Here is a 55,868-nt window from a genome sequence, read left to right on the forward strand (position 1 = left end):
ACCAGGTCCACGACTCCGTCTTCTACTGCGTCGCCAACATGCCCGGCGCCGTCCCCCGCACCTCCACCTACGCCCTCACCAACGCCACCCTCCCCTACGTCGCCGCCCTCGCCGACAAGGGCTGGAAAGAGGCCACCGCGACCGACCCCGGACTCGCCGAGGGACTGTCCACCCACGACGGACAACTGCTCTCCGAAGAGGTGGCCGCCGCCCACGGCTACACCGCTCACACGCCGGCCGCCTAGCCCTCCGCCGGGGTGTGCGGACGCACCGCACCCCTGTACGGCCACAACATCATCGGCCGCTCGCGACGACACCACCGGAATCGATCTGGGCGATGACCCGCGCCGCCTCGGGCCGCCCCCTCGATGTCGACGTCGATGCCGGGGTCCGGTCGCGGCCGCGATCACCGAAGGAGTGCACATGACAATTCCCGACCACCAGCACCTGACGAACACGAGTACGCACCCGAGTCAACTCGCGACTCCCGAGCCGGAGGGCTACGCCCGAGGGTTGAGTTCGCGGACGATTCAAATGATCGCGATCGGCGGGGCGATCGGCACCGGCCTGTTCTACGGATCGGGCGGCGCGATCGCACAGGCGGGTCCCGCGTTGATCCTGTCCTACCTCGCCGCGGGCCTGGCGATTTTCGTGGTCATGCGGGCACTGGGCGAGTTGCTGACCTACCGACCGGTCTCCGGCAGTTTCGCCGAGTACGCCCACGAGTTCCTCGGCCGGTTCGCCGGGTTCGCCACCGGCTGGACCTATTGGGCGGTGTGGGTGAGCACCTGCATGGCCGAGATCACCGTCGCCGGCAAGTACATCGAGTACTGGTTCGACATCCAGCCGTGGATCACCGCCCTGGTCGTGCTGACCGTGCTGTTCGGTGCGAACTTGATCTCGGTGCGGCTGTTCGGGGAGGCCGAGTTCTGGTTCTCCGCAATCAAGATCACCGCGATCGTCGGCATGGTCCTGATCGGGATCGGGGTGCTGACCATCGGATTCGGTCACGCCGCCCACCCGTCCGTGACCAACCTGTGGGCCGACGGCGGGGTCTTCCCGCACGGTTTCGGCCAGTCCCTGATGACCCTGCAGATCGTGCTGTTCGCCTACGTCGGCGTCGAACTCGTCGGGGTGACCGCCGGGGAGGCGCGTGACCCCAAGAAGACGCTGCGCAAGGCAATCAACACCCTTCCGGTCCGCATCGGCCTGTTCTACATCGGTGCGCTGCTGGTGATCATGTCCGTCGCCAGTTGGCGCAACTTCCAGTCAGGGAAGAGCCCGTTCGTCGAAGTCTTCGAGCAGATCGGAATCCCGGCAGCGGCGGGCATCATCAATTTCGTGCTGCTCACCGCCGCACTGTCCTCGTGCAACTCGGGGATCTACTCCACCGGCCGGATGCTGCGCAGCCTGTCGCTGCGCGGGGAGGCACCCGCCAGGGTCGGCACCCTCAGCTCCCGCGCGGTGCCGTTCACCGGAATCAGCCTCTCCGCGGGTGTCATGGTCCTCGGCGTCGTCGTCAACGCCGTCTCCCCCGACAAGGCCTTCACCTACATCACCTCGGTGTCCACCGTCGGCATCATCTTCGTCTGGGCCGTCATCCTGGTCTGCCACATGATCTACCGGTCCCGCGTCACCGACGGCACCCTGCCGGCCAGCGACTACCGCCTACCCGGCGCACCGGTCACCACCCCCTCGCCCTCGGGTTCCTCGGCCTGGTCGTGGTCCTGCTGTTCTTCACCGACAGCGGACGCACCGCGCTGGCGGTCGGCGCCGTCTGGGTGGGGTTGGTCTGCGTCGGCTACGCCGCCCTGACTCGACTGGCACCAGCAGGACGCGGCGGCTCCAGCAGCCAGCATGCCGCCGAACAGGGCACCCGATCCGGGGGCACGCAATGATCCCGGCCCGGCAGGCGGTATCCGGCGTGCCCGCCCCGTAGTCGGAAGCCGTCATCGACCTCGACGCGATCGCCCACAACATCCGGATCCTGCGCGAACACGCCGGTAACGCCGGTCTGATGGCCGTCGTCAAGGCCGACGGATACAACCACGGCGGCGCAGCCGTCGCCGCGGCAGCGCTGGCCGCCGGAGCCCGCGAGATCGGTGTCACCACCATTGCGGAGGCGCTGCAGCTGCGCCGGGCCGGCATTGCGGCGCCAATCCTGTGCTGGCTGAACACCCCCGAGGTCGACTACCGAGGCGAACATCGAGATCGGGGTTCCCTCCACCACGCATCTGCTCGCCATCGCCGCGGCCGCCTCCGCGATAGGGAAACCCGCGACGATCGCGATCAAGGTAGACACCGGACTCAACCGCAACGGCGCCTCACCCGAGGAATACCCCTTGCTGCTCGACGAACTCATCCGGCTCACCCGCGAGGGCACGGTCCGGCTGCGCACGATCTTCTCCCATCTCGCCCACGCCGATGAGCCGGGCAACCCGGTCCTCGACAGCCAACGCCAGCGATTCCTCGACGCGATTGCGACGGCGCAGGCGCGCGGACTCGAACCGGAAGTCGTGCACCTGGCGAACTCGGCGGCCACCCTCACCCGACCAGACCTGCATTTCGATCTGGTCCGACCGGGAATCGCCGTCTACGGGCTGACACCGATCCCCGAACTGGGGACCTTCGGGCTGATCCCGGCGATGACGGTCCGGACGCGGGTCGCGTTGGTCAAGGAGGTCGCGGCCGGCGAGGGAGTGTCCTACGGGCACGGCTGGATCGCCCCGCGCGACACCGTCGTTGCCCTGCTGCCCGCCGGCTACGCCGACGGAATCCCGCGCGCTCTCGGCGGGAAGTTCGACGTGCTGCTCGGTGGCGTCCGACGGCCGGGAATCGGCCGGGTGTGCATGGACCAGGTGGTCGTGGACCTCGGCCCGGACGGCGGCGGCGTCCGGGAAGGCGACCACGCCGTGTTCTTCGGCAACGGCCGACGCGGCGAACCCGTCGCACAGGACTGGGCCGACCCACTCGGCACCATTCACTACGAGGTGGTCACCGGACTGCGAGGGCGGATCATGAAGCGATACATCGGCGGTGGCTGAGGCCGGCCACCAGTTGCTGGTTCGGCAGTGTGATCAGGCGTCCAGGTTCACGAGGGCGCTGGACTACCTCTCGGAAGGCCTCGGGGGTGAGGGCGCCGATCGGTGAGCGTGGCTTCCGTGCTGGCGCGGACGCGTTCGATGACGGTCAGCTCGGGCAGGACCACCGGATGCCGAAGTTCCTGGGTTCCTCGACGGCGACGAGAAAGTGCAGGTAGGGGCGGACGTGGTCGGATCCGGTGCCGATGGTGGTGTTCACAGGTTGCCTTTCCGGGTGGCTTGGCGTGGTCGGAGGGGACGCAGGACGTCATGCCGGACAATGAGATTCAAGTATTCTCCGCCGCATCGAGACCGCCTGGAGATCCTCCGTCCCGCCCGTCGTTTCCGACCGAGCGCCCTGTGCGCGCGGTTCGTCGGAATTGTGACCGCATCCCGGGGGATGATCACCTCATGGAACGTGCGGAGGCCGGAAGCCACGGGACGCTGATGACGTTCGACCAGTTCGCGGATATCTTCCGGGACGTCGCCAGCCTCGGCGTCGTCAGAGACGATTTTCACCGGTTCGACGACGTCGTCACCGCGAAACTCTACGACCTGATCCTCGTCGCACAGGAGAGCGCGGCAGCCCAGCACCGGCACGTCGTCGAACCCACCGACCTGCCGATCACCCGAGGGTTACAGGAGAACATCGGATTGTTCCGCGAGCTCGGCCCCGGCCTCCGGGTAGACCCGATCGTCAAGCGACTGTCCGACTACCCGCCCCTCGACGGCATCCTCGCAACCGAAACTCGATCGGGGCTCCCCGACATCACCGGCGGACTCAGCGTCGCCCTCGCGCGCACCTTCCGCACCGTCTACCCCGAGTTGAGAACCGTGCGGGCGCGAACCACGCACTGGTCGGTGATCAGTACCCTCGTCGACCTCTATCTCTGACCTCCCAACCACGGCAGGCCACTGTCTCTTCATGCATTCGGAACACACCCCGGGGTGCAGAAATCCACCCCTGGAGGGATGGCCGCCCACCCCTTCAGGGGGCGTTGCCGGCCCCCAGTTCCGGCGAAGACTGGTGTTCGCCCACAAGGGACGCGGAAATTCACACACCACACTCAGGAGCAACGCAATGAACTCGACGAAGACACGCATCGCCGCAGTAGCCGCAACGGGCGCCGCCCTCGGACTGGGAATGTTCATGGCCCAGAGCGCGACTGCCGTCGCCGCACCCGCGCAGTCGACGTTCCCGCAAGTCGTCTCCCCCGAGTCCGGACTCTCTCCCTACAAGGTCGACGTCAGGGACCGTATCGGCTGCGCGAACGCATGGCCCATGGTCGCCTGCGACGCCCCCGACGAGGACGTGCCCCCGCAGGTGACCCTCGTCGAACCCGGCACCACCCTGGTCGAGCCCGGCGGCACATCCCTCTACGGACCCGCCGCCGCTTCCGTGAACTCCCAGCAGGCCGCCACCATCCACCAGGTCAACTACCCTCTCGAGCCCGACGACGGAGTGATCTCCCACTCGCTCGATCCGGACATGCCCTGGATGTGACATACGTTCGTGGCTGATTCACTCAGGATCTCCAGCAGAGTCTCACGGCCGCCGGTGCCATTGGCCCCGGCGGCCGAGACGTGTGCGATGACGTGTGCCTTCCGCATCTCGGAGTATTTAGAGAGACGAACCATCGATGACATCCGAATCCATGAGGTGGAGGATGAAACAGACCGGTCTCGCTCTGATCGTGGAACGGGTCTCGTTGTGACGGGTCGTTTCAAGCGAATCGACTTCTCCGCAGTTCCCGAGTGAACGTGAGGCGGCCGAGATGACGGCAGAAAACGTGATGGGCGCACAGAGCGCCGATCAAGAATGTGAAGACTGCGGCTACAAACCGGAACTGAAGCGAACTCTGGGCTCCTTTCAGGTGTTCGCTGTCTCGTTCGCGTTCATCTCGGTGGCGGTCGGGATCTTCGGCACCTACGACGACGTGCTTCGAGACGCGGGGCCGGTGGGGATCTGGCTCTGGGTCATCGTGGCGTTGGGGCAGACCCTCGTTGCGCTGGTGATCGCCCAGTTCGCTGCCCGAATCCCACTCAGCGGCTCCTCCTACCAATGGGCCTCACGGCTGGCCAACCCGAAAGTCGGCTGGTTGTTCGGTTGGCTGACCTTCTGTTACCTGGCGCTCGGCGTGGTGACGGTCGACAATGCGATGGCAAGCAGCGCCCTCATGCCACTGTTCGGCATGCAGCCCGACGAGGGCACGGCGCGCATGATCACGCTCGTCGTGGTCCTTGTTCAGGCGGTGCTCGTCGTGTTCTCCACGCGCCTCGTCGGCTTGATCACGTCGGGCGCGGTGGGGCTCGAACTGGTGATCGTGGTGGTGCTGGCGATCGGGCTCTTCGTCGCTGTCGCAATCTCGGGCGAGGGCTCGGTCGGCAACCTCACCTCGCGCGGTATCACCGAGGGCGCCCCCAACTATTTCGCTGTCGGCGGCGGGTTGATGGCTGCGATGATCATGGGGCTCGCCACACTCGTCGGCTTCGACTCCGCGGCGAATATGGCTGAGGAGGCCAAGGATCCGTTTCGCAGCGTCCCGCGCGCGATCGTGGGATCGGTCGTGGCGGCGGCGGTGCTGGGACTGGTGTTCCTGATCGCGCTCACGATCGCGATCAAAGATATCCCCCGGGTGAGCGACAGCGACACGCCGGTGGCGGCGATCCTGCGCGATCAGCTGGGTCCGGTGATGGAGAGGTCGCTGCTGGTCGCGATCGCGTTCGCATTCTTCGGCGCCGGGATGGTGACCCTGGCCACCTGCTCGCGGATGGTGTTCGCGATGTCGCGCGACGCACGTTTCCCTGCTCACCGGCTGATGCGCCGAGTCAATCCGCGCACGCAGACACCCATTCCGGCGACCATCCTGATCGTCGTCGTGGGGGTCGTCCTCATGGCCGTGCTGCCGGGTGGCGCCCTGCTGGAGTTGCTCACGGTAGGGACGGTCATCTCGGCAGTTCTCTACGGCGCGATAATCGTCCTCTATCTGGCGGTGCGGAGACGACTGGATCGGAAGGCGGGTGCGTTCGATCTCGGGCGCTTCGAGTTGCCGGTCGCGATCAGCGCGCTGGTGTGGTCGGCTGTCGTGTTGTTCGTGATCGTCTCGCCCTCGACTGCTTTGACCTCGATCCTCATTGCGGTCGGCTTGCTCGTCGCAGGCGGGTTGTACTTCGGCTACCTGTTGATATTCAAACGCGAGGTACTGGACACCGAGCCAGGAGACGCCGATGTCTTCTCACACTGACCGAGAGGTCAAGCCCCTGACTGCCGCGACCACCATGCTCACCGGTGACGTGGTGCGTGCGGGCGACTCCGGTTACGAGGCGGCGCGGGTCGGCTGGAACCGCCTGTATTCCCGCTACCCCGAAGCCATCGTGTTCTGCTGCGACACACAGGACGTGGTCCACGCGGTCCGCTGGGCACGCACGGAGGGCATCGCCCTGCGTGCCCGCAGCGGTCGCCACAGCCTCGAGGGCTGGTCGTCGATCGACGGCGGGCTGGTCGTGGACGTCAGTCGGATGAAGAGCATCGTGATCGACGAAACGGCGCGCACGGCGACGGTCGGGACGGGGCTGACGCAGAAGGAGACGGTCGCGGCGCTCGGGCAACGCGGCTTCGTCGTTCCGACCGGCTCGGAGGGCGGCGTCGGTCTCGGTGGGGTGATTCTCGGGGGTGGCTTCGGGCTACTGACCCGAAGCATGGGTTTGGCCTGCGACAACCTACTCGCAGCGGAGGTCGTGGTAGCCGACGGCTCACGCTCGGCGAAGGTCGTGGAGGCGACCGAGCACAGTAACTCCGACCTGCTGTGGGCGTGCCGTGGTGGAGGCGGCGGCAACTTCGGGATTGCGACGTCCTACACGTTGAGGCTGCACGAGCTCTCGAACGTCACATTCCTGGTCGCGAGGTGGACCGGTCACGGCGAGCTGGGCGCCCTACTTCGCGCGTGGCAGCGCGACGCGCCGGTCGCCGACGAGCGGCTGACCAGCGCGCTCGAGGTGGATTCGACCGCGGTCGAGCTGTCTGCGCTGCTGTACGGCGGTTCATGGCGAGAACTCGAGGACCAACTGCGCCCGCTGCTGACGATCGGCGACCCCGACGTGACTGTGACGGAGGACGCCTGGCCGACCGTGTACGGCGACGTCGACAGGGGCCCGGATGACGTCGCCCTCTGGAAGTTCTACTCGCAGTTCGTCACCCAGCCGTTCCCCGACGAGGCGATCGATCTGATCGTCCACTACATGGGCAACACGCCCAGCCCGCCGAGCAATTTCTTCTGCACGAGCTTCGGCGGGGCCGTCCGGCATGCGCCGCCCGGCGGAACCGCGTTCCCTCACCGCGACGCACTGTTCTACTGCGAGCCGGGTGCCGCCTGGAACGACCCCGCCCTGAACTCGACGGCACTGGGCTGGGCGGCCGACTTCTGGCGCGCGTTGCGCCCCTACGGTGACGGCGCCTACGTCAACGTGCCCAACGCCGCCGCGGCGGACTGGGAACGTGAGTACTACGGCTCCCACCGCGAGCGGCTGCGCGAGGTGAAGGCCACCTACGACCCGGAGAACGTGTTCAACTTCGAGCAGAGCGTGCCCCTGTCACCGGCTGACCCGTCCCGCGTCCTACGCTGGGGCGATGGCGGTCAACCGGAGTCGCAGGGCCAGGGGCGCCCGTAAACGCAAGCGTCGGATGGAGAGTGTCGAGCACGATCTCACCGCCGAGCAGTGGAGTGCACTCACCGAGGCGTGGGGCGGCTGCGCGTACTGCGGCGCGACCGACAAGCCGCTGCAACGCGACTGCGTGCAGGCACTGTCCCGCGGCGGGCGTTACACCCTCGACAACATCGCCCCGGCCTGCGGCTCGTGCAACGCCAGTAAATGCAACGACGAAGTCACCGGCTGGCTGCGGCGCAAGCGGCTTGACGAGCGCGCCTTCCTGTTGCGTCACATCGAAATCAAGACAGCACTCGCGCTGCGGTTCCCCACGCAACCGGGCACCGAACTCGAGGCGCCGGAAATCACCGGCCCGTAATCGCAGACCCGTGTGACGACCGCGTCTACTACTTGGTGCCGAAGAGTCGGTCGCCGGCGTCCCCGATGCCGGGCAGAATGTACCCGTGCTCGTCGAGTTGGCGGTCGACGGCGGCGGTGTAGATCGGGACGTCGGGGTGCGCCTTGTGCAGGGCGGCAACGCCTTCGGGGCAGGTCAGCAGGCAGACGAACTTGATGGATTTGGGACCGCATTCCTTCAGCCGCTCCACCGCCGCGACGGCGGAGTTGCCGGTGGCCAGCATCGGGTCGATCACCACCACGTCGCGCTCCAGCAGATCGCCGGGCATCTTGAAGTAGTACTCCACGGCTCCGAGGGTTTTGGGATCGCGGTAGAGACCGATATGGCCGACGCGCGCACCCGGCACAATTGTCAGCATGCCGTCGAGGATGCCGGTACCCGCGCGCAGGATGGAGACGAAGACCAGTTTCTTGCCGTCGATGACCTTGCCTGTCGTGAATTCCAGCGGTGTCTCGACGTCAATCTCCTGCATCGGGATGTCGCGGAGGACCTCGTACGTCATCAACGCGGAGATCTCGTTTGCCAATCGTCGAAAGCTGTTGGTGGAAGCATCCTTACGGCGCATCATCGTGAGCTTGTGCTGCACCAGCGGGTGGTCGATCACGTGTACCGTGCCCATGTATTCGTCCTCGTTTCGTTCTAGAAGACCGTGCCGTCGCTCACGGCGTTCAGCGGCGGCAGCCCACCACGCGAGCGCTGTGCCAGCGCACGGCCCGCCGCCCAGGTGCCGCCCTCCAGGACGCAGGCCAACGGCATCGCTCGGGAATCCACGCCCAGACGTGCGCGCACCAGCGGGGCCAGCTCGTCCAGGAGCGCTACCGTCAACGCGCGCCACTCGACCACCAATTCGTCTCCCGCCGTCCAACTTTGCGCAGCCCACGCCGGATCGTGCAGGCGGAGCACGCCGGTGTCGAGAAGCAGACCGCCGTTCCGGTACTCGGGCAGGCCGGTCAGCTCGTCCAACCCGACCACCTCGACACCGGCCCACTGGAAGGGCTCGAGCAACGAATAGCTCAGCCACTGCGACAGTTTGTGAAACGGCATCCAGCCCTGGGTCAGGCCCGGACCGGCCACCGCGGCGTGGCGCCAGCAGTCGCCCAACGGCTCCGCGCCGATGGCGTTGCCCGCCGGCCAGATGCCCGACAGCGACGTCAGGAGCTGCGACAGGATGTCGTGGGCGGCGACCGTCGCCGGGGCCGCACCCTGCTGGGCGACCAGAAGGTCGAAGAGGCCACCCGGCCGACCCTGCGGACCGAACACCTCGGGCTGTGCGGAGAGCGCCTCGCCCAGCCGTCGCAGCAGCAGCACGCGACCGTCGAGGCCTACCAGCGGATTGGACGGGCCGGCCTGGAACACCTCGGCCAACCGGTCCGTGTCCAGACCACGCAGTCCTGCCGCATCGACCTGCAGCGGGTGCGCCGCGTCGCTCGAGAACAGGCCGCCCAGGAACGCGTGCCAGCTCGCGACGCCCAGCCCCTCGGAACGGGCGAAGCGCTGCCCGCCGGCAACCTCGTGGTAGTGCCAGTCGGGTCCGGCTCCTGCATCGAGCAGCACGCTGACCACGGCCAGGTCGATCATGGCGCGGGCGCGGCCGCCCGGTGCATCCAGCGCGGTCAGCCGTGCATCCAGCTCGGCTTTACGGTCGACGCCGCCGGCTTCGAAATGGCGCCAGCGGCTGTGGTACGGGATCTTCAGGTCTGGATAGCGGGCACGCGTGACGTCGGCGACCTCGGCAGCGGCCGTCTGCAACGCGTAGTCGTCGACGTCGAACCAGAGTGAATCGCCCTCGCGGGCACGGGACAGCAGCTGTCGCGCGCGCTCCCGCACGGCCGACGTGGTACGCAGAGCCGCGACCGCGCCCTCGGCCCGCCCGGTGTCCAGGGCAGGACCGACGCCGATCACGCTCATCCGTCCAGCTCCCGGCCCTTGACCTTCGCCAATTCGTCAGCGTCCGGCACCGCGCCCGGGGTGAAGTAACCGGCGGCCATCTTGGCGTCGATCTCCACTCGCGCGTCGGCCGGGATCAGACCCGCGGGGAGGTCCACCCGCTCCACGACCTCGATACCCGAGCCGGTGATGGCGTCGTACTTCATGTTGCTCATCGACACCAGGCGGTGGATCTTTCTGACGCCCAGCCAGTGCAGCACATCGGGCATCATTTCCTGGAAGCGCATGTCCTGCACGCCGGCCACGCATTCGGTGCGGGCGAAGTACTGATCGGCCGTGTCGCCGCCCACTTGGCGCTTGCGCGCGTTGTAAACCAGGAACTTTGTCACCTCGCCAAGCGCACGGCCCTCCTTGCGGGAGTACGCCACCAGGCCCACGCCACCGCGCTGCGCACCCTGGATGCACTCCTCGATCGCGTGCGTGAGGTACGGGCGGCAGGTACAGATGTCGGAGCCGAAGACGTCCGAGCCATTGCACTCGTCGTGTACGCGTGCGGTGAGTTCCACGCCAGGATCGGCAAGATCACGAGCGTCGCCGAAGATGTACACGGTCTGACCCCCGATCGGGGGCAGGAACACCTCGAGGTCCGAGCGCGTCACGAGTTCGGGATACATGCCGCCGGTCTCCTCGAACAGCACGCGGCGCAGATCCGTCTCGCTGCAGTGAAAGCGCTCCGCCACACCCGGCAGGTGCCAGACGGGCTCGATGGCCGCCTTGGTGACCAGCGCAGCACCGCTGGGCAGCAGGAAGCGGCCGTCCGGGTGCAGGCGACCCTTCTGGATGGCCTCCATGACCTCCGGCAGGATCACGTGCGCCTTGGTGACTGCGATGCTGGGGCGGATGTCGTGACCGGCCGCCAACTCGGCGGCGAAGACCTCGGCCACCGTGGCACCCCACGGGTCCAGGCTCACGATCTTGCCGGGCTCGCTCCACTGCGGGTACGGGCCGATGATGTTCGTGGGCGCGGTGTTGGTGAGGTCGGCCTTGTGATGGCGCGACAGCGCGCCCGACGCCACCGCCAGTGCCCGGTAGATGCTGTACGAGCCGCTGTGCGTTCCGATCACGTTGCGGTGGGCGCGGTTGGTGGTGGTGCCGACCACCGGTCCGCGCTCGGACGCCGTGGGTGCTCCCCAGTGGATCGGCAGGGCCCCGACACCGCCGCTGTGTGAGGTCAATCGGATGTGGCCGCCGGCAGAGTCGGGCGTGGCGGCGACGGATTCAGCGGACATGGCGTTCCTCCGTTAAGGAAGGCCCGGCGGCACGGCATGCCGCCGGAACGTGTCTCCGGCGCCGGATGCTGCCGACCACCGGAAACCGAAGCATAACCACTCTGTCGCCACAATGTCGTGTGGTGAAGACGGGGACCTGTCCAGGCGATACGGCAGCATGAGCGAACCGAATCGCGAGGCCCATCCTTCGCAGGTCACCGGCGTCATTCGCGCGTTCTGAACTGCCAGGGCCCGACCTCAGGCGGACCGGCCCGCCGTCGTCGCCCAGTACCACCAGCTAGCCGATCCCATCGCGCGCGCGATGGGATGGCGCCGACGAGCGGAAAGCCTCGAGGACCTGGGATAGTGTCGCCGAGGTGACGAAGAATCGAGCGCGAACCGTCGACCTGCGAACCCAGATCGAGGCGGACGACGTCTTCGCGCGTGGCGACGCGTTGCAGGCCACCGTGCCGTCGAGTGCGCACGGGAGCGCCGCGGTCGGCGCTGGACGGCCGGATGTGCTCGATTTCGTCGAGGCCAGTAACCAGGGGAGGCTGGCGAATCTGATTCCGCTGCGAATCGGTCGAATGATCGCCTCCCCGTTCGCGTTCTTCCGCGGCGCAGCCGGCCTGATGGCGGCCGACCTCGCCACCTCTCCGGTCACCGGATTGACAGCGCAGTTGTGCGGTGACGCCCATGCGGCCAACTTCGGCCTGTACGGGACACCGGACGGTCAGATCGTTATGGACATCAACGATTTCGACGAGACCCTCCCCGGCCCGTGGGAGTGGGATCTCAAACGCCTCGCCGCGAGTCTGGTCCTCGCCGGACGTGAAGGCGGTGTGTCCGAGAACGGTTGCATCGAGGCCGCCGAAGATGCCGTCAAATCGTATCGGCGCACCATCCGCGATCTCGCCGAACTGCCATTCCTTCAGTCCTGGAATGCGCTGCCGGACAAGTCGGTGCTCGAGCGGGCCAAGGCCGACGCCCTGCTCGACGACTTCGACAAGGCCGCGCAGAAAGCGCGACGCAATACCAGCGAGAAGGTGGCGGCGAAGTGGACCGCCCACCTCGAAGATCACGAGACCGGGATCCGCCGGCGACGGTTCATCGACGACCCGCCGGTCCTCACCCACGTCGACCGCGCAACCGCCGATGCCGTGACCGATGGTCTGGAACTCTATGTCGAGTCACTGCGCGAGTCCCGCAGGAACCTGATCGCCCGATTCGCCGTGTCCGACGTCGCGTTCCGGATCGTCGGAACCGGCAGCGTCGGTCTGCGCAGCTATATCGCCCTGCTGCACGGTAATCGGGACGAGGTGCTCGTACTTCAACTGAAACAGGCCCGGCCGTCCGCACTGTCGGCGTTCCTACCGGTCGACGAGCCGAAACACGAGGGCAAGCGGATAGTGCACGGCGCCCGGCTGGTGCAAGCGGAATCGGACATCCTGCTGGGCTGGACGACGATCGACGGCCTCCCCTACATCGTGCGGCAGTTCCGAAATCTCAAAGGGGACATCGATCCCACCGGTCTCGAGCAAGACCATCTCGACGACTACGGCCGGCTCGCCGGCGCCCTGCTCGCGCGTGCACACACCCGCTCGCTCGATCCGCGGGTGCTCGCCGGTTACTTCGCCAGCGACACGGAACTGGACGAGGTGATCGGGCGATATGCCGTCAGCTACGCCGATCAGACCGAAGCCGACCACGCAACACTGGTCGCCGCGGTGAAATCGGGGCGAATCGCTGCCGAGCCGGCCTGATTCGGCACGCAAGCACCACGAGCAGCTGGTGGCGAAACCGAGAGAGGCCGCCACTCCCCAAGATACGAGGCGCAGGTGCACCTCGTATCCACCCGAGCCGAAACGCCTCGGATTCGTGAGTGTGAGTGGCGACCTCTTTCGTCGCAACGAGACCGTACCTCGCACCTCTGACATGAATTCCAATGGTGGCCGGCCGCGGCGAGAAAGGAGGGACAAGCAGTTGGTCAACTCCCCTACGGCACGTTGAAGATGCCTCTTGCTCCCACGTACTCGACCAGGTTCCCCATGGCGGAGGCGGTAACAACCCCGGTACCGGTGTGGGCAAAGCCAGGCTTGTCCTTGGTCACGGAAGCAACACCCGATGTTCCGTTGGACAGGTTGGTCCAGGCAACCCACAGCACGACGGATTCCATGAGTGCTGGGTCGTGAAACGTCACGACCCCCGGCGCATCAGCCGTAACCGCAAACGGGACGTCGATACAGGCGGGGAAGCAATAGCCGAAAGTCCCTGAAGCCCACACGCGGGGTATCTGAAACGGCGTCGACACCGGCGCCGCTGTGGCCGCACCAGGACACCAGACCAGTGGAGTTGCGGCGAGACCCACAGCGAGAACGGCCCTACGCAGAGACCATCGGCGACGGTTCATTCACACGAGCCTCTCGTCCGTGAAACTACAACTCGGCATCCTCTCCGACGCAAGTACTTGCCTCATCGTAGCGATCGTTCCTGGTCAGCACGCGGAAATACCGGCAAACGCGTTGGTCCGACGCGCCTGGGTTGAGACTGCCGCGTACCTGCTCGCGCAGATGCGCCGGGACGTGCCACGCCCCACTGATTGCAGTGGGACCGGACCGCAATCGGCACTGCGTTCAGGGCGGCGGCCTTGCGACGCACGCTCGATCGCCCCAGATATTCGACCCAGGAAGTGCACCGCATAATCTCCACCTGGTCGGCTCACTACTGATGCGAGTGCGAGCCCTTCGCACGTGCCGCCTGCAGGCTCTCACAGGACTCTGCGGCGGCAGAGCGCCGTCGCCGCCAGATCGTCCACCGGACGGACAGGGCAAGCACACGCGGCACGACGAAATACACCGCCGTGGGAACGACGACACCGGTGAGCGACAAAGCCCGCAACCAGGTCGGCCAGGTGGCCGTGATCGGACCCGACAAGGTCATGACGGTCATGCCCACCGTGACGAGCGGGAAGATCGACACCCAGGTGACGACCACCCGCAAGTGGACGGACGGGGCCCCACCGGCATGAGATCCCGAGGGCGCCCGTCGGCCCGTTCCGTTCGTGGAGGCCGGCGCTTCGTGGTCGTCGGAGCGAGATATTCGACCACTGTCGATGCGAGAGCAAGAGATTCCATCCTGAGTAGCCCTTCTCGTAACTCCAACTATTCAGTTGCCGTTCGACCGTAGGGGCTGGACATGCGGATTGCAACCAGACAGTTGGAGTTGTCGTAGGATGCAGCCGTGGCGTGGGATACCGAACGAACCAAGCGACTTCTCATCGAGGCCGGAGTTGCAGAATTCAGTTCGTTCGGTCTGGCCGGTGCTCGTGTCGATCGGATCGCCGAGAAAGCAGGCGTGAACAAAGAGCGCATCTACCAGTACTTCGGCAAGAAGGAAGCGTTCTTCAGCGCGGTCCTCGAACATGAACTCGCAACCACGCTGGCCGCTGTCGAACTGTCCGGTCACGGGGTCGCCGCCATCGCCGACTACGCCGGTCGCCGATTCGACTACCAACGCGAGCACCCCACCTTCACCCGTCTGCTGTTCTGGGAGGGACTCGAACTCGAGGCACCCGTCGCGGAAGCATCGCGACAGAAGCACGCTCAGGCGATCGTCGCCAGCGCACGGGAAGCTGTCCCCGAACTTTCCGAGAGCGACGCCCAGGAACTGCTCATCACCGTGATCACGCTCGTCGACGGCTGGGTAGCTCTCCAGACCGCAGACCGGCTGTTTTCGACACCTCTTCCGCGTGGTCGCGACCGGGACGCGCGCCGACGCGATTTCATCGTGATGACGGTTGAGGCCGCCACGCGGGCCGCACTCACCCGAACCCCCGTCGGCCCGGACCCAACTCGCCGCCGGCTCGCCGCGGATGGGTGATGCGCGGGTTCCGCATTGCGGTCCACCCGAGCGGATGGAGCTGGCAAGGTCTAATCATGGCGTTCGGGTGGCGGTCGGTCACTGCGGAGTGGCCGCTGGTGATACCACCGGTCTCCGTCGCGGTACTGGGACTGACGTGGGGCCAAGACATCGGCACCGTTCTGGTGCTCGTCGTGGCGGTGGTGCTGGTCGGTGCGGTGCTGGCTGCCGTTCATCACGCCGAGGTGGTTGCGCACAGAGTCGGCGAGCCGTTCGGATCGCTGATCCTCGCTGTCGCGGTCACCGTCATCGAGGTCGGATTGATCGTGACGTTGATGATCTCGGGTGGCCCGGCGACGGCCTCGCTTGCCCGCGACACGGTATTTGCTGCGGTGATGCTCACCGTCAACGGCATCATGGGGTTGTCGCTGTTCGTCGGCTCACGAAGGTACGGGGTCGCGCTGTTCAATGCGGAAGGTACCGGCGCGGCACTGGCGACCGTGGCGTCACTGGCTACCTTGAGCCTGGTGCTGCCGACCTTCACGACGAGCCGGCCGGGCCCCGAATTCTCCTCGGCTCAATTGATATTCGCGGCAGTGGCGTCGCTGGTTCTGTACGGGATGTTCGTCATCACCCAGACCGGACCGCATCGGCACTTCTTCCTGCCCGTCATCGCCGACGAACCTGTGAGCGTCGACGACCGGAACGCCGCACCCCCGACGGGCAGGATGGCGGGCATGAGCCTCGCCCTGCTGGTGCTGGCTCTGTGCGCAGTCGTGGGATTGGCGAAGGTCGAGTCCCCAGCGATCGAGGACGCGGTCGCAGATGCCGGATTGCCGCAATCCATCGTCGGCGTCGTCATCGCACTGCTCGTACTCCTGCCGGAAACCCTCGCCGCGGTGCGGGCGGCGCAGAGAAACCGGATCCAGATCAGCTTGAATCTCGCCTTGGGATCGGCGATGGCCAGCATCGGGTTGACCATCCCCGCCATTGCCGTCGCCTCGATCTGGCTGGACGGCCCACTCCTGCTCGGTCTCGGTCCCACCCAGGTCGTGTTGCTCGCCATCACCGTGGTGGTGGGCATGCTGACGGTGGTCCCCGGCCGTGCCACCCGACTCCAAGGTGGCGTCCACCTGGTGCTGCTGGCTGCCTACGTGTTCCTTTCCGTCAACCCTTGACCATCGTCCGGCGCGTCACCGCTCGCGGAGTCATCACCAGCGAGCCTTCCCGATATGCGGTCGGGTAAGTTTCCGCGCATGAGAACCGCATCGTGGGTCAGCGCGGCGGCTGCGGTGCTGTTCGGTGCCACCACTGCCGCAGCGTGGCGGAAGGCAACCCTCGCCGATCAGGCCAGGCGCGAGGCCGAGGCTGCGCTGGACGCGGCGCTCGAGCAGGTCACCGTGTTGACCCGGATCGCCGAAGCCGCGCAGCGAGCATTCCCACAGCCGCAGGACGTCCAGTTCGAAGTCCAGCGGATCCGTGGACCCGTCGACCGGTTCCGGCTCCGCAACGTCGGAACCGGCACCGCCACCGACGTGCGGTTCATCGTCGATCCCGCCGAGGAGCAGAACCGCCGGATTCCCACGCCGCAATGGCTGCAGGAAGAACCCGTGACGTTGCTGCCGAAGGAAGGGGCCGACTTCGCCGCGAGCGCGCTGTCTCCCGTGGGCGGCTCGTGGCGAATAGTCTTTCCGGCCTTCGTCACCGTGATCTGCGACGAAGCCGGCCCTCCACGACGGGTGGACCTGCCGACCGCTGTCGTTGCCGAAGACGGCGTGATCGGCTGACTCTCCGAAACCCGCACCCGGCGAACAGCGGGGCCGTCAGCGACTTCCCTGTCCCAGACGGTTCCCGACGCGATCGAACCACTCGAGTACCGCACGTTCGTACACGATCCCGAAGTCCAGTGTGGCCAGCGCAAATCGGTTGGATCCGTGCACCGCGGCGTCACGCTCGTATTCGGCGAGCTGACTCTCGTGCGCTGCACGGTGCGAGTGCAGCATCGCGGCCAACCTCTCGGGCGGAAGGTGCGCGCCGAACGCGACGGTGAGCAGCATCGGATAACGGATGTTCTCCGGGCCGGGGTCGCGCTCGATCCACTCCGCGAACGCCCGGCGACCGTCCTCGGTGAGGGTGTACGGCTTGCGCTCGCGGGCGCCTCGCTCCCCCGCCTCGATCAACCCGGCACGCTCCATCGCGGCCAGCTCCCGGTACACCTGGCTGGTCGTGATCGACCAGAACTTGCCGATGCGTTCCTGTGCGGTCACCACCAGGTCCCATCCGGTCTTGGATCCCTCGTGCAGGAATCCGAGGAGCGATGCCGCAGTGGCGTTGAGGGGGCGTTCGGCCATGGCACGGTCCTTCGCATAGTCGGGGGTTGACATTCCACTGTGGCATATCGATCATGGTAGTAGCGACATTCCACAGTGGAATGTCATCGCTGAGGAGGGTCCGATGCAGAACGCGGACAACATCCGGATATCCGATTCCGAACGCGAGCAGGTCGTCGGTGACCTCGGGCGGCACCTCACCGCCGGGCGACTGACCATCGGCGAGTTCGACCAGCGGGTGGCACAGGTATATCGATCGACCACCCAGCAGCAGGCGCATCAGGTGTTGCGTGATCTTCCGCCGGCACCCCAGGCAGTTGCCACCGCCCGGCCCGGGGCACCGACGACCCGCCCCTCGCGTCGCCGCATCCCGGGTCACCAGCGGATCGAGTGGCTCGCCTGGCTCGCCGCCGGTGGGATCAACATCGCGATCTGGGGCATCGTCTCGCTCGCAACCGGCGTCATGATCTACCCCTGGCCGATCTGGGTGATTGGCCCGTGGGGGCTGGTGCTGCTGGGCAGGACACTGCTCGGCCGCGAGGGCGGGTGCAGCAAGATCACCGATGCTCTGCACGACGAGCGGATCAGAGTCGTGGTGGGTCGCTGAACGCACGCGGAACGAAGGGCGTTGGGCCCCGGTCCGTCGGTCACCCGGCGAAGCGCGCGATCCAGAGTCGGATCGTCTCGTTGGTGGCACCGTGCGCCCGTAGCCACGCGCGCACACCACCCGGGCGGGCGTCCCAACTGGCCAGGACACCCTCGATGGCCTCGGGGACGACACCTCGGAGATCACGGTCGTTGGGATGCGCCTGACCCAGCTCGGGAGCGAAACGGGTGATTCGGGTCAGGACGGCGCCCATGTGCTCATTGGTCGCTTCGTTGTCGGCGACGATGTCGTCGGGTTCGACTCCGGCCGTACGCAACAGCAAGGCCACCGCGACGCCGGTGCGGTCCTTGCCTGCGGCGCAGTGCAGCAGCACCGGGCCCGGGGCGGTGGCTGCCACCTGCAGGACGTCCACGAGTCGCTCCCCCGGGTTGGTCAGAATCCCGAGGTAGATGTCGGCGAGCCGGGCACCCTGGTTCGGCGCTGCGACCTCGGCATCGGACAGCAGCGAGATCTGGTGCACGACAGTTTTCCGCGACCGCAGCGGATGCCCCCGTGTCGCGTATTCCCGGGGACTGCGCAGGTCGACGACGGTGCGGGCCGGCCATTCGTCGACCGCAGTCGGGCGGGCGTCGCCCGGTGCCGGCAGAGCGCTGCGGTAGAGCACCCCGGACCGGGTCCGGCGCCCCTCGGCGAGCGGAAGGCCGCCGAGGTCGCGCAGGTTGGGGAGGACATCGAGGTCCGTGACGGTCATGGAGCTTCCTTCCAAGGCGAGAGGCCGTGACCAGGCCAAACGGTCCGTGTCCCCGCCGGACGCGGGCTGCGAGGACCAGAAGATAGGTATACCCCCCGGTGATTCGGCCGATGCGCCATGTCCCCGCAGTGGGCGACGATGTGACCTGTCTCATACCCACGAACCGGGGTCGCCCGTTGGTCCGACGCCGCCACTGACGGAGGGTGCTCGCACCGATGAATGCAGAACCGATTACCTGCGGTGACTACGTCACGGCGACCTTTGCGCGTGATTTCGTCGCCGAGGGATTCGACCACGACGCTGTCGAACGCATCCACAGCGGTCTGTTCGACGAGTGGAGTCACGCCCTTGCTCAATCGGGTCTGTTCACCAACCGAACCGTCGCGGCCGCGCTGCACTCCTGGCAGGACGATCCACACTCCCTCCTCGACGCCCTGCTCGCGAACGCGGACGAGATGACCCTCAAGCGCTACGACCTCGTCTGGGAGGCACTGGAACGCGCCCACGTCGGTTCGGCCGAGCGCCTCTCCGAATACGCATGACGCGGCCGCCGGCGGCCGTGGCGCCGCGAAGTCCACCGCAGCCGTTTTCACCCCCCACTTTCACAGACACCACCGACCACACCGACGAACGAGAACAATGAGCACCAACACGTATCCCACCATCGAAACCATCCGCATCGGGCAGTCCGGTCACGAATGCCGCTACTGCGGGCACGCCGTCGCGAAGGACGGCCCAGGCTACCGGCACACCACTACCGGCCAGTACCGCTGCGATCCCGCCAGTCGAGCATTGAACGAAGCCCGTCTGTCCAACAGCATGGTTCGGAGCTGAGCACGATGAACGTGCAAGCGATGCAGGTGAGCGCGGCACCCGAGGGGCTCGGCCGGTACCGCGACGCGGTCGATGCGCTTCGCGCCTTCGACAGTCCCGGCCACCGAACCGACCCCCACACGGCACTGCTGTTGGACAGTCTCACCGATGATCTGATCGAGGCAGCCCAGACGGCCGCCTGGGGCGACACGGTTCCACAGCACGACATCTTCGCAGTGATCGACACCGCGATCTCCCGCCCACGCCCGTCACTCTGAATCTCCTATGCCACGAGAGTGGGCAGTGACGGTCAACTCGATTCCACTTCCCCGCCTGATGGTGTCGTAGATCGGGCAGGACGTCGCGAACTTCGCGGCCAGTGAGTCGGCCGTCGGCTGGTCACCCCGTGAATCTCGATGCGCACTTCGGTGAAGTCTGAGCGGGAGCGCACCATGAGTCCGTCGCAGGACGCTGCCCGAACGATTCCCGCAGTCCGTCGGCGACTTCGGTTGCAGTGCCGATGAATCCACCCTTCGACACGACCACCGTAGCCCTTCTCTGCTGGTCATGGCCTTCGACGCCGATCCGTCGGTAAGCCTGGCGCTACACAACGAATGGCACAGCACGCTTCGCAGCGCGGCTCACCAGAGGAAGCACAGGCTTCCTCCAATCTGCAGCAGATCGAAACGGAGCACCGAGATCCTGACCGCCGTGCAGAGCGGCGACGCAGAACCGTCGAGGAACCGGGCGTTACCTCACCTTCTACTACCATGCTTCACAGATGGGGATGCGCGGTCAGGGCGCCCGGTGAGACGAAGGATCGGCAATGACGAACGACCGCAGCGTGGACCCGAAATCTCGACTGTCCCCAGGACTGCGGCGGCGCCTGCCCTGGCTGCTGCTCGCCGCCGTGGTGGTCGTCGTGGGAGCGGTCGCTGTCGTCGCCTACGCGTTGACCTCCGGAGCCGACGAGGGCCGCGAAGCCCACGGGTTCTCGCCGAACGCGGACAATCCTGACCCGTCACTGGGAATCGAAGGGATCGTCACCGTCGACTATCCGCCCGCCGCCCATGTGCAGGCACCGCAACGAGTGGCCTACGACCAGAGTCCACCGTTCGGCGGCGCCCACGACCAGTACTGGGCAACGTGCACCGGCATTGTCTATCCCGAAGCCATCCGCAGCGAGAACGCCGTCCACTCCCTCGAACACGGCGCCGTGTGGGTCACCTACGACCCGGACCGGCTGGACGACGACGACATCGCGGCGCTGGCAGAGAACGTCGACGGCGCACCGTACACCCTGATGTCGCCGTACCCCGGTCTCGATTCGACGGTGTCCCTGCAGTCGTGGGGTCACCAACTGAAACTCGACGACGTCCACGACCGCCGCATCTCCGACTTCCTCACGGCCTTGCGACAGAACCCGAACACCTACCCGGAACCGGGGGCAACTTGCTCGACGGTGCGGGGTGGATTCGATCCGGCCGACCCGCCACCGTTCGATCCGTCCGCACCGGGTGCGGATGCATTTCCGGTCGACGGTAAATAGTCGCTTCAGCGAACGTTTCCACACCACTTCGCACGCGACTGGGATCCTGCGGTCGAAGCCGAAAATTACCTACCCGAAAATGTGCTCCGTGTGTCGATATCGCGATCGCCGATTCGACGTATCAGTAGGAGCACATGAGGAGGTGAGAGCGATGTTGGCGGCACATTTGTTGTCCGGCCTGACCAGTGAAGAGGTCGATCTGATCGTGGCGGAGGAACTGCATCTGCTCGGCGCCTCCGCATGAGGGGCGTCGACGCCGTGTCGAATACCGACCGGTGACGAGCGGGCACTGCTAGACGGTGCCCGGTCGGGGGATATCAGCTTCGAGCGTGGCGGCGATCCGCGTCCTGATCGAACGGTAATCGAGGTCGGTCACGAATCGGTGTGCCGGCCCCCGTACTGGAGTGACGCCCCACACGGCGGCGCGGCCGTCCTCGTGGATCACCCGGGGTCGGGCGTCGGTGGCGGACAGCACGACCGGGGGGTCGAGCATCACAGCGGCTGCGACGGAATCGTGTGCGGTGTAGATCGGATCCTCGGCACGATATGTGCTGGTGCAGTAGCGGTGATAGTCCTCGGTGATGTCACGGACGAAGGTCGCCGTCTTTCCCACCTCCGAACGAGCAACGAGATCGGCCCAGGCCAATCGAAGTCGGCCGGTGACATTCATTCCCACCCACGTAATCTTTCCAGGCGCTGCAGAAACCACCGTCGCCGCGACTGGATCATGATTGGTGTTGGTGTCACCTTTCTCGAGAAACTGTGGTTGTACTGCGGCCTCGACGTCTCTACGAGAGGCGGGTCCCATCCCGCCCATGATGGTCACCGAACGGTAGCGGGTCAGGACACGTGGCTCGCGCGTGACGGCGGCGGCGATGTTGGCCAGCGGACCCAGGCACAGCAGGTCCACCGCACCGGGCCGGTCCGCGGCGACGCGCAGCAGTTGATCGACGGCGGACTCGGGCGCCGGGCCCACGCCGGGTCGTGGCCGGTATCCGCGGTCACCGAGTCCGTCGAGTCCGTGTGGGGAACTGGTGGCAGGTGGTGGCCCGGGACGTGGTTGTCCGATGCACACCGGAACATCGCGTAGGCCGGCGACGGACAGAACGGTGAGGGCGTTCCGCGCGGCCTGCTGTTCGGTGCAGTTCCCGAACACTGTTCCCACACCGATGATCTCGGTTCCGGAGTGCTGCGCGATGGTGAGCATGGCGAGGGCATCGTCGACGCCGGTGTCGGTGTCGACGAGTACGTAGCGGTCGGTCACTCCCGGTCCTGTGTTCCGTGATCCATGATCGGATCGACTCGATTACATTCGCGCGCAGCGTAACCGGACCCCGGCCCCCGGCTCGTTCCGCCGGTCAGTAGCTGAAGGTGACCACCCCTTCGTCGCCGATCCACTTCCACATCGGCACCGTCCCGGCGAGTTCGGCATTGGATACCAGTGCGTCCTTGTCGAGGTGCTTGGCCTCGAAGCAGATCGGACACACCATGTAGATGCCGCCCGCGGTCTCGAATCGTGCCGCCAGATCGGGAAGCGGCGGACAACCTTCGCAGGCCACGCCCTGAATCGTGCCGTCGAGCGCGAGCCGTACCGCTTCCTTCGTGAGAAACATCTGTGTCTCGCGCTTTTGTTCTGCCGCACCGACCGCGACCAGAAACGCAACCGTCACCTTCTCGGCGTCCTCGAGACCGGTGGTGAGACTGACCACTGCCTTATTACCCATGGATTCGAGTCTTCGCCGCGCGAGGACTGCCGACAAGGGGGCTCATCGAGTCACAGGACTCGCACGTCGAGATCGGTGGCGGTTGCCTGTTTCGACCGCACCCGCAACTGATTCTCGCCTAACCTGAGAACGTGTTCGAACAGCGTCCGTTTCAGCAGGTTTCGATGACGTTACGCCTCGCAGTCCGTCACGATGGCTCTACCAGCGCATCCGCCGACGAACGTATCGGGATTCACCCGCGGATGCTGACCGGGATCGGAGCCCAGCCGCGTCAGCAAGCTCGTGTGAACCATAGGGGAACGACCGCGCTGTTCACACTGATCCCAGACGACGATACGGAAGACGACACCATCCGGATAACGGAGGGGGGCTGTCGTCGGCTCGGCGCGGAGCCGGGACAGACGGTGATTCTCGACCCTCGGTGCATCGCCACGGCGATGACCGAGGAAGAGGCCGAAAAAGAGGGTGAGTTCATCGAGCGGCTCGAAGACGACGGGCGACATCACCGTCTCGTGGTCCTGGCACCGCACGGTGGCGCCATCGAAACCCGAACGGATCAGCAGGCTGAACAGGTCGTCGCTTCGCTCGGATCGTGCGATTCGACGCTGTGGGCGTGTAAAGGCTGGCGACCGGTGGGCAACGCATATCGGGCTTGGCACATTTCCTCGAGCGATCTCAGCGTGCACAGCTTTCCGCTTCTCCGCTCCCTGTCCGCGAGACGATTCCAGTGGGCGCTGTCGTTTCACGGCTACCGAGGAAACGACGTCCTCATCGGCGGCCTCGCGCCCGCGCCTCGCAAGTCGGACGTCCGGGACGCGATCGCGAAGGCACTCGACGGAAGCGGAATCTGTGTTCGGCTCGCCGAACCCGGAGAACGACATAGCGGTGAATCCCCATCCAACCTGGTCAACCGCCTCACCATCGACGCCGCCGGCGGAATCCAGATCGAACAGTCCCGACCCGCGCGGACAGTGCACGGCCGCGCGATCGCTGCAGCTGTCAGCGAGGTCTACGACACCTGGATCGCCACCGACAACTGTCGGTGAGACTTCACGGGCCCGCGGGAGCCCAGCACGGCCCGTCCGGGGGCGGGGTGTGCTCGTAACCCGGGTAGCACGGCAGCACCTCCGGGGCAGGCGCGGGCGCAGGTGCCGGTGCCGGCGCATTCGCCGGTGGCGAGCCGGGCGGGAGACACGGCCCGTCCGGGGGCGGGGTGTGCTCGTAACCCGGGTAGCACGGCAGCACCTGCGGAGCGGACGCTCCCGGAGGCGGTGCAGGTGTCGGCACTAGCGGTGGTGATTGCGGTGCCGGTGCCGGTGCCGGTGCGACCTCCTCCTGAATGGGAGCCTCCGCCACCGGCGCCTGAGTCGGTGACGGTGCTTGCACCGGCGGCACCTGCTCGGCAGCGGTCGGATTCGCCGTGGCGGTCGGTGACGACGACGGCGATGCCGGCCCGGCCGCGCTCGACGACGGCGTAGGGACGGCGACCTGTGGCGATGACGCTCCCGACCCGATGATCACGCCACCGACAATCGCGGCAGCGATGATCGCGGCGAGCGCAAGTCCCGCGGCCACGAGACGGCGGTTCCGGGCGATCGGCGGGGTCGCGGGAGTGGGATCGGCGGCAGGCTGTTGCGGTGGCACCGCGACGCGAGCGGCAGCGGCCAACTCGCCCGCCGACCGATAGCGCCGCGCGGGGTCGACCGCCGTTCCGCGTGCGATGACGGCGGCCATCCCGACAGGCGGCGTCGGGATCTCCGATGTCGGGAACACCTCGCCGGTGAGGCACTCGTACAACACACAGGTCAGGCCGTAGACGCCCGACGCGACGCCGAGAATCACGGGGAGCCCGACGTCGGTGAGCTGGATCAGTCCCCCGTCCTGCACGACGACGTTCGCCGACGACACTTCCTGCTCGACCAGCCCGGCCGCGCGCACTGCCTCCAGCGCCGACGCCAGCTGCTCGACGACGCCGACCGCGCGCGATACGTCCATCGGTCCGGTGGACTGAAGGAGCGTCCGCAGGTTCGTGCCCTGGGTCGGCGGCGTTGCGAGAAAGAGTCGGTTGCCGATCTGCCCGAAGTCGTGGATCGGTACCACGTGCGGGTTCCGGATGTGGGCCGCGATGCCGGCTTCCCGTTCGAACCGATCGCAGAATTCGTCGTCCTCGGTTGCGTCCGGCGGCAGTGCCCGCACCACGACATGACGGAACGTGACGGTGTCGAACGCCGCCCACACCTCGCCGCTCACATCGACCGTCAGCGGACGGTCCAGCCGGTACTTGCCGAATAGCGTTCCAGCTTGCATTGCCACTCTCCGCGCTCGAAATTGCCGCGTCTGCGGAACTGTGCACCCGAAATTCTAGGCGGTGCCGGCCACAGGGTCTCGTTGGAGCCGGGTAGTGTGCTCGTATGCGCAGAACGCACCTAGGCTAGCTCCGGTCCGGGGCCGCCCCGACTCAGGAGAAACCTGATGCGTACTGCATTCTGCAATACCCTCTTTCACGTATTCGATCACCGGATCTGTTGTGGCCGGATTCCCGAATGGACCGCACACGTCGGTCAGCCGTGGGACACCTACGACGTCGCACCGTGGAATCTGTACAACGCGATCTGGCGGATCCAGCACTGGATTCGCAGCGGCGTCGACGCTGATCGGTGACCTTGTTCCGCTCTTCGGCGGCGTCAGATTTCGAGTCGGGCGCCGCCCGGGTCTGGGTGCCACACGTTCTGACGCAGGACTCGCAGTAGGGTCCCTGGGCTCATCAGCCGCTCGGGACGATCGATCAGGGCGGCAACGCGGATGAAGGCGGTAGCGAGCACGGGATCGTGCTCGGCGGCTTCGTGCAGGCGCGTGATGTAGGCATTGCCGATCCGCATCTTCGGGCTGCGGTTTCCCATCACTTCCGGGAAAGCCAAGTCCCCCCCGACCGACATCTCCCACGGAACGTCGATCACCTTCGCGACATCGCGAAAGAAGCCGCGTGCGTGTGGCTCGGTGCCTCGCTGCAGGTGACGATGCAGTGTGAGCGCCTCGAGCGCCGCCACGGTCATCCCCTGCGCATAGATCGGGTTGAAGCTGCACAGGCTGTCCCCCGTCACGAGGAAGCCTGCTGGGAGGATCGACAGTCGTTCATACCGTCTGCGGACACTCGCCGGAAACCGGAAGGTCCGGGCTCGCTCGAGCGGTTCTGCGTCGCGGATCACCTCGAAGAGGTCGGGGATCCGCAGCGACCTGGCAAAGTCGAGGTAGCCGAACGGATCGGTTGGCGGATAATCGCCGAGCATCCCCATCAGCGTCACCAGGAAGCGGTTTCCCTCGAGCAGCTGTAGCGCGCCCCCTCGCGGAGAATCGGGTGTCGGACCGATCACGATCCCTCGGTCGTCGCCCAACCCCGGCGCCGGGGCACGGTAGATGCGGGTAGCGTAGCCGAGGCCGACGTGCACCCTGTCCTCGTCCGGGCGTCCGAAGCCGAGATCCGCCAACCACATTGGGGCACGCGAGCCCCGTCCGGTCGCGTCCACCACCAGGTCGGCGTCGAGGATCTCCTCGGTACTGCCGTCGGCCCGCCGGAGAACACGGGCTCCGGTGACGCGAAGGCGGTCGGGTGTCGTGGTGATGCCCGCGGCATCGCAGCGGTCCATGATGGTGACCCCTTCGAGTTCGCTCACCCGGGCACGCACGTAGCCCTCCAAGAATGGCCGGCTGGCGCTCACGACGGTCATTCCGCTCACCGGCTGCGGAAATCGGTGCCCACTCAGGCACCACCGCACGTCACGCAGGTTGTCCAAGGTCGGCACCCCCAGCGCGACCAGGTCGTCGGTGAAGCCCGGGAACAGCTCCTCCAAGATTTGCTGGCCTCGTTCGATCAGCACGTGGGTGTGGCGGCCCTGCGGTACGCAGCGGCGCGGCTCGGCTGTGCCCGGGAGGTGGTCGTGATCGACCACGATCACCTGTGAATACGCTTCGGACAGTACGCGGGCCGCAAGTAAGCCGGCTATGCCGGCACCGAGCACGACCGCTCGGTGTCCGATCTGAATTGTCATGGGAGCCTCCTCGATTGCATACGAGGAGAATGCAAGCAATCGGTGCTCGATCACCAGTCCGAATACTGCTCATTCGTGTTCACTGCGGGTATCCGTAGACGTCCCGGTCCCATAACCACGAGACGATCCGCGCGACACCCTGTGTGAGGTGGCGCCGATACGTGCTGAACGGCACTCCGAGCACCCGGGCGGCGGCCTCCTGGGTTCCGGCCGGGCGCAGGTACGTCCGGTCGACCGCGTGCAGCAGTCTGTCGTCGCGTGGGTTGTCGGCGAGCGAATCCACCGCGTCGCGGAGCACGCTGTCGAGTTCGGCAACGCCCGGCTCCCCATCGCTGCACTCGCACACGACCCGGGTGCGCATCAGCGGGTTTCGTCGGAGCAGGTCGGGGCGGTGCCAGTCGTGCAAAGCCTGCCGGACCGCCTGCTCGAACTCGGGTTGAGAAAGTACCAGCAGGTCCGGCGTCGGACGCGGAGGTGCGGAAGGACTCTCGGACAATGCGCGCTCGGTGACCCGCTCGAGCCACGCGTCGACCGGGACACGACGGAAGTCGTGTGCGAACAGCCCGTACCTTCGGACGCCCACCTCGAAATCGGCGCCCTCGGCGCGCGGAAGGTCGGCGACCGCGAAGTACTCGTTCCACCGATCCGGTTCGGCAAGTGTGAGGAAGTCCCAGGACAGGCTCGGTGTGCACAGGTACCGCTGCATGGTGATGATCGGAATGGCGTTCATCGTGGGCGACGGGTCCTGATAGGTGTCGAGGTCGACGACGAACCGGGTCTGGGTGACGGTCTCCCCCGTTCGCGGAGGTGAGTGGCCGCAGGCGAACTTCCAGGCCGCCGCGGCACCCGGATCCGACGCCAGATCTTCCGCGGACGCGAGGCTCAGATCGATGAGACCGAAGAACCCGCGGGGCGCACCGTCCGGACGGCGCACGATGTAGAACCCATCGGGCTGGCATTCGTACCAGGCGGCCGCTATGGCCGCCGCCTCCGCACCCTCGTGGAGTCGGGTGAACTCGACGATCGTTTCGCGATCCGCCGGGGAAGCGGGTTCCGGGTAGTGCCGACCCCACGATTCCCACTCCACCGGGGACAGGATCCCGGGCAGATTGCGAAACACGAACTTCAGGTCGAAGATCACGCGCTGCTGTTCGCGCCCGGTACACGACAGAAGCGAGCGGCGAATGTGCCGGCACACGCGGTGGAAGACGTCGGTGTAAGCGTCGAGGTCGCGCCACCGCAGGTCCGCGTCGATGACGTCGCGGGCCATATCGTGTGGGGCCAGGCCCTCCGGGCCTGCGTCGACGAACGACAACTGCCGCAGCCACACGAACATCGCGTGCGCGTCCTCGAGCCCGAGGGCGTCGCGCAGCAGTGCCTCGGAGGTCACCCGCGCGAGGGCGCACACCTCGAGTGCCCGCCGATGCGCGGGGCTCGGCACCACCGCGATGAACCGCTGCATCAGCTCCGCCATGAGGTCGGGGGTCAACGGATCGGCCGACACCTCGCCGCCGCGGGATGCCACGTCGGCCAAGAGCGCCAGCGCCAGCGGATGGCCGTGCGTGGCCCGGCAGATTCGTTCGTGCAGCGGTGGCGGCACCGCCACTGCCCGGAGAAACTCTCTGCTCTCCTGCGGAGTGAGATTTCGGAGGGACACGACCCGCAACAACTCGGACCACGCCGCGTCGGAACGCCATTCGCAGCTGGGCGGTGTCCGGGCCGCGATCACGGTGAGCGCCGTTGCCGGTAGTCGCGGTAGCAATTGCGTGCGCACCCACTCGTCGATCGGCGTCAGAACCTCGTATGTGTCGATGAGGATGCACAGTCGTTCCCCCGCCCGCGCGATCGCGCCCGTGTCAGGCACATCGACGGCCTCGCCCAACGCGGCCAGGACAGCCGACGGAGACGGCGGAATATCGCGCCCGTCGAGCCGGACGACCGACGCGCCCGTTTCCGCCGCGATCTCCGCGAACTCGTCCAGCAACGTGGTCTTCCCGATCCCTCCGGGGCCGTGCAGGAACAGCACGGACAACTGCGGATCGGCCGACTCCAGTCCGGCCCGAACCAATTCGCGCTCGACCCGGCGCCCGACGAAGGTCCGCCTGCGCCTCGAATTCAGGACGTCTCCGAGCGGTATCGAGGACTGTGCCGTGCCCTCCATACGTCCAATCTAGGGGCAGTGCCCTTCAGACGAAACCTTGGTGGGATCCGCTCAACGATGTGCGCAGCGCACCCCGCTGCGTACACACCCGCCACTTACCAGTTCGCGTGCCTCGCGCGGGCGACGAGGACGTCGTCGCCGGCATCGATGCGGGTGCCGAAGCCGCGACTGATCCCGTCGAGGACCCGCCGCAGCCATTCGGTGTCACCTGTCGACGCGCGTTGCAGTCGCATCTGCCGGGATTTCATCGGAACCATTCGCAGCTCGCGCAGTTCGTGGGTGGGCGCGTCGAGGGTCACCAGGTAGAGCAGACGCAGATCGTCGCGGAAGCGTTCGTGTCCCCCGATGCCCTCGTAGTCGTTGATCAGGTCGCCGCAGCCGTACAAGATCGGATGGCCTCGGTAGATCTCGACCGGCCGCGGGTGATGAGACGAGTGCCCGAAGACCACGTCGACGCCACCGTCGACGAGCCGATGCGCGAACTCGACATGCGCATCCGGCACGTCGTATCCCCAGTTCGAACCCCAGTGCACAGAGACCACCACCACGTCCGTGTTCCGCCGTACCAGCCGCGTCCGGTCGAGCACACGGTCCGCCTCGGCGCAGGTGGGTTCCGAGAGGTACGCGACACCAGGCCGGCCCCGGCGGGCGGCCCCGTGCGGCGACATCCCGCTCGACGACATACCTGCTGCCCAGATCTGCAGCCGACGCCCCGGCCCGGCCTCCACGACCACGGGACACCACGCCTGCGCCACGGTGCGCCCCGCTCCGACGGTCCGCACGCCGTTGCGGGCCAGCACATCGAGGGTCTCCACGAGCCCATCGGGACCGAAGTCGAGCAGGTGATTGTTCGCCAGTACGCAGACGTCGATCCGCGCAGCGGTGAGCACCCCCACGTTCGACGGATGCATTCTGTAGTTGATTCCTTTGGACGCGAAGCGGGCACACGCGGTGACGGACGTTTCGAGATTGACGATGCGAACGTCCGGCTCCACCGCGTCGAGGACGCGCAACGCCTCACCCCACGGCCACCCGAACCCGACGGGGCGGGGGATCGAACCATTTCGCTTCTCCGCCAACGCCACGTACTCGCGTGCGTCGCGGACGCAACGCTCCCGCAGCTCCGGGTCGCCGGGAAAGGGGAGGATCTGGTCGACTCCCCTACCGGTCATCACGTCGCCGGCGAGGAACATCCTGATGGTGTCGGACATCGAAATCCTCAGCGACAGCACGAGTACCAGGAACATGCGCGGAGACCGACATCACGACTCAGAGAATGCACCCGTCGCTCGCGCTGTCTTCAGGCACGAGCGCCGGCTCGGTCGAGCTGAGAGACCCGTTGCGGACTCAGCTCGAGGATGACACCGATGTCACGCACCGAGAGACCCGATCGGCGCAGATGCGCCACCGCGGCCCGCGAGGCCCGCGCTGCACATTCCTGCGCGTGGGCGGCGGACTCGACCTGCAGGTGGGCCGCTCTGGCCTCCATGAGCGCAGCCGAATCCCCGATCTCGTAATCGAGGAGCACCTCGACGTCCTCGACCGGCACATCCTCGACCAGATGCACGGCATCCGCCACGATCGCAGAAATCTGATCGAGCCGCCGTGCTCGGGCGAGAGCCGCCTCGACTCCCGGGACCTCCACCACCCACCAGCCGCCACAACGGGTGGCCTTCGCCGTCACCTTCATCACGAACCACTTCCTACCCGGCCCGCATCTCGTGCGAAACTCGCCCCTCCAACGACAAGTCTAGTCCCCCTCGACTGAGCAGAACTACACGGACAGAGGACCTTCAGTGTGCATGACCGCTGGTGGAACGACCCGTCGATACCGGCACTCACCAGAAATCCAGTGCCTGTGCAGTCGCGGTGGACTCCGCGTGGGTGGGCCGTAGTGCACCGCCGATGGCGTAGACGGTGTGACCGACCGTCGCGACGGACATCCCGTGAGCCCCGGTGGGCATGGGCGGCAACGGTGACCAGGTCCCCGAGGCCACGTCGTAGGCCTCGACCGTCGACAGCACCTTGGTCGGTTGTTCGCCACCGACCGCGACGATGCGGCCGTCGATGAACGCAGCGCCGAGCCCGCCGCGAGGAGTGGGCATGGCGGGCAACGTCGTCCACGTGTCCGCGGCGGGGTCGTAGCGTTCGACCGCGGCGGTGTTCTGGTCCGACGCCAGATCCCGCCCGCCGATAGCATAGAAGTACGTACCGTCCGACACCGCGGCCAGGTGTTCCCGTGGTGTGGGGATGTCCGAGACGGTCGTCCACTTCGTGCCGTCGAACACTTCGGTCGTCGCCACCAGTTCGCCGTCCGCCTGTCCCCCGGCGACCACGATCCTGTCGCCCACCACGGCTGCGGCACCAGCCGCCCGCGGCTCGTTCATCGGCGCCAGATCCACCCACTTGCCATTCCGAAGCGCGAGCACCCGGTCCGACGTCGTCCCGGTGAGGTTCGGACCTTTCGGCACCCAGCCTCCGAGGATCACCAACTCGCCCCCGTACTCGACGGCCATCGCGTGATTGAGGGGGACCGGAAGGTCGGGACCCGCCTTCCAGGTGTCGATGGCAGGGTCGTTCCCCTCGACCTTCGGGGTCGACCCCGCATTGTCGAGGCCACCGAGCACCCAGATCGTGCCGTCCGCGACCGCCGTCGCCGTCTGCTGACGGGCGATCGGCGCATCCTTCAGCGGACGCCACGCCGGCGCCCATTGAGTCTTGCGTGGCGCGAGTTGCAAGGCCTCGGACACAGCGGTCGATTCGGCGTGTGTCGGTTTGATACCGCCGCCGACGGCATACACCGTGTCGCCGACCGCGCCGACCGCCATCCCGTGCCGCGGTGTGCGCAGAGCCGGCAATTGCGACCACGTTCCCGCGACCACGTCGTAGGCCTCGACCGTCGACAGCACCCGAGTCGGTTCTTCACCACCGACCGCGACGATGCGGCCGTCGATGAACGCCGCACCGAGGCCGCCGCGAGGAGTGGGCATGGCGGGCAACGTCGTCCAGGTTCCCGCAGCGGGATCGAATCGTTCGACCGCGGCGGTGTTCTGGTCCGACGCCAGATCCCGCCCACCGATGGCATAGAAGTACGTGCCGTCCGACACCCCGGCCAGATGCTCCCGTGGTGTGGGGACAGGCGCGACGGTCGTCCACTTCGTTCCGTCGAACACCTCGGCCGTCGCCACCAGTTGGCCGTTCGCCTGTCCGCCCGCGACCACGATCTTGTCGCCGACCACGGCCGCGGCACCGGCCGCCCGCGGTGCGTTCAGCGGCGGCAGGTCCACCCACCGACCGTCGCGCATGGCCATCACCCGATCGGAGTCGACCGCGGTCAGGTTTTGACCTTCCGCCTTCCAGCCGCCGATCAGTACGGGCTCGTCGTTGTAGGTGACAGCCATCGCATGATTGAGCGGGACCGGAAGGTCGGGGCCGGCCTTCCAGGTGTCGATGGCCGGGTCGTAGCCCTCCTGCTGGGTGGAGACGCCGTTGTCGTCCAACCCACCGAAGACCCAGATCGTCCCGTCCGCGACCGTCGTTGCCGTCTGCTGGCGGGCAACACGGGCATCCGCGACCGGTCGCCACGCCGCGGTCGGGTCGACGGAAGGAGACGCGCCGGCGTCCTGAACGGTCGGTCCTGCGGTGCCGGGTCCGGTGGTTTCTCGAAGCACGAGGTACCCGCCGCCGGCCAGCACCAGCGCGACGACCAGTGCGAGCGCGGTCAGGACCGCGCGCCGACCTTTGCGGGACTCTCCGATGCTGCCCGGACCTCCGGCCGGTGGCCAGGGCGGCGGGCCCGTCGGCGGCCAGAGCGGCGGTCCCGAGGGATGAGGATCAGGTTGGAGTTGCTGGGTCGGTTCGACCCACAGACGCCGGCCGCTGTCCGGACCTTCGTACCGGATTCGGCGGTATCCATCGGCACCGGACTCCGACCGGTGTGTCTCGGTCGTCTGCGCGGTCTCCAGGGGTGCAAGCGCCATCGCGTCCGAACGCAAACCGATGTGTCGCTGAGCGGCTTGGAGTTCGTGTCCGAACTCCTCGGCGGACGCCGGCCGAGCAGCGGGATTCGTCGCCATCGCCCTCTCGATCACAGTGCACACGCCGTCCGGGATGCCTTGGGCGCGCAGGTCCGGCACCGGCTGGCTGCTGATCCTCACGAACTGCGCCACGAGTTCCTCACCGGTCTTCCGCTCGAACGCCGCCCTCCCCGCGATCAGCGAGAAGATCGTCGCGCCCAGTCCGTAGACGTCGGATCTCGCCGTCGGCGACTCCCCGTTGAGCACCTCCGGCGCGGTGAACGCCAGTGACCCGGTAAACCCGCCGGTGGCCGTTTCGTACCCGCCGGCGATGTGTGCGATGCCGAAATCGGTGAGCTGCGGCTCGCCGTAGTCGGTGAGAAGGATGTTCGCGGGTTTGATGTCGCGATGCAGCGTGCCGGTCCGGTGCGCCGTCTCCAGGGCTCCCGCCAACTTCACCCCGATGCTGATCGCCTCCGGCCACGGCAGCGGACCTTCCCGGCGTATCTGGACCGCCAGTGAATCGCGCGGGTGATAGTGCATGACGATGTACGGGCGACCGGTGTCGGTCACGCCGACCTGCAGTATGTTGACGATGTTCGGGTGGCCGGAGAGCCCACCCATCGCGTACCCCTCCCGCAGGAAGCGCTCGCGGTTCTCGGGGTCCAGGTCCGACGTCAGCACCTTGATCGCGACGATTCGACCCAGCGAACGCTGCAGGCAGCGGTAGACGACACCGAATCCGCCCCGGCCGACCTCCTCGGCACCGGCGAACCCGGCAGCGTCCAACTCGGCCACGATCCCGCGGCCCACCGCACGGACCGGCGCCGCCTGGGTCGCGTCAGGGTCGAAATCGGCCATCGGGCGCCTCAGTTCCTTTCGACATCCACGACGATGTCGCGGTTGGGCCCGCCGAGTAGGGCAGGCTTCGTGCCGACGTGCACACTCGGGTACATCGCATTCACCTCTGATGCAGGTCCAACCGACACGCCGATGCGGTTACCAGCAGTCGACGACTGCGAAAATCTTTCTGTCACAAGGGCGAAGCGCGGTGTCATTTCGTCGGATGTCGACGGGATCCGCCCTGTCCAGAAAGTATTCGACGGGTCGAGGTCCGCGTCAAGATGACAATTTCCCCGCCCTAGGGTGCCTATCGGCAGTCACGACTTCATGTCACGTCGGCGACAGCGCACAAATCGGGTTCTGCGGCAGTCCTAGAAGGGGCCGCCGTAGAACGCGTAACCGCCCGCCCCCGCAGCCTTCGCCCGATACATCGCCGAGTCTGCCCGGCGGACGAGTTCTTCACGGGTGCACTCCGGATCGGAGAGTGCGACACCGATACTCGCACTGATCGGCCAGTCGAGAGATCCTGCCCGGTTCAGGTCGGCGACGCTTCCGGTGATCCGGGCAGCAATCGCCACCGCTTCTGCTGCGCCCGCGACGTGCTCACACACCACCACGAGTTCGTCACCGCCGAGGCGGGCAACGGTATCGCCCGGACGCACCGCCGACCGCAGATGCCTGGCGAGAACGACCAACGCGTCGTCGCCGCCGGCATGGCCGAGGCTGTCGTTGACGATCTTGAAGTCGTCGAGATCGACCAACAACAGCGCAACGCGCGTGCCACCGCGCGGCGCGGCGTCCATGGCGTCGTCGAGCCGGCGTCGGGCCAATGCCCGGTTCGGTAACCCGGTCAGCGGATCGTGCAAGCTCTGGTACACCAATGCGGCTTCGGCCTCGATGCGGCGGATCGCGGCGGACAGCACCGCCGTCACCGAGCGCAGGAAGGTCAGATCACGGTCGGTGTATTCGCGGGGACGACGACTGTGCGCGGTCAGCACTCCCCACACCGCTTCGGCGCCGATCGGAACGCACACCCCACTATGCAGCCCGCGCCTGGTCATCCCGACAGTGGAGAACCGGGTCTCGTGGACCCGATCGGCGCACACGATCACTGCCCCGCTGGCGGTGGCAACCCGGGTTGTGAGCCCCTTCCCGGGGCGAACGTCGTCGGCGAGGGCTCGGGTCCCCGATAGGCCAGCACGGCGAGTTCGCCGTCGTCGGACATCTGCGCGATCGACGAGCACTGCACACCCATCAGTGCGGCGGCCGCACCGGCCGCCGCCGCGAGGAGCTCGTCGAGGTCCCCGCCGACCGCGAGTTGGCTCAAGTCTGCGATCGCCTGCTGCTCGCGGGCCCGGTACGCGGACTCCGCCAGAGCGCGGTGCAAGCGTTGTTCGTCCTCTTCTGCGCCGCGGCGATCCTGTGCAATCGAGGCGATCAGCGACGGCCCGGTGCGCGTGTGCTGCAGCACGAATGTCGTGATCAGCATCGGGATCGGCTCGCCCGTCACGAAATGGCGGAATTCCGTCAGCCCGTTCCACTCCCCCCCGCTCGACCAGCGCCGACTCCACCTCACGGGCCTGCACGAGGCCGACATCGGTGAACAGCTCCGCCGTCGTCCGCGCGTACGCGTGCACGGCATCCCCTAATCCGAGCAGACCGACACCGGCGGGATTGACATACACGATTCGCCCGGACACGAATTCGGACACGAACACCAAGGCCGGAGTGTGTTCGAGGACCGCGAGCAACATCCCCGAATCCGGCAGAGCCTCCATGGGTACTCCCTTCCCTGCGAACCTTCCGTCCCACATCCGCCTGTGACCTCCTCCACGATAAGCGGCGTCGGCACCGCCGCGGCGGTGCGGGCGTGGCACGTTGATTCTGCCTCGGTGAACGTGCACGATCGTGGGCATGCGCAGAGCGCGTTGGCCGGCATTCGCGCCGCCGGCAGCGAGTGGGACCGCAGTGCACGGTCCCACCATCCTCGCGTCCAAAACTCACATCACCCTCGACTTGCTCGGAATCGTCGCCTTCTCGTCCGGAATCCATGTCCGACTCGCGCTGACTGCGACCGGGCGCGCCGCCGAACGTGCGCATCACGAGACACGATCGCTGTCCGATCCCACCGATCCCGACACCCAGTGGTCGTATCTGTCGGTCCTGCTGCAGCTGGGGTCCGTGGCGGGCGAAGCCGACCCCTACCTGCCGCGATCCGGTTCGCCGCTGAACTGGGGTGGGGTGCCCGCGTACCGCACGGAGCCGAATTATTGGCTCGGTACGTGTACACGGCCGCACGACATCATGATCTCGGCGGGGTGGCCGGAGATCGGTCTCGGCCCCACCTGTGTCACGGCCCTCCTCGAAGCCAGTCCGTCCGCTGTCACATCCGACTGATCGTGAAAGCGAAGCCCGGCTCTGCTAGAGCGCCGAGGTCGTGAGGGCATCGGATGCTGTCACGATCTCGAACGGCATTTCGATGTGCGCAACCGTCCCGGATCGAGGTCCGGGGTGGACGGAGAAGCTGCCTCCGGCCGCGACGACACGGAGTTCGTGCGATGTCAGTCCGATGTGGCCTCTGGTGAGGCTTCGGTCGATCGCCTCACGGGAGATGCCACACCCGTCGTCGGTGACATCGAGGACCGCATGCTCACCCCACCGCGCCAGCTCGACCCGGACGGTACGGGCGTGCGCGTGTTTCACCACGTTGCTGAGCAATTCGCGTGCCGCGCCGAACAGCACATCATCAGCCGTGGTGCGAAGGTCGTCGACCCATTCCGAGGTCAGAAGCTCCACGTCGAAACCGCCACGTGCCTGGGCGGATCGGGTGATGTCGCCGAGAGCGCGAGCGAGACCGACACGATCGAGCACAGTGGGATGCAGCTCCGAGACGGTCGCCCTGAGCAGGGTCGCGGATTCGGTGAGTGCGTGGGTGATGCGATCCACCGCCTCCGGGTCGGCACTGCCGGTGAGGTCGTCGAGGTCCATTTTCGCGGCCAGGACGAGTTGGAGCGCCCCGTCGTGGAGTTGCTCGGACAACGCACGTCGTTCGCGTTGTTCGAGACCCATCAACTCTGCGAGCAAGGCGGTGCGGTCGCGCACCAGGTGACCGATGGTCAGCACTCTGGAGCGTTGAATTCTGCTGAGCACGACGGCGCCTGCACCGAGGACGGCGAGGGCCATCGTGCTGAGCAGGATGGAGGTCCAGGGTTCTTCGTTCGAAGCCATCGTGGCCCAGCTGGCGGCCAGGAACACCAAGACCGTAGGCACGACCACGGACGCGCAGATACCTGGACGCAGCTGCGTCGAGGCCAGTAGCGGGATCACGAACAAACCGTTGCTCAGGATGTCTGCGGTCCAACTCTGTTGTGCTGCAATACCAGTCAACAGGGTGAGGCAGCCGAGGACCGCGAGGTCGACGAACAGTGCGAGCCACATCGCGTTCACCGGCCCCGGACCGCCTCGACGAGTCCACAGCGCGAGCCCGCCGGACCAGAGTGCGTAGCAGATCAGGACCGCGACGCACACGCCCGCATCGTTCAGGGGCGGGACGAACCCGAGAGTCAACGCAATGAAGAGCACCAGCACACCGCGAAGCGCGAGTTGCAGATAGGCGCCGCGATAAGCGTGCTCGAGGATGATGCGTTCGAGATCTGGGCTGCCGCCGAGATCCGCGGGTAGTACCGATGACTCAGCCATGGGACGGCCTCCTCGGCCGGGCGACTCCGACAGGAAGATGCGGGGACATCAACTGCTGGACCTGCGACAATGCCCAAGATTCTAGCACCGGACTGTGGGGGACCCCTGGTACTCGACGGTCTGCGCGCGGGCCCTGCGGACCTCCGCGAACTGCGCCTCGCAGTTCACCTTGCAGTCGCTGATTGTCCAGCGCCAGAGTGGTGGCGGCCCGCACGGCCGCCAGCAGCCTCGGCTGGTCGGCGACCGCACGGTCGTACACCACCGCCCCCCACCAGGACGCCGTCGCGGATGAGGGCGGTCGCCTCGCGGGGATCGTTCCTGGGTGGCAGAACCTGGGGACGCCCTTGCGCATCCACATATCCGTCGTCCGCGCGGGAGAACGACCACAACGCCAGGTCCGGGTCGCGCAGTGCCGCGTGCACCGCGTCGATGAAGCGATCACCGAGCGGGGCGGTGCCGATCTCGATCATCGAGGTTGCGCACTGCGGCTCGGGCGACGCGGTAGCGCAGAGCAGCGATCCACAGCGGCGCCACGGCGGCCTGGTAGGCCGGTGAACCCGACCTCCATCGGGCGATCACCACGCCGATCAGGACCACCCCGAGGGCGATCCCCACTGCACCGAACATCACTTGCAGCGCCGCGAAGACCCTCGGGTCGTCACGCACCAGGAGCAGATTCAACGACGGTGGATGGGCCGGGCTGATGCGGTGGGTGTCGAGGAACGCAAGCTCGGACACGACGGCGACGGCGTAGTACGCGTAGCGTCCGTCGACGAACCACCGCTCCCACCGGTGGCGCAACCGCCCCCCAGGGAAAACTGAACACGAGTTGGGTCAGCACCGCAATGTACATGTTGGTCAGCGCGGCGCCGACCGTGAACAGGGCCGGAACCGTCGACAGTCGAAAGCCCTTCACCAGCCACAGCAGCCCGGTGGCAACCAGCAGCCACCCCAGGTTGTCGTGCGGCCGGTGGCTTCTGGCGACCGGGCCGGCCGCCACCCGCGACCGCCAGTACGGCGGTCACCAGGGCGGTCGCACACTGCGCGCGAAGACTCACCGGGTGCCGCCCGCGAGTCCGGACAGTTCGAGGAACACGGGATCGATCCTCGTGGGGATCCCGATTCGGCACCATCACCACAGGGTGGGGTAATGCGACACCTGGGTGGACCGTCTCGACACCTTCGGCCCCTGTCGCCTGCCGTTGTTCGGCGCGGATCGATCGATGCCACGCGGCACACCGGCATTCGTGGGAACATCTCATCCGATCGGTCCAGCAGACTGAAGAGAAAGGGGTGTGGTTCATGACCAGGATTCGACTTCGGCCCGCGGTGGCACTGGCATCGATCGCCGGTGCGTCGACCCTGTTTCTTGCGGCCTGCACCCAGGACGCATCGTCGACCGAGGGCACCGAATCGGCCGCGCCGAGTGCCTCCGACGAGGCGCCGGCCGCGGAGGCACCCGTCAACGGTGTCGATGCGAAGGTGTACGCCTCCAGCGACCCGGAAACCGATGCCTACGGGTTCGTCACACCGTCAGGGAAATGGCAGTGCGCGATCATTCCCACCAGGAATGTTGCCGGATGTGCGTCTCATCCCACTGCGGGGCCATTGGGAGTCCCGGGGGCTCCGCAGATCGCCTCGCCGGACGGAGGCCCGCCGGCCGAGGCGAACCTCATCGCGGTCGAGGCGGGGAAGGAGCCGAGCTTCCAGAACTGGAACCAGACGGTCTTTCCCGCCAACGCCAAGGTCCTCCCCTACGACACCACGCTGGCGATCGACGGATTCAGTTGCAATGTGCAGTTCTCCGGCGTCTCCTGCAGGGAGGATGCAACGGACAAGGGGTTCACCATCTCCACCAGCGGCTACAAGTTCGAGTTCACCCCGATACCCGTGAGCCTCCCCAGCGCGAGCCCGGCACAGATCGCGCCCACGGCGGCCCCGCTTCCCCAGCAGGCGCGCGGATCGAATCAGTGTGGCCCCGTTGCCTATCCGGAGACGGGAAAGCCTGCGACCGTGGTCATCGTGAAGGGAACACTCCGCTGCGACGAGGCGCACGCGATGCTCACGAAGTATTTCGCCGCACCGGACAAGAACGAACCGGTGTACAGCTTCGACGGGTGGGAATGCCGCCTCGCGGGAGACCCGGGATCCGCGGAGATCGGCTACACGATCAACTGCACCGACGACAACGGGAACACCGTGGTCGCACAGCCGTAGACCGATCACCCGCGACACTCGACGCTCGATGTCTACGCTGGCGCTATGCAACCACCGAATGACCAGGACGGTACTTGGGAGGGTTCGTGGCTCGCGGCAATGACGGTGATCAAGAGTGCTCAGCGGGTTTTCACGCCTCAGAACCGCCCTCCCTCCGAGCTCCTTCCTCTCGTCGAACCCCTGAGCCGGTTGGGTGATGTGCTCCGGGCAGCACCGCCCGACCCCGAAGAGTCCCGCCGTCGCGCGGCCGAGCTGGTGGCCGATCGAGACCTGATCGAATGGGCATGCCGGCCGGATCAGCCCAGCGAGATCCGGGAGTTCGGGGCGACCTTGGCCTTCCTGTCCATGAAACTGACCACCTGAGCCTCGGGCTGTCCACGCCGCACAGGCGTCCGGACCGCTCAGAAGTCGTAGTCCACGCCGCACAGGCGTCCGGACCGCTCAGAAGTCGTAGTCCACGACGACCGGAGCGTGATCGCTCATCCGGCGGTCGGCCGCCGGATCACGGTCGGTGCCGGCCGTGACCGCCGCTCGTGCCAATTGCGGCGTCGCGAGGTGGTAATCGATGCGCCAGCCGATGTCGTTCACGAATGACTGCCCCAGCCACGACCACCACGAGTACGGACCCTCGACGCCCGGATGCTGTCGCCGGACGACGTCGACGAGGGTGCGCGGCGACAGGATGGAGTCGAACCACTCGCGCTCCTCCGGCAGAAACCCCTCGGCCTGGTTGCTACGCCGCCAGTTCCGTACGTCGGAACGGGTGTGCGCGATGTTGAGGTCACCCATCAGCAGAAGCTCCCTGCCGCGTGCGCGCGCCGTGCGCCGCGACCGGGTCAGCTGTCGCGCGAACGCGGAGAGGAAGCGCATCTTGCGGTCGTACCGGGCGCCGCCGTCGGGCGCTTCCCGCATCCGCCCGGGCTTCTGGAGGTGGGCCGGAAGGCCACCCTTCGGCAGGTACATCGATGCCACGGTGATCGGCGCCTCGGCGAGGTCGACCTCGACGTACCGACCCTGGTTCGCGAACTCTCCCAGCCCCCGGGCCAACGGCTCCGGATCCAGTTCGACGCTGTCGGTGTGCATTTCACCTGGCGCCCGCATCAGCGCCGTACCGCTCCACGTCCGAACTGCGACGGGCGCCTGCCGGGTCAGGACCGCGACACCGTTGCGGCCCGCGACGTCCCCCTCGTCGTACGTGAGGTGGTAGTCGCCGAACACCCCCGGCGGGATGGACTCGGCACGAGCCCGCACCTCCTGAAGCGCGACCACATCGGGGCCGCGGTCGCCCAGCCAGTCCTCGAAGCCGCGCCGCTGCGCTGCGCGGATCCCGTTGACGTTGAAGGTCGCGATTCGCACGAGTGACAGTGTAGGGATCCGACCGACGCGTCGAATCTCGCCATACCTTTCACGTGCCGTCTGGCAGTTCTGCGGAGTTGGCCGATTTGTATGTGAACTCGAGTACGCGTTGCTAGCCTTCCCGTGATTGAGACCACACTGCAGGGGGAGATCTCGATGCGGATCGCGCGGACGCGGCCAGGAAGTGCCCGGCGCGGTGTGGCGACCGCGGCCCTGGCGGTATCGGTTGTCCTCGGGGTCGCGACGAGCCCCGTGCCTGCCGTCGCGTCAGCCGAGACGTTCTTCTTCGACGACATCGGCTCGACGGCCGTTCCGAGGGCGAACTGCGGCCCCGGCTCGCTGCCCGAAACGGGCATGCAGGGCGACGTTCCAGCCGAGGACCGAAACAACGGCCGAAGCACCCAGGGCTATCGATGCAATATGTCGCTGGTCGGAGGCTTACAGGATCGCGGTGGTGGCCTGCTGTCGGTGACCTACGACCACTGCTCCTACACCAGCACGTTCTTCCCCGGGAACCTGCTCAACCCCACAACGCCGGGCGTACAGGTGCTCGACGTGTCGAACCCTGCGCAGCCGGTGTTGTCCACGACCCTGAACGAACCCGCGATGCTGGGCGGAACCTGGGAAAGTCTGAAGGTCAACAAGGCACGCAAGTTGCTCGCGGCCACGGCGGTGCCGATCGCTGCCGGCACCGGCTATTTCTCCGTCTACGACATTTCCGACTGCGCCCACCCCCGATTGCTCAACCGTGGTGCCGGTAGCGACGTCACGATGCCGCTGCCGTTCATCTCCCATGAGGGCGGCTTCTCGCCGGACGGCAACACCTACTGGGTGTCCGGCCCCGCACCGGGTTTCCTCACCGCCATCGACATCAGTAACCCCGCCGAGCCGCGGATCATCTGGCAGGGATTACACGGACTCGGCGGGCACGGCTTCGGCATCACCCCCGACGGGAACCGGATGTACCTGTCGAATCTCGGTGGGATCACAGTCCTCGACATCAGCGCGGTGCAACGGGGCGACCCATATCCCACCGTCCCGCAGATCGCCACCTACCTGTGGACCGACGGCTTCTTCAATCAACACAGCATCCCGGTCACCTATGGGGACAAGCCTTACATCTTCACCGTCGACGAAACCGGCGGCGGTGGAATCAAGGTCTTCGATGTCGCCGACCCGGCGCACGCCGAGATCGTGCAGAAGATCAAGCTCGAGATCCAACTTCCGGCCAATACCGCCGCGAACCTTCGGTCGTCGCAAGGCGGCTCGGTGTTCTCCTACGATCCGCACTACTGCGTGGTCGACCGTCCAGCCGACCCGACCGCACTCGCGTGCTCCTGGGAATCGTCCGGGATCCGCGTGTTCGATATCCGCGATCTGAACCGCATCAGTGAGATCGCCTACTACAACCCGCCGGCACAGACCGGCAAGAACGTTCAGCTCACCAACTCTCCACACGCATTGTCCTCGCTGATCGGTGTCTCACTCTTCAACTTCGTTCCGCTCGCCCGCGCCGTCTTCGAGGGCAAAACGGATCCGCGGGTCGCGTTCGGCCCGCGCGCCGGAATGGTGGCGTTCGGCGACCTGTCGGCGGACTGGTGCTTCTCACCTCCGGAGTTCCACGGCAACCAGATCTGGACCTCGTGCAGCGACAACGGCTTCATGGCGTTGCAACTGGACGACACCGTTTATCAACCACCGGCGAATCAGGCTTCGACTTATGGTCAGTGACACCAAGTCTTCGTCGTTCCGCGGTCCCCTCGTCCTGTTGCTGTGCGCCACCGTGCTTGGCGTCGCCGGGGTCGCCGCCGGAATGGGGTTCGAATCGGAACGCGACACCAACCCCGACACGGTGCAACTGTCATCAGCGGACATCGGCTTCGCACAGGACATGTCGGTGCACCACGAGCAGGCCGTGCTGATCGCCCAGACGCTGTCGCAGGACGTCGATCCGCAGACCCGGGTCATCGCCGATCAGATCGTCGTCGCACAGACCTCCGAGATCGCGACGATGCGCGGTTGGCTCACCCTCTTCGACGAACCGTTCACCACACCGCAACCGATGCAGTGGATGCACGGATCGGATCACGCCATGACTGACCACGGCGGCGCACCCATGCCGGGGGCAGCGAGTACCAGCGAGATCACCCGGCTCGCCGGCCTGCGCGGAGCAGATGCCGAGACACTGTTTCTGCACCTCATGATTCGGCACCATCAGGGGGGAGTCGACATGGCCGAGGCAGCCACCCACGCAGTTGCATCCGAACCGATCCGCCGCATCGCACGCGGGATGATCCGTGACCAGAGCAATGAAATCGCAGTGATGACAGCCATACTCGACACCCGAGACGCGACACCGCTCCCCCACCCTTGAGGCGTTGAGGCTCTCGACCGCCCACACCCGGAAGCCCGACGCATGTCGCGCAGATGCCGGGACTGCGAGGTCCGCTCCCACACCGCGCGACGTTGTAGTCCGGCGCGAGCTCGGGGTCGGGGCCCGTTCGGGGTCGATCTCGACGGTCTCGAGCAGCGTTTACCGGCTTGTCGTCGATGCGTAACAACCGCACCTACCGATAGCCTGCCACGATCGACTGACGAGCCGGTCGTGCTCGATGTCATTGTGACTGCTCCGGGGCGGGCTAGTTGATGCGTGATCCCCGGACGAATTCGGCGTTCCGCGGCGGGAAGGGTTCGCCACTGTTGTATCTGCGTTCGAGAACGGCGAGGTACTGGTCGAGGGCTTCGTCGACGAGGTTGGACCAACTGTTGGGGGCGCCGGCGATGTGGCCGATGGCAGCGATGGCATTCTTACCATTTTCGACCTTGGCGCTGTTGATGTAGACGGATACCTGCTTCTTGTCTGCGGGCACCCGTTTGGTGGTCTTCTTTTCCTCGCCGCGGGCCACCGGCCCCGGTTGAGGTTCGGCGATGGTGGCTGCTCCTTGTGCGAGGTCCACGCCCTGTTCGACGAGGTTCGGCAGTCGTGGCTTGCGGCGTTCGAGGGGGTTGTTGGCGAGTCCGGCTTTACGTGTCACGTTCGTCAGGAGGTCCTTGCGACTCGTTCTCGAGTACGTCCCGTCCTGGTGGGCGCCTGTGCGGGGCTGGTGGCGGCGTTCGAGGGGGTTGTTGGCGAGTCCGGGTTTACGTGTCACGGTCATCGGGGGTCCCTTTCGACGAGTTCTTGGGCGGCGTCGCGGTAGGCGCGAGCTGCGGAGGAGGACGGTGCCCACCTGACGACGGGTTCTTCGGCGCTGTAGCTTTCGCTGACTCGGACGGACTTCGGGATGATGGTGCGCATCGTCTGCTCGGCGTAGGTTTCGCGGAGCGCGGCAAGGACCTGCTGGTCGATGACCTGGCCGAGTTCGACGCGGCCGCACAGAATGTGATTGAGCCGTGCGGTGGGGTTGAGCAGCTCGACCTGCTGGGTGATGTAGTTTTCGATCCGCATGAGCGCTTCGAGTTCCATGGCTCCTGTCATGACAGCGGCGAGCACTTCGGTGCAGGCGACGAGTGCGCTGATGGTCAGGTGGTCGAAGTCTCCGGGGCAGTCGAGGAGGTTGAAGTCGACCTCGGGAGCGCTGGCGAGGGCTTTGCGCAGGATGCCGTGTGCACCGGGCTTCTTGAGGAAGTAGGGCCCGACGGAATCGAGTTCCTTGGTGGCAGGAACGAGGTGGATCCCGGACGCGGTGATGGTGGTGGCGTCTTCGATGCTCGCAACCAGCATGAGTACCGACAGGACATCGTTGTCGACGGCTTCGGGCGTGGCGCCGAGCCAGGTGGTGGCGTTGCATTGTGGGTCGAGGTCGATGACGCGGACGGTGTAGCCGGCTTCGACGAGGGCTTGGGCGAGGTTGACCGTGCTCGTGGTCTTGGTGGAGCCACCTTTATGGTTGACCACTGCGATGGTGCGGGTCATGTGGGCCTGTCCCTTCGTGTAAATATAATGACGCCCCTCAAGATACTTAACTTGGTCGAGGCACGCGGATGACCCGCCGATCTGAGCTGGAACATGTCCGATCCCACCGCTACGACCACGAGTTCGCCACGGTTGATCGGCCCTCACCGCGGTCTCGACGAATCCGATCATCATCCGAGAGTCCGGTGACCGCAGTCCTGTTGGCAGCACCTGCTCATCCCCTCCGCGGGTGGTTGCTACCCTCGACTTCGACGTGTTCGCGGACAACGATTTTCACCTTCGGGACCTTCTCGTGGGATGCGGACCTCGCCATCATCGCCGCCCACGGGACACTCGACACCGAAGCGGCGGCCATCGACTGGGTCTCCTCGAGTCGAGTGCCTGTGGGCGTTCGTCCAACCGGCGGCCTCGAGTCAGTCGACGACAGCGCCCCCGGTGAGGTTGATCTCGGTCGCGGTCATCGTAGTGGCCCAGTCGGACGCGGCGAAGACGGCCGCGTTGGCGACATCGACGTAGCTCGGGCGCCGCGGCAGCAGCAGACGGGTGGCGTCCGGGTCGGGCTCGTCCGGTTCCGGGGAGCCCGGCGACAGTAGCCAGGCGACACGGACACCCTGCGGCCCGAGCTCGGCGGCCAGCTGTCGGCACAGGCCGGCGAGTGCGGCCCACGCGACGTGGGAGCCACCGAGGTTCGGGATCGCCTCCCGTCCTCCAGCCATGACGAGGATGACGCCGCTGCCGCGTCCCACCATGTGGCGCGCAGCGGCCGTGGCCACGGTGAAGCTCGTCGTGACCGCCTTGGCGACCGGCTGCATGACGTCGCCGACCCGCATGTCGACGAGCGGAGTGCCCTGGATGTCGTCGTTGAAGGTGGCGTTGAAGCAGACATCGATGCCGCCGCTCTGGTCCGCCACCGCTGCGGCATGCCGCTCGACCGCGTCCCGGTCCACCGCATCGAGAACAGCGACGTGCGCAATCCCTCCCTCGTCCCTGATGCTGTGGGCGACATCCTCGAGCGTGGCTCGCGTGCGTCCGGTGAGGTGCACCTCAGCGCCTTCCCGCGCGTACGCCCTCGCGACCGCGGAGCCGACGGCACCGCTGCCCCCGTGGACGATCGTGATGCGGTTCTGCAGCAGCATTACTCACCCGCCTTTCCCTCTCGCGTACCAGCGTAAGACCGCGCGATGTGTGACCACGCGAGTTTCCGGACTTCATCGGTACGAGCTCGAGCGGCGTCGAGCGGCAGCTCGGGTGTCGCGCTCGGAGTTCCGGATCAACAGCTGCGCGCATCTCACTCCTGCGGTGAGACGAATCTAGAACAGATTCCGCTAGGTCATGCGCTGCCTCGTGCGGACCGTCGTCCGAGTGGTCTATCACGACCCACAACACGACTTGACGGCAGAGCTCTCAGGCCGGACACCGAAGCCCATGGCAGGCTTGGACCAGGTGGGTACCGATTTCACACACCACCCTCGACCCGACCATCCAGCGTGACGCGCACATACGAAAGGGGCGTCGCTGATGACCGTCCGTACCGTGAGCACGGAGGCAGGGCGACTCTCCGGTGACCACACCGACGGGGTCGCCCGATTCCTGGGAATCCCCTACGCGGCAGCTCCAGCGGGCGAACGCCGATTCGCACCCCCTGCCCCTGCCGAACGATGGGCAGGGACCAGGAACGCCACCGGTTACGGCGCGACCGCACCCCAGCCGCCGTTGCACCCCGCCCACGCGAATCTGGCGCCGCTGATCGGACCCGGATGGGTCGCCGGAGACGGCGAATACCTCAATCTCAACGTCTGGACACCCGACCCCGGCACGAGTGGGCTTCCGGTGATGGTCTACGTCCACGGCGGCGGGTTCGTGATCGGGTCGGGCGCCGCCCCCGCCTTCGACGGCACCTCGTTCGCGCGCGACGGCGTCGTCCTGGTCACCGTCAACTATCGACTCGGGGCGGAGGGCTTCCTCGCACTGTCCGGTGAGATCACGAACATTGGATTGCGCGATCAGATCGCAGCACTGCGCTGGGTTCGCGACAACATCGCCGGGTTCGGCGGGAACCCGGACAACGTCACCGTCTTCGGCGAATCGGCCGGCGGCTCCTCGGTCGCGTTCCTGCTGCACTCCCCGCTGGCCGCCGGACTGTTCCAGCGCGCGATCGTCCAGAGCGGACACGACGAGATGGCCCGCAGGCTCGAGCTCACCGAAGAACTCACGAAGGCACTCGCTGCCAGGCTCGGAACCTCCGCGACCACAGACGCATTCCGAGAAATCTCTGCCCCCGACCTGCTACGCGCGCAGGCAGCGCTGCTCAGAAACGACCCCCACCCAGACCTGCGCGACGACAACGGTTTCGACCCGGGCCACCGTCGTGCGCTGTTCCTCCCCACCACGGGTGACGACGTCCTCCCCGATCCGGTCGGAGTCCCGAGTACACACTCGCGCGGCGTCGACCTGTTGATCGGCACAACGCTCGAGGAAGTCAACCTCGGTTTCGGTGCCGACGAGTTCGCCGCCTTCGACGCGCATGACGCCGTAGCCGAGTTGGCCGCCACCTACCCCGATGCCGAAGCGCTCCTCGAACGACACGGTCTCCACGACCCGGCCGTCACCCCCGCGCACGCACTCACAACCGCCTACACGGACCTGATGTTCAGATCACCGAGCCGCCGCACTGCGCGCCGCCACCCAGGCCCCACCTACGTCTACGAATTCGCCTGGCGATCACCACTGCACGGCGCCGCACACGGCCTCGACGTCCCCTTCGTCTTCGACACGACACAGGCATGCCGCGGCCTCATCGGCGACGCCGCACCCGGCGCCCTCACCCGCGCGATGCACCAAACCTGGCTCGACTTCGCGACCCACGGAGATCCCGGCTGGCCCACCTACGACGACGCCAGAACTGCGATGAGTTTCGATGCCAGTCCCCACCGCTGCGAGGACACCGCTCCCGACGACACCGGCGCGAAATACCTGCCGGGCACCTCCACAATCCGAAGCTCCGCGCACGGACAAGCATGAGAAGCCGATCCCATGCCGGCAACAAATTCCATCGGTCGCCCTCCCGAGGTCGCAGCGGCTGTCACCGGCGGAGTCGACTTCGTCCGTCACCGGACAGTGTGTGCAGTGGCACGTCCAACGAACTTCCCGATTGACGAACCTGCACCGGGACGAGATCGGCACCGAGCGCGCACACCCGCAAGGGTCCACGCGCGTCCCTAAAGCGGATCTCTGTTCGGTCAGCTCTGCGCACGGTCGATGGCGCTACGGCCCTCGCCTTGGTGATGCGTTGAAGCCATGACGCGAGAGCCAACCGAGTACAGGGTTCGGCGAACACACGGTCGCGACCCTGTTATCTGTTACTGGCGATAGATCTCCACGCGGGCGTTGGTGATCACGCCGGCATTCAACGAGGGGGCACCCCAATTCGTGCTGCACGCCCCGGTGGCCTGACCTGTCGGCACGAATGAGGGACTGGACTGACTGAAGGGCCCGATCGCATACAACGGAAAGGCGTTGGGGATGCCGTGAAGGCCCCAACAGTCGACGATCAGCGCGTACTCCCTGCCAGCGGGCGCATCGGTGTCATGGCAGGTCGCCGTCGCGCTGAAGGCATCCCGCTGGATGACGCAGTCCTGGGGGTCCGCCTGGGCGGTGCCGGAGCCGATGATCGCCGTGAAGGCCAGCCCCGATACGACGGCGGCCGTGGCGCGTGCTGCAACGACAATAGCGCTTCTCATTGAGATCCTTTCAGTAGCAAGATGTCTGGTGTCGGGCATCCCCGCTGGCGACGTGTCGAAGCCCGCGGCCTAGCATCTGGCCGGCTCAGATGACGATGGGTGCACCCGTGACTAGGTCCCAGAGTCCCAGGCCGAGGAACAGCACGGTGCCCACTGCCGACTGCACCGGATTTCCGTTCAGGAAACCCTCGGCACCCCAGGCGACCAAATCGGTGAAGATTTCAGACGAACCCATTGTTCTCGCTCCTTGTGTCGGTATAAGACCTTGGCATCTTGATCGTCCAGACCGAATGGTCTGTTACGGATCCGGCGCGGAGTGCACATGTCGGCGAGCAGGTCGTGGACACCACACTCTTGCTACGTGGATGACAACGAGCTCTAGCCCATCGGCCAGTTGGCCGAGCGCAACGCTCAGGCAGTGGCTCGCCTCGACCTGGTCCGCACGCTATGCGATCTCGGGCTGTCTGTGGCCCCCATCCGCAAGGTGCCGGACAATGACGTGTCCCTGAAGGAAGTCCCGGCTACGCGCGCTAGGTACTTGACGTCCAGATCCACACCCTCCGGCTGCGCGAGTCACATCTCGTCGGCGCAGGACGATACCCATACCATGAGGGGCGAAACGCGCACACCGATCCTGTTCGTCGCAATGACGACTTGTATCGCCCTGGCGGCGGGCTGCCAGTCGCCCAGCGAACAAGTGGGATCCGTCGAAGGAACGACGATCCCGTGGAGCATGGTCCCCGCTGCACAATCCGGCGGAGGTGCCGCGCCCCAACCACCGGATCCTCCCCCGCCGACGGACCCGAACGCGGGTCCCGGTATCCCCGACCCTCCCACACCGACAACACCGGGCCCGAGGATACTGGTCGTTCCACCCGTCCCCGGAGTTACGGCCAGTGGCGTGCATATCGAACGTCACGACGGATTCGATCGCATCGTCTACGACTTCGGCGGCACGTACGCACCTCGCTGGCGCGCCGAATACGTCGCCGAGGCAACGCAACGCGGCCAAGAGACCGCGACACGAATCCACGGTCGATCGATCCTGCAGATCTACTTCTTCGACACGGACTCCGCGGCCGAGAGTGGGATCGCCGCGTACAACGGACCGAACCCGTTGTCGGACCCCGCGGCGTACAGCGTCGTCGAGGTGCACCTCACGCCGAACTACGAGAGAGGCACCCAGTCGTTCGTCGGCCTCCGTACCGACTACCCGCAGTTCCAGGTCACGACTCTCACAGAACCGACGAGAATCGCTGTCGACATCCACGACTAGCGCCACATTCGGGCATTCGTCGCCCCGGCAGAGATTGCATTCCCCGGGCGACACGAGCCGACTTTCGTGACAGATCGTCAAACTCGTTGACATACTTGAAGTGATGACTATCCGGATAATGCTCGATGGCTTTCACAAGGATGCGATCTCGATGCGAGATAACAGGCCCGCAACCTCCGCACTGCAGCTCTACCGCGCCTTTCAGCACCAGCACCCCCGAACTCCGGTCCCGGCCGATTACGTCACCGAATGCGGTTTCCGACTGGGACGTTGGCAGGACCGCCAGCGGATTGCCCGCATGCTCGGCACACTGCCGCCCCAGCGCATCGAGCAACTCGACGCGATCGGATTTCTGTGGAGCGATGACGACGTCCCACTTCCGGCCGTGTCACGTACCGACGCCAAGCGGCGACGGATGCTCACCGCGATCGCCGCCTACCGTGAAGAGCACGGCAACGCACTCGTTCCCGCGAACTATGTCACCGCTGACGGTGAACAGGTGGGCCAGTGGCTCTACCGGGCGGTGAAGAAGTGGAGGGCCGACGCCTTGCCGGACAAGGAGCGTCGCACGCTCTCCATTCTCGGGGTTTCCCCCGGTCCACGACCACGAGGGCCCCGAACATCAGCGCACCTTGTCGGACACGCGACGTAAGGCATACGACCCGCACCCTGAATACTGTTGCTGTACATAGGTTCGAGCATCAGGTCATTCCCCGGACAGGTCGGCCGACAGATCCCGAACTGAGACACCGGCAGGAATCTCGACCTCGGCGACCAACTCGGGCCGGTCGTCGAATTCGAGACGAAGAGCGCGGCACATGGTCACGTGCATGTCGTAGAGCCTCGTGGTGTAGGTCAGTTCCAGAATCTCGGGATCCGTCAGGGGGGTCCTCTCGTCGGTGACCTCGGCGCGGGGCCCTTCACGTAGGCGGGGCGCTGCGGCCTTTCGGACGGCGGGAAGGGTCAGGATGCGGTGCGTACGCGCTGGTCGGCGATTCGAGATCGACGGCGCCGACGAGGCCCGCAACTTCCTCCGCTCCCACGGAATCGGTGAGGACGCACAGACACGGTGTGGACGAGCATCGCACTCCACACCACTCCCGAGATTCCACTGCATAGGGCCCCGGAGATCGCGCTGCTTACCCGCGGCGTCGAACTCGACGTACTCGGAATCGGCTACGACGCCATCACCGACGCGGAACGCGCCGCCGTCGTTGCATCCCACCCGCGGCCGGACTTCAAGGACGAGATCCTCGCTGCCTTCACGGACGGACTCCACGACCGCCCGGACACCACATTCGGCAACGTGAAAGCCGATGTCCTGGCACACTTCGTTCCCGGCTTCGTCCGGGGTGACTTCGTGGATGCGATCCTGAATTCCTCGTGGTCCGAATGACTTCCGTCGCTGCGCGCGACACTCGATGCGCCCGCACAGCCAGGCGCACGCGAACCGTCAGCTTTCGGCGACCCCGATCGCAATGATGAATTGCGCCGACAATCCATAGATTTCACGTGGTCTAGATTTGTCGGTCCGCCGAGGTGCAATGACTGACGAGTCCGCGGCAGCTCGCCTACTCGCTTCGCCTGTCCGTAACGCGCAATGCTCGTTCGACGACTTTCATCGGTCGTGCCGGCAGTTGTCCGATAGTTCAGCTTCGAGTCCGGCAGACTTAACCGATGGGTCGGACCCCGTCAACCCTTGTCAGGAGCTCAGCCGAGGGGCTTGACTGAAACGTAGGTCTCGATCGCCCAGGATGACAGACAGGGAGGATGCATATGCCAACCCATCAGGCAGTTCACGTCCAGGCCCCCGGCGAACCGCTGACACTCGTCGACGTCGAAACAGGGTCGCCCCCGCGCGACCACGTACGCATCGCGGTGTCGGCGTGCGGAGTATGCGGCACCGACCACGCCTTCGTCAACGGCGCGTTCCCGGACATGTCCTGGCCCCTGACACCTGGACACGAGATTGCCGGAACCATCGCCGAACTCGGCGACGGCGTCGACCACTACGCCGTCGGCGACCGTGTCGCTGTGGGTTGGTTCGGTGGGCACTGCAACCAGTGCATCCCCTGTCGTCAGGGCTCCTTCATTCATTGCGAGAAGTTGCAGGTGCCGAGCTGGCAGTACCCCGGCGGATACGCCGAGTCGGTGATCGTTCCAGCAAATGCGCTGGCCCGGATTCCGAACGAGCTGTCCTTCGCGGAAGCAGCACCCATGAGTTGCGCCGGGGTCACCACGTTCGACGCGCTGCGCAAAACCAGGGCCGTCCCGGGCGACCGCGTCGCCATCCTCGGCATCGGCGGACTCGGCCACCTCGGTGTGCAGTTCGCCCGGGCGATGGGTTTCGAGACGATCGCCATCGCCCGCGGCGCCGACAAAGGCGACGACGCCCGTCAGCTCGGCGCCCACAACTACATCGATTCCACCGCCGGCGACGTCAGCGAAGCGTTGCAGGCTCTCGGTGGCGTGTCCGTGGTTCTGGGGACCGCGGCGAACTCGAAAGCGATGGGTGATGTGGTCGGTGGGCTGCTTCCGCTCGGTGAACTCATGGTCGTCGGTGTCACGCCCGACCCACTGCCGATCAGTCCGCTACAGCTGATCACTCCCGGCGTCGATGTCACCGGCCACCCGTCCGGCACCGCCCGCGACGTCGAAGAGACGATGCACTTCGCGGTCCTGTCAGGCGTGCGCGCCCGAATCGAGGAACGGCCTCTGACTCGAGCGGCGGAGGCCTATGCAGCGATGGAGGAAGGTCGGGCACGCTATCGCATGGTCCTCACCATGTGACCATTCTCGGCATCGGTTGATCGACTGTCGTCAGCGGGGTTCGTTGCCACTCCGCCGTTCGATGCCCCAGGTGCCGGAAGGTCCGTGGAGCTTCTCGTACGCCGCCTTTTCGGCGTCGTGACGGGACGCCTTCCTCGGGTTCTCCAGATCGGGCGGCAGTCCGTGCCTCTCGAGGCGTCGAGATCGGTTCTGCGCCATGTACGACACCGCGTAGAACACGGCGAGTAGCACTCCGAGCAGGACCATGGAGGCGCGCAGTCCGAGCGGTCCCGGGAACAGGAAGAACGCGGCGAAGACCGGAACGAACGGGACCATGCTGCGAATGAGGTGCCGAGGAACCGCCCAGTCACCGACCAGGTCGTTGCGGACCCAGTCCTGCATCGAGTCGGGAAGTTTGCGGCCTACCGCGTAGCCCAGCCACTGTATGGGGCCGGGCCGGGTTCGTTGCGTGTTTCGCGACATGACAACTACCTGTTCACGTTGTGCTGAAGTCGAATTCGACATGATTGTCCTCATTGATCGAGCGCGCCCGCTCTGAGCGCAGCCTGATTGACGCGAGTGAGAACGTCGTGGAGTTCTTCGAGCTCGGCCAGGCCGACCCCGAGCTTCTCGATCACGGCGGGCGGAATCTTCTCGGCTTCCGCACGTAGCGCAGCACCGGCTTCGGTCAGCTCGACATCCAGTTGCCTCTCGTCGGCCCGGCTGCGGGTGCGCGTGATCAGTCCGGACGCCTCGAGGCGCTTCAGGAGCGGCGAGAGGGTGGGCGAATCGAGTTGCAGCGCGGTCCCGATCTCCTTGACCGCCATCGGGGCCTTTCCCCAGAGAGCGAGCATGACCAGATACTGCGGATGCGTCAGCCCCATCGGTTCGAGCAGGGGGCGGTAGACGGCGAGAACCGCCCGGTTCGCGATCGCGAGCGCGAAACATACCTGCCGGTCGAGAGCGAGTAGATCGTCGCCGGCCTTCTCCTGCTCAATGTCTGCGGTCATGCCACCAGGGTACCAGAATGATTCGTGCAATAACTAGTATTGCACGAATGATTCTGGAGATAGTCGGCGATCCTCGAGGCAGACGCGCAACGAGGGCATCGAGGCCGGTTCGCGGGCCGGAGAAGAACGGCGTCTCCAACCGAACGTGCCGACGCGCGTCGGTCGCACGAAGGTCTCGCATCATGTCGACGATCCGGCTCGAGTCCGGAGCCTCGAAGGCGAGGATCCACTCGTAGTCGCTCAACCCGAAGGAACTCACAGTGTTGGCCCGCACGTCCGGGTAGGCGCGAGCCGCTCGGCCGTGTTCGGCGAGCTGCCGTCGCCGTTCGGCGTCCGGCAGCAGATACCACTCGAGCGATCGGTTGAACGGGTACACGCACACGAACTGCCCCGGCTCCTCATCGGCCACGTACGCCGCGATGTGAGTGCGGTTGAATTCGGCCGGCCGGTGGAGCGCGACCGCACTCCACACCGTCGTACACGCCCGCCCGAGTCGGCAGCGACGAAAACCGGAGTAGGCGGCCTGCAATCCCTCGACGGTGTCGGCATGCGTCCACATCATGAAGTCGGCATCTCCACGTAGTCCTGCGACGTCGTAGATTCCGCGGATCGAAACACCGGACTCGGCAACTCGCTCGAGATAGGCGTGCGCATCGTCCACCACCTCGGCGCGCACATCCGGCAGCGCGCCGGGGGCCACCCGGAACACGGTGAACATCATGAACCGCACGCGCTGATTGAGCTCGGTAAAGCGAGACCTGGTCAAGGGCTCGGGCTACCGCTCGACCGGGGCGCCGACCAACGAGCCGTACTCCACCCAGGAGCCGTCGTAGTTCCGAACGTCGGGGTAGCCGAGCAGTTCGTGGAGAACGAACCAACTGTGCGCCGATCTTTCGCCGATCCGGCAATAGACGATGATGTCCTTCGTCTCGTCGAGGCCGGCGCCGCCGTACAGGGCGCGGAGTTCGTCCTCGCTGAGGAAGGTGCCGTCGTCAGCGGCAGCCTTGGACCACGGCACGTTGACCGCAGTCGGGACGTGCCCCGGGACCTGGGGTTGTTCCTGCGGGAACTGCGCGGGAGCGAGGATCGTCCCGGAGAATTCAGCGGGAGACCGGACGTCGACAAGGTTCTTGTTCCCGATCTGCTCGATCACCTCGTCGCGGTGCGCGCGGATTCCCGACACGGGCTCGGACGCCACGTAGTCGGTGACCGGCCGGGTGACCTTCTCGCTCGACAAGGGCCGGCCGTCGAGCTCCCACTTCTTGCGTCCGCCGTCGAGCAGCCGGACGTCGCGGTGGCCGTAGAGCTTGAAGTACCAGTACGCGTAGGCCGCGAACCAGTTGTTGTTCCCGCCGTACAGGATCACCGTGTCGCCGTTGGCGATGCCTCTCTCGGACAGGAGTTTCTCGAACGATCGCCGATCGATGACGTCGCGGCGCACCGGATCTTGAAGATCGCGCTTCCAGTCGATCCGGACGGCACCGTCGATGTGGTTCGTCTCGTACTGCGCGGTGTCCTCGTCCACCTCGACGAGGACGACGTCGGGGTCGTGTCCGTGTTCGACGACCCATTCGGCGTCGACCAGAAAATTGCTTCTACTCATGGTTCATCCTTCACGTCGTCGGCAACCGGGGTGTGCACATATAATTAATGCACGATCTATTCGCCTACGCTACAGTTTCGGGCACGCAGTTTCGACAGGAGCACCGATGACAACACCGAAGACCCGCCCTGCGCAGGCGAAGACCCCGCGCACGGAGGGGCAATGGGCACAGGGCGACCGTGAGCCACTCAATGTGAACGAGCAGGTCAAACAGGACGACGACGGCCTCAACGTGCGCAAGAGAATCGAAGAGGTGTACTGCCGTACCGGCGTCGCCGGCATCGACC

At 66.3% G+C, this 55,868-nt stretch carries 54 protein-coding genes and 5 pseudogenes (1 of these 59 running past the window's edge); 31 read left to right on the forward strand and 28 right to left on the reverse strand.

Annotation, left to right across the window (positions count from 1 at the left end; all coding sequences use genetic code 11):
• From HGB39_RS26675 to HGB39_RS26710, 8 genes and pseudogenes are all read left to right on the forward strand, one after another.
• Window positions 1-245, forward strand: a pseudogene (locus tag HGB39_RS26675) (alanine dehydrogenase); the annotation flags it as partial.
• Window positions 246-423: 178 nt separating this feature from the next.
• Window positions 424-1,898, forward strand: a pseudogene (locus tag HGB39_RS26680) (amino acid permease).
• A gap of 53 nt (window positions 1,899-1,951) precedes the next feature.
• A pseudogene (alr, locus tag HGB39_RS26685) lies at window positions 1,952-3,044 on the forward strand (alanine racemase).
• Between the two features lie 447 nt (window positions 3,045-3,491).
• Window positions 3,492-3,974, forward strand: coding sequence for a DUF1931 family protein (locus tag HGB39_RS26690; RefSeq protein ID WP_005575215.1), 483 nt, complete (start codon window positions 3,492-3,494; stop codon window positions 3,972-3,974).
• A 187-nt stretch (window positions 3,975-4,161) separates the two neighbouring features.
• On the forward strand, window positions 4,162-4,584 hold the full coding sequence (locus HGB39_RS26695) for a hypothetical protein (protein ID WP_043794287.1): 423 nt from the start codon (window positions 4,162-4,164) through the stop codon (window positions 4,582-4,584).
• Between the two features lie 271 nt (window positions 4,585-4,855).
• Window positions 4,856-6,325: an APC family permease gene (locus HGB39_RS26700; protein WP_043794289.1), complete on the forward strand. Its 1,470-nt coding sequence runs from the start codon at window positions 4,856-4,858 to the stop codon at window positions 6,323-6,325.
• Window positions 6,309-7,748: an FAD-binding oxidoreductase gene (locus HGB39_RS26705; RefSeq protein ID WP_231137598.1), complete on the forward strand. Its 1,440-nt coding sequence runs from the start codon at window positions 6,309-6,311 to the stop codon at window positions 7,746-7,748. Before HGB39_RS26700 ends, HGB39_RS26705 begins: the two co-directional genes overlap by 17 nt.
• A gap of 13 nt (window positions 7,749-7,761) precedes the next feature.
• The gene (locus HGB39_RS26710) at window positions 7,762-8,103 is read left to right on the forward strand and encodes an HNH endonuclease (RefSeq protein ID WP_005575223.1); all 342 of its coding nucleotides are present in this window, start codon (window positions 7,762-7,764) and stop codon (window positions 8,101-8,103) included.
• 28 nt (window positions 8,104-8,131) lie between these two features.
• Here the strand turns inward: HGB39_RS26710 and upp are convergent, their stop codons facing one another.
• The 3 genes from upp to HGB39_RS26725 are packed head-to-tail and all read right to left on the reverse strand — an operon-like array spanning window position 8,132 to window position 11,318.
• Window positions 8,132-8,761: a uracil phosphoribosyltransferase gene (gene upp, locus HGB39_RS26715; RefSeq protein ID WP_005253200.1), complete on the reverse strand. Its 630-nt coding sequence runs from the start codon at window positions 8,759-8,761 to the stop codon at window positions 8,132-8,134.
• A 20-nt stretch (window positions 8,762-8,781) separates the two neighbouring features.
• Window positions 8,782-10,050 (reverse strand): URC4/urg3 family protein, encoded by a 1,269-nt coding sequence (locus HGB39_RS26720; RefSeq protein WP_005575225.1) that lies wholly within the window; start codon window positions 10,048-10,050, stop codon window positions 8,782-8,784.
• Window positions 10,047-11,318 (reverse strand): GTP cyclohydrolase II, encoded by a 1,272-nt coding sequence (locus HGB39_RS26725; RefSeq protein WP_005253198.1) that lies wholly within the window; start codon window positions 11,316-11,318, stop codon window positions 10,047-10,049. Before HGB39_RS26725 ends, HGB39_RS26720 begins: the two co-directional genes overlap by 4 nt.
• A 356-nt stretch (window positions 11,319-11,674) precedes the next feature.
• Between HGB39_RS26725 and HGB39_RS26730 the strand changes: the two genes are divergently transcribed.
• Window positions 11,675-13,060 carry a DUF2252 domain-containing protein gene (locus HGB39_RS26730; RefSeq protein ID WP_005253197.1) on the forward strand — a complete coding sequence of 462 codons (1,386 nt, stop codon included), beginning with the start codon at window positions 11,675-11,677 and terminating at the stop codon, window positions 13,058-13,060.
• Window positions 13,061-13,293: 233 nt separating this feature from the next.
• Here the strand turns inward: HGB39_RS26730 and HGB39_RS26735 are convergent, their stop codons facing one another.
• Window positions 13,294-13,473 carry a hypothetical protein gene (locus HGB39_RS26735; protein WP_133983916.1) on the reverse strand — a complete coding sequence of 60 codons (180 nt, stop codon included), beginning with the start codon at window positions 13,471-13,473 and terminating at the stop codon, window positions 13,294-13,296.
• Between the two features lie 702 nt (window positions 13,474-14,175).
• Here HGB39_RS26735 and HGB39_RS26740 point away from each other — a divergent pair.
• The 4 genes from HGB39_RS26740 to HGB39_RS26755 all read left to right on the forward strand — a co-directional run bounded on the left by HGB39_RS26740 (window position 14,176) and on the right by HGB39_RS26755 (window position 16,942).
• The gene (locus HGB39_RS26740; protein WP_155756016.1) at window positions 14,176-14,325 is read left to right on the forward strand and encodes a hypothetical protein; all 150 of its coding nucleotides are present in this window, start codon (window positions 14,176-14,178) and stop codon (window positions 14,323-14,325) included.
• 212 nt (window positions 14,326-14,537) lie between these two features.
• Window positions 14,538-15,176 (forward strand): TetR/AcrR family transcriptional regulator, encoded by a 639-nt coding sequence (locus HGB39_RS26745; protein WP_005253195.1) that lies wholly within the window; start codon window positions 14,538-14,540, stop codon window positions 15,174-15,176.
• A gap of 56 nt (window positions 15,177-15,232) precedes the next feature.
• Window positions 15,233-16,333 carry a calcium:cation antiporter gene (locus HGB39_RS26750; protein WP_064080345.1) on the forward strand — a complete coding sequence of 367 codons (1,101 nt, stop codon included), beginning with the start codon at window positions 15,233-15,235 and terminating at the stop codon, window positions 16,331-16,333.
• Window positions 16,334-16,411: 78 nt separating this feature from the next.
• Entirely contained in the window at window positions 16,412-16,942 is a 531-nt protein-coding gene (locus HGB39_RS26755; protein WP_005253193.1) for a hypothetical protein, read from the forward strand.
• A gap of 36 nt (window positions 16,943-16,978) precedes the next feature.
• Here HGB39_RS26755 and HGB39_RS26760 read toward each other — a convergent pair whose 3' ends face one another.
• Window positions 16,979-17,506, reverse strand: coding sequence for a PadR family transcriptional regulator (locus HGB39_RS26760; protein ID WP_005253192.1), 528 nt, complete (start codon window positions 17,504-17,506; stop codon window positions 16,979-16,981).
• Window positions 17,507-17,609: 103 nt separating this feature from the next.
• On the opposite strand from HGB39_RS26760, the gene HGB39_RS26765 reads away from it, so the two are divergent.
• Window positions 17,610-18,092, forward strand: coding sequence for a DUF1707 SHOCT-like domain-containing protein (locus HGB39_RS26765; protein ID WP_005253191.1), 483 nt, complete (start codon window positions 17,610-17,612; stop codon window positions 18,090-18,092).
• Window positions 18,093-18,132: 40 nt separating this feature from the next.
• Here the strand turns inward: HGB39_RS26765 and HGB39_RS26770 are convergent, their stop codons facing one another.
• Complete coding sequence (locus HGB39_RS26770; RefSeq protein WP_005574282.1) at window positions 18,133-18,843, reverse strand: tyrosine-protein phosphatase; 711 nt, start codon at window positions 18,841-18,843, stop codon at window positions 18,133-18,135.
• A 215-nt stretch (window positions 18,844-19,058) separates the two neighbouring features.
• Between HGB39_RS26770 and HGB39_RS26775 the strand changes: the two genes are divergently transcribed.
• From HGB39_RS26775 to HGB39_RS26790, 4 genes are all read left to right on the forward strand, one after another.
• The gene (locus HGB39_RS26775) at window positions 19,059-19,385 is read left to right on the forward strand and encodes a hypothetical protein (protein ID WP_043793774.1); all 327 of its coding nucleotides are present in this window, start codon (window positions 19,059-19,061) and stop codon (window positions 19,383-19,385) included.
• 97 nt (window positions 19,386-19,482) lie between these two features.
• Window positions 19,483-19,677, forward strand: a complete 195-nt coding sequence (locus tag HGB39_RS26780) for a hypothetical protein (protein ID WP_005253188.1) — start codon at window positions 19,483-19,485, stop codon at window positions 19,675-19,677.
• Between the two features lie 5 nt (window positions 19,678-19,682).
• Window positions 19,683-19,934, forward strand: coding sequence for a hypothetical protein (locus HGB39_RS26785; protein ID WP_005574284.1), 252 nt, complete (start codon window positions 19,683-19,685; stop codon window positions 19,932-19,934).
• 548 nt (window positions 19,935-20,482) lie between these two features.
• Window positions 20,483-21,205 carry a thioredoxin-like domain-containing protein gene (locus tag HGB39_RS26790; protein ID WP_005253186.1) on the forward strand — a complete coding sequence of 241 codons (723 nt, stop codon included), beginning with the start codon at window positions 20,483-20,485 and terminating at the stop codon, window positions 21,203-21,205.
• A 292-nt stretch (window positions 21,206-21,497) separates the two neighbouring features.
• On the opposite strand, the gene HGB39_RS26795 is transcribed toward HGB39_RS26790, so the two are convergent.
• Together HGB39_RS26795 and HGB39_RS26800 are read right to left on the reverse strand one after the other, a co-directional pair.
• On the reverse strand, window positions 21,498-22,469 hold the full coding sequence (locus HGB39_RS26795) for a nucleoside hydrolase (RefSeq protein ID WP_005253185.1): 972 nt from the start codon (window positions 22,467-22,469) through the stop codon (window positions 21,498-21,500).
• A 94-nt stretch (window positions 22,470-22,563) separates the two neighbouring features.
• Window positions 22,564-22,929, reverse strand: coding sequence for a DsrE family protein (locus tag HGB39_RS26800; protein WP_043793776.1), 366 nt, complete (start codon window positions 22,927-22,929; stop codon window positions 22,564-22,566).
• A 404-nt stretch (window positions 22,930-23,333) separates the two neighbouring features.
• Between HGB39_RS26800 and HGB39_RS26805 the strand changes: the two genes are divergently transcribed.
• Window positions 23,334-23,975, forward strand: coding sequence for a poly-gamma-glutamate hydrolase family protein (locus tag HGB39_RS26805; RefSeq protein ID WP_241769437.1), 642 nt, complete (start codon window positions 23,334-23,336; stop codon window positions 23,973-23,975).
• A gap of 4 nt (window positions 23,976-23,979) precedes the next feature.
• Here the strand turns inward: HGB39_RS26805 and HGB39_RS26810 are convergent, their stop codons facing one another.
• Window positions 23,980-25,236, reverse strand: coding sequence for a serine/threonine-protein kinase (locus HGB39_RS26810; protein WP_168442962.1), 1,257 nt, complete (start codon window positions 25,234-25,236; stop codon window positions 23,980-23,982).
• A 165-nt stretch (window positions 25,237-25,401) separates the two neighbouring features.
• On the opposite strand from HGB39_RS26810, the gene HGB39_RS26815 reads away from it, so the two are divergent.
• Complete coding sequence (locus HGB39_RS26815) at window positions 25,402-25,590, forward strand: hypothetical protein (RefSeq protein ID WP_005561621.1); 189 nt, start codon at window positions 25,402-25,404, stop codon at window positions 25,588-25,590.
• Between the two features lie 23 nt (window positions 25,591-25,613).
• Here the strand turns inward: HGB39_RS26815 and HGB39_RS26820 are convergent, their stop codons facing one another.
• The 6 genes from HGB39_RS26820 to HGB39_RS26845 all read right to left on the reverse strand — a co-directional run bounded on the left by HGB39_RS26820 (window position 25,614) and on the right by HGB39_RS26845 (window position 35,980).
• Window positions 25,614-26,945, reverse strand: coding sequence for an NAD(P)/FAD-dependent oxidoreductase (locus tag HGB39_RS26820; protein WP_240482700.1), 1,332 nt, complete (start codon window positions 26,943-26,945; stop codon window positions 25,614-25,616).
• Window positions 26,946-27,054: 109 nt separating this feature from the next.
• Complete coding sequence (locus HGB39_RS26825) at window positions 27,055-29,136, reverse strand: ATP-binding protein (RefSeq protein ID WP_005561623.1); 2,082 nt, start codon at window positions 29,134-29,136, stop codon at window positions 27,055-27,057.
• Window positions 29,137-29,231: 95 nt separating this feature from the next.
• Complete coding sequence (locus HGB39_RS26830) at window positions 29,232-30,347, reverse strand: CapA family protein (RefSeq protein WP_043787332.1); 1,116 nt, start codon at window positions 30,345-30,347, stop codon at window positions 29,232-29,234.
• An 89-nt stretch (window positions 30,348-30,436) separates the two neighbouring features.
• Window positions 30,437-30,826, reverse strand: a complete 390-nt coding sequence (locus HGB39_RS26835; protein ID WP_005561626.1) for a hypothetical protein — start codon at window positions 30,824-30,826, stop codon at window positions 30,437-30,439.
• Window positions 30,827-30,974: 148 nt separating this feature from the next.
• Window positions 30,975-34,013 (reverse strand): serine/threonine-protein kinase, encoded by a 3,039-nt coding sequence (locus tag HGB39_RS26840; protein WP_054245823.1) that lies wholly within the window; start codon window positions 34,011-34,013, stop codon window positions 30,975-30,977.
• Between the two features lie 353 nt (window positions 34,014-34,366).
• Complete coding sequence (locus tag HGB39_RS26845; protein ID WP_312029813.1) at window positions 34,367-35,980, reverse strand: diguanylate cyclase domain-containing protein; 1,614 nt, start codon at window positions 35,978-35,980, stop codon at window positions 34,367-34,369.
• On the opposite strand from HGB39_RS26845, the gene HGB39_RS26850 reads away from it, so the two are divergent.
• The gene (locus tag HGB39_RS26850; protein WP_182624868.1) at window positions 35,910-36,392 is read left to right on the forward strand and encodes a hypothetical protein; all 483 of its coding nucleotides are present in this window, start codon (window positions 35,910-35,912) and stop codon (window positions 36,390-36,392) included. The two genes, HGB39_RS26845 and HGB39_RS26850, sit on opposite strands and share 71 nt — an antisense overlap.
• A gap of 24 nt (window positions 36,393-36,416) precedes the next feature.
• On the opposite strand, the gene HGB39_RS26855 is transcribed toward HGB39_RS26850, so the two are convergent.
• Window positions 36,417-37,694 carry a sensor histidine kinase gene (locus HGB39_RS26855; protein WP_005571750.1) on the reverse strand — a complete coding sequence of 426 codons (1,278 nt, stop codon included), beginning with the start codon at window positions 37,692-37,694 and terminating at the stop codon, window positions 36,417-36,419.
• A gap of 438 nt (window positions 37,695-38,132) precedes the next feature.
• Complete coding sequence (locus HGB39_RS39035) at window positions 38,133-38,495, reverse strand: hypothetical protein (RefSeq protein ID WP_005571751.1); 363 nt, start codon at window positions 38,493-38,495, stop codon at window positions 38,133-38,135.
• A gap of 501 nt (window positions 38,496-38,996) precedes the next feature.
• Between HGB39_RS39035 and HGB39_RS26865 the strand changes: the two genes are divergently transcribed.
• Window positions 38,997-39,911 (forward strand): hypothetical protein, encoded by a 915-nt coding sequence (locus HGB39_RS26865; RefSeq protein WP_043792718.1) that lies wholly within the window; start codon window positions 38,997-38,999, stop codon window positions 39,909-39,911.
• Between the two features lie 45 nt (window positions 39,912-39,956).
• Entirely contained in the window at window positions 39,957-40,274 is a 318-nt protein-coding gene (locus HGB39_RS26870; protein WP_005571758.1) for a hypothetical protein, read from the forward strand.
• A gap of 78 nt (window positions 40,275-40,352) precedes the next feature.
• Here the strand turns inward: HGB39_RS26870 and HGB39_RS26875 are convergent, their stop codons facing one another.
• Window positions 40,353-41,267 (reverse strand): exodeoxyribonuclease III, encoded by a 915-nt coding sequence (locus HGB39_RS26875; protein ID WP_005571759.1) that lies wholly within the window; start codon window positions 41,265-41,267, stop codon window positions 40,353-40,355.
• Between the two features lie 156 nt (window positions 41,268-41,423).
• Here HGB39_RS26875 and HGB39_RS26880 point away from each other — a divergent pair, with 156 nt between their 5' ends.
• Together HGB39_RS26880 and HGB39_RS26885 are read left to right on the forward strand one after the other, a co-directional pair.
• The gene (locus HGB39_RS26880) at window positions 41,424-42,998 is read left to right on the forward strand and encodes an LVIVD repeat-containing protein (RefSeq protein WP_043792721.1); all 1,575 of its coding nucleotides are present in this window, start codon (window positions 41,424-41,426) and stop codon (window positions 42,996-42,998) included.
• Window positions 42,988-43,641, forward strand: coding sequence for a DUF305 domain-containing protein (locus tag HGB39_RS26885; protein ID WP_005571761.1), 654 nt, complete (start codon window positions 42,988-42,990; stop codon window positions 43,639-43,641). Before HGB39_RS26880 ends, HGB39_RS26885 begins: the two co-directional genes overlap by 11 nt.
• Before the next feature lie 265 nt (window positions 43,642-43,906).
• Here the strand turns inward: HGB39_RS26885 and HGB39_RS26890 are convergent, their stop codons facing one another.
• From HGB39_RS26890 to HGB39_RS26900, 3 genes are all read right to left on the reverse strand, one after another.
• Window positions 43,907-44,425 (reverse strand): hypothetical protein, encoded by a 519-nt coding sequence (locus HGB39_RS26890; RefSeq protein ID WP_005253169.1) that lies wholly within the window; start codon window positions 44,423-44,425, stop codon window positions 43,907-43,909.
• Window positions 44,422-45,183, reverse strand: a complete 762-nt coding sequence (locus HGB39_RS26895; RefSeq protein WP_005253168.1) for a ParA family protein — start codon at window positions 45,181-45,183, stop codon at window positions 44,422-44,424. The genes HGB39_RS26890 and HGB39_RS26895 overlap by 4 nt, the downstream gene beginning before the upstream one ends.
• Window positions 45,184-45,596: 413 nt before the next feature.
• Window positions 45,597-46,319: an SDR family NAD(P)-dependent oxidoreductase gene (locus tag HGB39_RS26900; protein WP_005253167.1), complete on the reverse strand. Its 723-nt coding sequence runs from the start codon at window positions 46,317-46,319 to the stop codon at window positions 45,597-45,599.
• 382 nt (window positions 46,320-46,701) lie between these two features.
• Between HGB39_RS26900 and HGB39_RS26905 the strand changes: the two genes are divergently transcribed.
• Window positions 46,702-48,204 carry a carboxylesterase/lipase family protein gene (locus HGB39_RS26905; protein ID WP_005253166.1) on the forward strand — a complete coding sequence of 501 codons (1,503 nt, stop codon included), beginning with the start codon at window positions 46,702-46,704 and terminating at the stop codon, window positions 48,202-48,204.
• Window positions 48,205-48,542: 338 nt separating this feature from the next.
• Here HGB39_RS26905 and HGB39_RS26910 read toward each other — a convergent pair whose 3' ends face one another.
• Window positions 48,543-48,923: a hypothetical protein gene (locus HGB39_RS26910; protein WP_005253165.1), complete on the reverse strand. Its 381-nt coding sequence runs from the start codon at window positions 48,921-48,923 to the stop codon at window positions 48,543-48,545.
• An 85-nt stretch (window positions 48,924-49,008) separates the two neighbouring features.
• Entirely contained in the window at window positions 49,009-49,158 is a 150-nt protein-coding gene (locus tag HGB39_RS26915) for a hypothetical protein (protein WP_164709507.1), read from the reverse strand.
• 666 nt (window positions 49,159-49,824) lie between these two features.
• Here HGB39_RS26915 and HGB39_RS26920 point away from each other — a divergent pair.
• Together HGB39_RS26920 and HGB39_RS26925 are read left to right on the forward strand one after the other, a co-directional pair.
• On the forward strand, window positions 49,825-50,199 hold the full coding sequence (locus HGB39_RS26920; RefSeq protein WP_005571763.1) for an AMIN-like domain-containing (lipo)protein: 375 nt from the start codon (window positions 49,825-49,827) through the stop codon (window positions 50,197-50,199).
• Between the two features lie 151 nt (window positions 50,200-50,350).
• Entirely contained in the window at window positions 50,351-50,851 is a 501-nt protein-coding gene (locus tag HGB39_RS26925) for a helicase associated domain-containing protein (protein WP_043792725.1), read from the forward strand.
• A gap of 54 nt (window positions 50,852-50,905) precedes the next feature.
• Here the strand turns inward: HGB39_RS26925 and HGB39_RS40300 are convergent, their stop codons facing one another.
• Window positions 50,906-51,226, reverse strand: coding sequence for a hypothetical protein (locus HGB39_RS40300; protein ID WP_005571765.1), 321 nt, complete (start codon window positions 51,224-51,226; stop codon window positions 50,906-50,908).
• Between HGB39_RS40300 and HGB39_RS26935 the strand changes: the two are divergent.
• Both HGB39_RS26935 and HGB39_RS26940 read left to right on the forward strand, forming a co-directional pair.
• A pseudogene (locus HGB39_RS26935) lies at window positions 51,180-51,595 on the forward strand (HD domain-containing protein); the annotation flags it as partial. The gene HGB39_RS40300 and the pseudogene HGB39_RS26935 overlap by 47 nt on opposite strands.
• 380 nt (window positions 51,596-51,975) lie before the next feature.
• Window positions 51,976-52,989, forward strand: a complete 1,014-nt coding sequence (locus HGB39_RS26940) for an alcohol dehydrogenase catalytic domain-containing protein (protein ID WP_005571767.1) — start codon at window positions 51,976-51,978, stop codon at window positions 52,987-52,989.
• A 30-nt stretch (window positions 52,990-53,019) separates the two neighbouring features.
• Here the strand turns inward: HGB39_RS26940 and HGB39_RS26945 are convergent, their stop codons facing one another.
• The 4 genes and pseudogenes from HGB39_RS26945 to HGB39_RS26960 form a co-directional block, all read right to left on the reverse strand.
• A complete protein-coding gene (locus HGB39_RS26945; RefSeq protein ID WP_037202753.1) occupies window positions 53,020-53,451 on the reverse strand; it encodes a DUF5313 family protein in 432 nt (143 codons plus the stop codon).
• A 50-nt stretch (window positions 53,452-53,501) separates the two neighbouring features.
• Window positions 53,502-53,978, reverse strand: a complete 477-nt coding sequence (locus HGB39_RS26950; protein ID WP_005571768.1) for a MarR family winged helix-turn-helix transcriptional regulator — start codon at window positions 53,976-53,978, stop codon at window positions 53,502-53,504.
• Between the two features lie 76 nt (window positions 53,979-54,054).
• A pseudogene (gene hemQ, locus HGB39_RS26955) lies at window positions 54,055-54,744 on the reverse strand (hydrogen peroxide-dependent heme synthase); the annotation flags it as partial.
• 9 nt (window positions 54,745-54,753) lie between these two features.
• On the reverse strand, window positions 54,754-55,581 hold the full coding sequence (locus tag HGB39_RS26960; protein WP_005571770.1) for a sulfurtransferase: 828 nt from the start codon (window positions 55,579-55,581) through the stop codon (window positions 54,754-54,756).
• Window positions 55,582-55,687: 106 nt separating this feature from the next.
• On the opposite strand from HGB39_RS26960, the gene HGB39_RS26965 reads away from it, so the two are divergent.
• Window positions 55,688-55,868, forward strand: partial view of a nitrite/sulfite reductase gene (locus HGB39_RS26965; RefSeq protein ID WP_064080036.1) — the 5' portion only. It continues 1,502 nt past the right edge of the window; 181 of the gene's 1,683 nt are visible here — the first part of the coding sequence; it begins with the start codon at window positions 55,688-55,690; its stop codon lies beyond the right edge, outside the window.

The organism is Rhodococcus opacus, assembly GCF_012396235.1.
Classification (GTDB): Bacteria; Actinomycetota; Actinomycetes; order Mycobacteriales; family Mycobacteriaceae; genus Rhodococcus_F; species Rhodococcus_F opacus.

What these genes read in the sequence shown, in the direction of transcription:
- HGB39_RS26690 (WP_005575215.1), top strand. Translation starts at nt 3,492, where the DNA reads ATGGAACGTGCGGAGGCCGGAAGCCACGGGACGCTGATGACGTTCGAC.
- HGB39_RS26695 (WP_043794287.1), top strand. Translation starts at nt 4,162, where the DNA reads ATGAACTCGACGAAGACACGCATCGCCGCAGTAGCCGCAACGGGCGCC.
- HGB39_RS26700 (WP_043794289.1), top strand. Translation starts at nt 4,856, where the DNA reads ATGACGGCAGAAAACGTGATGGGCGCACAGAGCGCCGATCAAGAATGT.
- HGB39_RS26705 (WP_231137598.1), top strand. Translation starts at nt 6,309, where the DNA reads ATGTCTTCTCACACTGACCGAGAGGTCAAGCCCCTGACTGCCGCGACC.
- HGB39_RS26710 (WP_005575223.1), top strand. Translation starts at nt 7,762, where the DNA reads ATGGAGAGTGTCGAGCACGATCTCACCGCCGAGCAGTGGAGTGCACTC.
- upp (WP_005253200.1), bottom strand. Translation starts at nt 8,761, where the DNA reads ATGGGCACGGTACACGTGATCGACCACCCGCTGGTGCAGCACAAGCTC.
- HGB39_RS26720 (WP_005575225.1), bottom strand. Translation starts at nt 10,050, where the DNA reads ATGAGCGTGATCGGCGTCGGTCCTGCCCTGGACACCGGGCGGGCCGAG.
- HGB39_RS26725 (WP_005253198.1), bottom strand. Translation starts at nt 11,318, where the DNA reads ATGTCCGCTGAATCCGTCGCCGCCACGCCCGACTCTGCCGGCGGCCAC.
- HGB39_RS26735 (WP_133983916.1), bottom strand. Translation starts at nt 13,473, where the DNA reads ATGGAATCCGTCGTGCTGTGGGTTGCCTGGACCAACCTGTCCAACGGA.
- HGB39_RS26750 (WP_064080345.1), top strand. Translation starts at nt 15,233, where the DNA reads ATGGCGTTCGGGTGGCGGTCGGTCACTGCGGAGTGGCCGCTGGTGATA.
- HGB39_RS26755 (WP_005253193.1), top strand. Translation starts at nt 16,412, where the DNA reads ATGAGAACCGCATCGTGGGTCAGCGCGGCGGCTGCGGTGCTGTTCGGT.
- HGB39_RS26760 (WP_005253192.1), bottom strand. Translation starts at nt 17,506, where the DNA reads ATGGCCGAACGCCCCCTCAACGCCACTGCGGCATCGCTCCTCGGATTC.
- HGB39_RS26765 (WP_005253191.1), top strand. Translation starts at nt 17,610, where the DNA reads ATGCAGAACGCGGACAACATCCGGATATCCGATTCCGAACGCGAGCAG.
- HGB39_RS26770 (WP_005574282.1), bottom strand. Translation starts at nt 18,843, where the DNA reads ATGACCGTCACGGACCTCGATGTCCTCCCCAACCTGCGCGACCTCGGC.
- HGB39_RS26775 (WP_043793774.1), top strand. Translation starts at nt 19,059, where the DNA reads ATGAATGCAGAACCGATTACCTGCGGTGACTACGTCACGGCGACCTTT.
- HGB39_RS26780 (WP_005253188.1), top strand. Translation starts at nt 19,483, where the DNA reads ATGAGCACCAACACGTATCCCACCATCGAAACCATCCGCATCGGGCAG.
- HGB39_RS26785 (WP_005574284.1), top strand. Translation starts at nt 19,683, where the DNA reads ATGAACGTGCAAGCGATGCAGGTGAGCGCGGCACCCGAGGGGCTCGGC.
- HGB39_RS26790 (WP_005253186.1), top strand. Translation starts at nt 20,483, where the DNA reads ATGACGAACGACCGCAGCGTGGACCCGAAATCTCGACTGTCCCCAGGA.
- HGB39_RS26800 (WP_043793776.1), bottom strand. Translation starts at nt 22,929, where the DNA reads ATGGGTAATAAGGCAGTGGTCAGTCTCACCACCGGTCTCGAGGACGCC.
- HGB39_RS26810 (WP_168442962.1), bottom strand. Translation starts at nt 25,236, where the DNA reads ATGCAAGCTGGAACGCTATTCGGCAAGTACCGGCTGGACCGTCCGCTG.
- HGB39_RS26815 (WP_005561621.1), top strand. Translation starts at nt 25,402, where the DNA reads ATGCGTACTGCATTCTGCAATACCCTCTTTCACGTATTCGATCACCGG.
- HGB39_RS26825 (WP_005561623.1), bottom strand. Translation starts at nt 29,136, where the DNA reads ATGGAGGGCACGGCACAGTCCTCGATACCGCTCGGAGACGTCCTGAAT.
- HGB39_RS26830 (WP_043787332.1), bottom strand. Translation starts at nt 30,347, where the DNA reads ATGTCCGACACCATCAGGATGTTCCTCGCCGGCGACGTGATGACCGGT.
- HGB39_RS26835 (WP_005561626.1), bottom strand. Translation starts at nt 30,826, where the DNA reads ATGAAGGTGACGGCGAAGGCCACCCGTTGTGGCGGCTGGTGGGTGGTG.
- HGB39_RS26840 (WP_054245823.1), bottom strand. Translation starts at nt 34,013, where the DNA reads ATGGCCGATTTCGACCCTGACGCGACCCAGGCGGCGCCGGTCCGTGCG.
- HGB39_RS26850 (WP_182624868.1), top strand. Translation starts at nt 35,910, where the DNA reads ATGCGCAGAGCGCGTTGGCCGGCATTCGCGCCGCCGGCAGCGAGTGGG.
- HGB39_RS26845 (WP_312029813.1), bottom strand. Translation starts at nt 35,980, where the DNA reads ATGGTGGGACCGTGCACTGCGGTCCCACTCGCTGCCGGCGGCGCGAAT.
- HGB39_RS26855 (WP_005571750.1), bottom strand. Translation starts at nt 37,694, where the DNA reads ATGGCTGAGTCATCGGTACTACCCGCGGATCTCGGCGGCAGCCCAGAT.
- HGB39_RS26865 (WP_043792718.1), top strand. Translation starts at nt 38,997, where the DNA reads ATGACCAGGATTCGACTTCGGCCCGCGGTGGCACTGGCATCGATCGCC.
- HGB39_RS26870 (WP_005571758.1), top strand. Translation starts at nt 39,957, where the DNA reads ATGCAACCACCGAATGACCAGGACGGTACTTGGGAGGGTTCGTGGCTC.
- HGB39_RS26880 (WP_043792721.1), top strand. Translation starts at nt 41,424, where the DNA reads ATGCGGATCGCGCGGACGCGGCCAGGAAGTGCCCGGCGCGGTGTGGCG.
- HGB39_RS26885 (WP_005571761.1), top strand. Translation starts at nt 42,988, where the DNA reads ATGGTCAGTGACACCAAGTCTTCGTCGTTCCGCGGTCCCCTCGTCCTG.
- HGB39_RS26890 (WP_005253169.1), bottom strand. Translation starts at nt 44,425, where the DNA reads ATGACCGTGACACGTAAACCCGGACTCGCCAACAACCCCCTCGAACGC.
- HGB39_RS26895 (WP_005253168.1), bottom strand. Translation starts at nt 45,183, where the DNA reads ATGACCCGCACCATCGCAGTGGTCAACCATAAAGGTGGCTCCACCAAG.
- HGB39_RS26900 (WP_005253167.1), bottom strand. Translation starts at nt 46,319, where the DNA reads ATGCTGCTGCAGAACCGCATCACGATCGTCCACGGGGGCAGCGGTGCC.
- HGB39_RS26905 (WP_005253166.1), top strand. Translation starts at nt 46,702, where the DNA reads ATGACCGTCCGTACCGTGAGCACGGAGGCAGGGCGACTCTCCGGTGAC.
- HGB39_RS26910 (WP_005253165.1), bottom strand. Translation starts at nt 48,923, where the DNA reads ATGAGAAGCGCTATTGTCGTTGCAGCACGCGCCACGGCCGCCGTCGTA.
- HGB39_RS26915 (WP_164709507.1), bottom strand. Translation starts at nt 49,158, where the DNA reads ATGGGTTCGTCTGAAATCTTCACCGATTTGGTCGCCTGGGGTGCCGAG.
- HGB39_RS26925 (WP_043792725.1), top strand. Translation starts at nt 50,351, where the DNA reads ATGCGAGATAACAGGCCCGCAACCTCCGCACTGCAGCTCTACCGCGCC.
- HGB39_RS26940 (WP_005571767.1), top strand. Translation starts at nt 51,976, where the DNA reads ATGCCAACCCATCAGGCAGTTCACGTCCAGGCCCCCGGCGAACCGCTG.
- HGB39_RS26945 (WP_037202753.1), bottom strand. Translation starts at nt 53,451, where the DNA reads ATGTCGCGAAACACGCAACGAACCCGGCCCGGCCCCATACAGTGGCTG.
- HGB39_RS26950 (WP_005571768.1), bottom strand. Translation starts at nt 53,978, where the DNA reads ATGACCGCAGACATTGAGCAGGAGAAGGCCGGCGACGATCTACTCGCT.
- HGB39_RS26960 (WP_005571770.1), bottom strand. Translation starts at nt 55,581, where the DNA reads ATGAGTAGAAGCAATTTTCTGGTCGACGCCGAATGGGTCGTCGAACAC.